Consider the following 53,745-nt stretch of genomic DNA (forward strand, 5'->3'; position numbering starts at 1 on the left):
CTATGGGAAGCCGCCGGGCATGGCCCGGCGCTACCGTTTTACGAGCGCAGCTCGACGCCGATCGCTTCGGCGGCATCACGCGCGATAGCACGTGCTTGGTCGATGGTTTCCGCGCGCGCCAAGGTCACGCCCACGCGGCGGTGGCCATGCACGCTGGGTTTGCCGAACAGGCGCACGGCGGTGTCCGGCACCTGCAATGCAGCGGCGACGTTGTTGAAGTACGGCACGCCCTCGCCGTGTGCCAGCAGCGCACACGAGGCCGAAGGGCCACTCTGGCGGATCACCGGGATCGGCAGGCCGAGGATGGCCCGTGCATGCAGCGCGAACTCGCTCAGCTCCTGCGACACCAGCGTCACCAGGCCGGTATCGTGCGGACGCGGCGATACTTCGCTGAACCACACCTCGTCGCCCTTCACAAACAGCTCGACACCGAACAGGCCCCAGCCCCCGAGGTCATCGGTGATCGCGCGCGAGATCTCCTCGGCACGCGCCAGCGCCTTGTCCGACATCGGCTGCGGCTGCCAGCTTTCGCGATAGTCGCCCTCCTTCTGCAGGTGGCCGATCGGCGCGCAGAACGAAGTCCCGGCGGCGTGGCGTACGGTCAGCAGGGTGATCTCGTAATCGAAGTCGATGAAACCCTCGACGATGCAGCGGCCGGCGCCGGCACGGCCACCGGTCTGCGCGTATTCCCATGCGGGGGCGATGTCCGCCTCGCTGCGCAGCGTGCTCTGGCCCTTGCCCGAGGACGACATCACCGGCTTGACCACGCACGGCAGGCCGATCGCTGCCACGGCGGCGCGGTACTCGGCCTCGGTGTCGACAAAGCGGTACGGCGAGGTTGGCAGGCCCAGCGTCTCGGCGGCCAGGCGGCGGATGCCCTCACGGTCCATGGTCAGGCGCGCAGCACGCGCGGTCGGGATCACCCGCAGGCCCTGCTCCTGCTCCAGCTGCACCAGGGTCTCGGTGTGGATCGCCTCGATCTCGGGTACCACCAGGTGCGGCTGCTCCTGGGCGATCAACTGGCGCAGGGCCATCGCGTCCAGCATGTCGATCACGTGCGAACGATGTGCCACCTGCATGGCCGGGGCGTCGGCGTAACGGTCGGCAGCGATCACTTCCACGCCCAGCCGCTGCAGTTCGATGGCCACTTCCTTGCCAAGTTCGCCCGAGCCCAGCAGCAGCACACGGGTGGCGGAGGGGGACAACGGGGTTCCAAGCTTGGCCATGGCGGGGTTCCAGCAGCGATGTGAAGGCGGGTGGGCATTCTATCCGGTCCAGCCGCAGCGCCTGGGCACGCCCAGCCGACGAACGGTAGCGCGAATGTGATATCACTTTGATATCTTCAATTCGAACCCTCAAGGACGTACCGCCATGAAAGAGAAGTCGCTGTCCTCCCTCAACGGCCTGGGCGCGCTCGCCGGGTCCCTGGTCGTAGCCCTCGCCGGCGGCGCCCTGTTCGTGGCCGGGGTCGCGGCGAAGGCCAGCACCGGCTCGCCCAACGTGCTGCTGATCCTGGCCGGCCTGCTGATCGCTGCGCTGGCGCTGGTCGCGCTGGCCGGTCTGTACACCGTGCAGCCCAACCAGGCGGCGGTGGTCAGCCTGTTCGGCAAGTACGTCGGCACCGTCAAGGACAACGGCCTGCGCTGGAACAATCCCTTCTTCAGCAAGCGCCGCGTGAGCCAGCGCGTGCGCAACTTCGAGAGCGGCAAGCTGAAGGTCAACGAGCTGGACGGCAGCCCGATCGAGATCGCCGCGGTGATCGTCTGGCAGGTGGTCGACGCCTCCGAAGCGGTCTACAACGTGGACGACTACGAGAGCTTCGTGCACATCCAGTCCGAATCGGCGCTGCGCGCGATGGCCACCAGCTACCCCTATGACCAGCACGAGGACGGCCAGCTGGCGCTGCGCAGCCATGCCAGCGAGATCTCCCAGCACCTGAAGAACGAACTGGCCGAGCGCCTGGCCGATGCCGGCGTGCAGGTGATCGATGCGCGCATCAGCCACCTCGCCTACGCCGCCGAAATCGCCCAGGCGATGCTGCAGCGGCAGCAGGCCAATGCGGTCATCGCCGCACGCACGCGCATCGTCGCCGGTGCGGTCGGCATGGTCGAGATGGCGCTGGCCGAGCTGCAGAAAAACGGCGTGGTGCAGCTGGACGAGGAGCGCAAGGCGCACATGGTCAGCAACCTGTTGACCGTGCTGTGCTCGGACCGCGGCACGCAGCCGGTCGTCAACACCGGCTCGCTGTACTGAGCCACCCTCGCAACGGGGCGCCCCACTGCCCCGCCAGGAGTCTGCATGAGCGAGAAAAAAGCCTATCCGCTGCGCATCAACGCCGAGGTCCTGGCAGCCGCACAGCGCTGGGCGGACGATGAACTGCGCAGCCTCAACGCACAGATCGAATACGTGCTGCGCGACGCACTGCGCAAGGCAGGCCGCCTGCCGAAACCCAAGCCATCGCCGGAGGACAAGGAATGAGCAAGCGCTGGAGCTACCTGACCGTCGAGGTCAAGACATCCATGATGGGCCTGCAGAAAGCTGACGACATCCAGGCCGAACTCAGCCGCCAGGGCCAGCTGGGCTGGGAACTGGTCAACATCATCGTCCCGGCGCCGATGCGCCCGGCCCTGCTGGTCTTCAAGAAGGAGCTGTGACCATGAGCGCACGCCGCTCGTTGCTTGCTGTTTCCCTTGCCCTGTTGTCCGCCAGTGCATCCGCTGGCGAACCGCAGCAGGTCGCAGCACGCCTGCTCGATCACCTGCAGGCAGGGCGCATCGCCGATGCCGAAGCCATGCTGACCCCGCAGATGGCCGCGGCGGTGCCTGCCGACAAGCTGCAGGGCCTGTGGCAGTCGCTGGGTGAACTGAAGCAGCGCGGCCCGGCGCACAGCAGCGAGCAGCAGGGACTGCAGCTGGTGGAAGTGCCGTTGCAGTTCGCCAGTGGCGCGGTGATCGCGCAGGTGGCGGTGAATGGGCAGGACAAAGTAGCGGGCCTGCTGCTGCTCCCGGCCCCTGCCGCCAAGGCACCGCCACCGCCGGCCGACGCGAACTACAGCGAGGCCGATTTCAGCGTGCCACAGGCGCGCGGTGCGCTGCCCGGCACACTGTCCATGCCCAAGGGCAAAGGACCGTTCCCGGCCGTAGTGCTGGTGCACGGCTCCGGCCCACAGGATCGCGACGAAACCATCGGTGGCAACCGCCCTTTCCTGGACATCGCCCGCGGCCTGGCCGCACAGGGCATCGCCGTGTTGCGCTACGACAAGCGCACCCATGCCCGTCCCCAGGACTTCCAGAGCGGCAGCTTCAACGTTGATGACGAGACCACCGACGATGCCATCGCAGCGTTGAGCGCGTTGGCGGCGGACCCACGCATCGACGGCAAGCGGATCTTCGTGCTCGGCCACAGCCAGGGCGGCATGCTCGCCCCGCGCATCGCCAGCCGCTGGCCACAGGCGCGCGGCGCGATCCTGTGGGCCGCGCCGGCGCGCACATTGCTTGAACTGCTGCCGGAGCAGAACCGCTACCTGCTGTCGCTGGACGGCTCGATCAGCGCCCCGGAGCAAGCGTTCTTGGACAAGCTCGACGCGCAGATCGCCGCGGCCCGCAGCAACGCGCCTGCACCCGCCAGCGAACTGCCACTGGGCACGCCGCAGACGTTCTGGAAAAGCATCGAAGCGGTGAACGCACGCGGCGACGCGGTTGCGCTGAAAAAACCACTGCTGATGCTGCACGGGGGCCGCGACTTCCAGGTACCGGAAACGGATTGGGCCCTGTGGAAGAAAGCCCTGGCCGATCGCCGGGACGTGCAATGGAAGGCCTACCCTGCCCTCAACCACATCGGCATCGCCGGCAGCGGCCCCGGTTCATTGAAGGAATACGCACAGCCGGGCCACGTCGATGGGCAGCTGATCGATGACGTTGCGCGTTGGGTGGAGGCGCAGCGATGAGCGGCAGTGATGCACGCCCGTTCGAGGTTGCCGAGAGTTCTTCGCTGCGGGTGCTGTGGGTGCTGCTGCCGCTGCTGGCGGCACTGGGTGTGGGCATGTGGGCACAGCTGCACGACAGTCGCAGCGATGCTCCCTGGATGGAGGTCACCCTGTCGCCGCCGTTCTTCCTGATGGGCGGCAGCGCGGCATGGAGCCTGGCGGTGATCGTGCTGATGGGCATCGGCCTGGGCTGGGCGTTCTTCCGTCGCCGGGTGGAGCTGGCAGGCAATGTGCTGGACGTGCGTTCGACGTTGTACCGTCGCCGCACGCCGGTGGCCGACCTGCTGCTGGACCAGGCCGAGGTGGTCGACCTGAGCCGCGATCGCCGCTATGGCATCCGTTTCAAGAGCAACGGCTACAGCATGCCCGGCTTCTATTCCGGGCACTTCCGCCTGCAGGGCGGCGGCAAGGGCTTTGCCCTGGTCACCGACCGCGCACGCACGCTGGTGATTCCGGTGCGCGGCGGCAGCACCCTGCTGCTCAGCCTGGAGCGCCCGCAGGCCCTGCTGGAGGCGCTGCGCAAGGTGGCCGCCGCGACGCCACGGCAGTAAGCTGGATCGATGCACCGCATCACTCCGCTGTTGATCAATACCGAGACCGTCGAACTGTGGCCTGCGCCGCTGCTGCGCGCGCGCAGCAATCTCGACGCCCGCCTGCTGGCCCGCGCGCAGTGGGTACTGCGGCGCAAGCGCGATGGCCGCTACCTGGCGGCAGTACTGGCGCACGGTGTGCACTCGCTGGTGCCGCGGCTGCCACGCGAGCCCGGCGTGGAGGAAGCGCTGGCCCTGCTGGATGGCGCACGGTCACGACCGTTCGGCGCTGCACTGGAAGACCAGTGGCTGCCGCTGGTTGGCCTGCAGCAGCGCCTGCAGCAGCTGGGCCTGGATGCACAGCGCTATGCGCACGACAGCGGGCTGGCACTGGAAGCCGAGCCGTGCGTGCTGCACTTGGCCGGACGTGATCGCTTTGCCCGCCCGCTGTGGCTGCGCCGCGGTGCCGCGCAGGGCTGGCGACGGATGCGCCTGCATGCCGCCCGGGATGGAATTGCACTGGACGCGATCTCCGGCTTCCGCAGCCATGCGTATCAGCTCGGCATTTTCGAACGCAAGCTGGCGCGCGGGCAAAGCGTGCCGCAGATCCTGAAGGTCAATGCCGCCCCTGGTTTCAGCGAACACCACAGTGGTCACGCGCTGGACATCGGCACACCGGGGGATGCGCCGGCCGAGGAGACCTTCGAGGCGACGGCTGCGTTTGCGTGGCTGCAGGCCAATGCCGCGGCGCACGGGTTCCATCTGAGCTATCCGCGCGACAACCCACATGGGATTGTCTATGAGCCGTGGCACTGGTGCTGGAAACCGGCCAACGGCTGAGCCCCTCGTGGCGGCTGCTCGACCGCGGTCCTCGGGCTGGCCGGGAGGGTGGGCGGCGCAGGGGCCGCTGCAAGTACGTCCATGTAAGCTCGGGCGCGCCATCCATGGCGCTTACGCCCCTGCGCCGCCCATCCTCCCGGCCACGGACAGTTTCCGGGTGCGTCCGCCACGGAATTGAACAAACAAAAAAGCAAAGGCAGACGCGGGTCGCTGCGCTCGACGCCGGGCGTAGCCCGGCGCTACCAGTGCTTGGGCGTTGCGGCTAGCGCCGCAGCGCGTTGATCGCCAGCAGTACCCACCCGGCCATCAGCGTGGTGCCACCTACCGGCGCCAGCCGGGTCGGCCACTGCCACAGCGCACCGCCCACCAGGCTGCCGGAGAACAGCAGCACGCCCAGCAGCAACACGTACAACGACAGATGCGCGATCGCGCCCTGCGCGCGGGGGCCGAGGGCAGCCAGTACCGCTCCGTGGGCAAAGGCGTACAACGCCGCCATGTTCAGGTGCTGCTGCGCCAGCGGATCGGACACGCCATGCGCGGCATAGGCCGAGAGACCGATCGAGGCCGATGCCAGCAGCGCCCCCAGGCAGGCCAGCAACGACGGTTTACGCGCGCGTCGTTCGGAATTGAACATGACAGCTCCTTGCGCAATGCCCGACACCGGGCTCGGGATGAAAAAAAAACGCGCCGCAGGAAGCGGCGCGTTTTCGTGTCCAGCACTACATGGGTCAGCCGAGGCTTACTTGACGGCCCAGTAGATGTCGTACGTTGCTTCCGGGGTGAACGACTTGTCCACGCCGTCCTTCCAGGTTTCGTACGGACGGTCGATGACTTCGTTGCCGGAGGTCACGGCCCAGGCGCGCAGGGCGCTGCGGGCAACGTCCAGACCTGCCATGTGACCGGTGTAGGCCGCATGCGCCGAACGGTGCGGAGCCACGCGGACGTACTTGACCGGAGCGCCACCGTCGATCTTGACGGTCAGCTGTTCGGCCGGCACGCCTTCGGCACCCTTCTTCTTCACCGGCTGGGCGATGTCGAAGGCGTACTTCTCAGCACCGAAATCGGTGGTGATGATACGCAGCGGACCTGCGGCTTCCAGGCCATTGGCCTCGATCACGCGCTTGATCCACTCCTGGTTGTCCTTGATGGACTTGGTGATGGAATCCTGGCCACGGTCGACATTACCGGCGGTGACGACCAGCAGGTCTTCGGCCGGGACATCGACGATGCCCAGATCGGTCAGCGGGGCTTCGGAGGTGCGGTAGTCGACATTCGGCACGGTGGCCAGCATGTTCGCCAGGCGCGACAGACCCATCTTGATGTCATCGCCGATCTGACGGCTGACATACAGGCCTGCGTAGCGGCCGAACAGGTCGAAGCCATACTTCACCGAGTAGTCCTGGGTGATCTTGACGTTGCGACCGCCCTTGCCGGTCGGCTCCAGGGTGAAGGTGGTGACCTTGTCGTGACCCTTGGAGGCATCGTCGACAGCGATCACAACACGCTTGTTCTCTTCGGCTTCGGTCACCTTCCAGGAACCGGTGCCCAGGTCCTTGGAGGTGTAGTCGAGAGTGGCACCGACGCCGGAAGCCGGGCCGGACAGCTTCAGTTCAACGGCGGGATCGCGCAGTACCAGCGGGTTCCAGTCCTTGAAGCGGCGCAGACTGCTGACCGTGTCGTACACGATCGTCATCTTGCGGTTGGTCTCGATGCTTTCGGTGATGTGACGCTCGCCCGGCAGACAGACGCCAATGATGACGAACAGGCCAGCCACGATCCCCAAGGCGATCAGGAACTCGATAATACGGGTCATTCAGAGAGTCTCCGGGGCCGATCCCACGGCCGGGTTGATTGAAGCGAAGCGCCAATCCTAGCAGGCTTCGCGGGCATTGGTTATCGGGATTGGCGCACCGGTTTCCGTGCCGGCTGCGCATTTGTATGCACAAAGAATTCGAAGGGTAACGCATCCGCGTACCCGGCAAGTAGGGGGCAAGTGGGGGGCAACCCTGAATCCGGGCCCAGACTGCGTGCCAAGTCTTTGTCGCTAAAGGATTTTCCTCACACCAACTGGAGTTCAAACGCTTTCAGGACTGCACGCGTACGGTCACGTACGCCCAGTTTGGAAAGGATGTTGGACACATGGTTCTTGATCGTGCCCTCGGCAACCCCCAGCGAATTGGCGATCTCCTTGTTGGAGAAACCGCTGGCCATCAGCCGCAGGATCTCGGTCTCGCGGTCGGTCAGCGGGTCGGGCCGGTCCAGGCTGACGAAGTCGTTGCGCATGTGCTCCAGCCCGGACAGCAGCCGCTGGGTCACCGCCGGCTGCACCAGCGAACCGCCATCGGCCACCGTGCGGATCGCCCCGACCAGCTGCGCCAGGGTCACGTCCTTGAGCAGGTAGCCCTTGGCCCCGGCCTTGAGCCCGGCCAGCACCAGCTGGTCATCGTCGAAGGTGGTCAGGATGATGGTCGGCGGCAGCTGTTCCTGCCGTGACAGCACCTGCAGCGCCTCCAGCCCGGACATCACCGGCATGCGCATGTCCATCAGGACCACGTCCGGGCGGATCTGCGGGATCAGCTCGACCGCCTGACGGCCATCGGCGGCCTCGGCCACCACTTCGATGCCGTCGTCGAGCGCCAGCAGCGAGCGGATCCCCTGCCGCACCAGGGTTTGGTCGTCGACCAGGCAGACGCGAATCATCAACGCACTCCTTCAGGAACCTGGGTAAGGGCCGCCAGCACCGTTGCCGGTACCGTCGCCCGCAGCCGGAAGCCCTCGCCGGGGCGGGTCTCCACCTGCAGCTGGCCTCCACATTGTTGCAGGCGTTCGCGCATGCCGCGCAAACCATTGCCCACATTGACCGTTTCCGCCCCGACGCCGTCGTCGCGGGCCTCCACCACCACCTGGTCCGGGACCTCACGGTACACCCGCAGCCACAGGTGGCGGGCGCCGGCATGGCGCACCGTGTTGGTGATGATCTCCTGGGTGCAGCGCAGCAGTACGTGGGCCCGCTGCGGGTCTTCCACGTTCAGCGGCTCCTCGATCTCCAGCTGGATGTCCAGCGACGGCACGTGCTCGGTGAGCGGACGCAGCGCAGCGGCCAGGTCGATGGCGCCGGTCTCGCGCAGCTGGCTGACCACCTCGCGCACGTTGCCCAGCAGCAGCTTGGCCAGGGCATGTGAGCGCTTCACGTGCTCCAGCGCCTGGCCCTCGGCGAGGTGCCCGGCCACTTCCAGGTTCAGCGTCAACGCGGTCAGCTGGTGGCCCAGCAGGTCATGCAGTTCGCGCGAAATGCGGGTGCGCTCGTTCACCCGCGCGCTTTCGGCCAGCAGCGCACGGGTGGCGCGCAGCTCTGCATTCAGCCGGCGCTGCTCCTCGCGCGCTTCGGCCTGGCGGCGCGCCACCAGCGCGATCACGAACACGAAGCTGGAAAAGCCCATGTAGCCGACGGCCTGCAGTACGGCGATGACCGGCGGGAAGCCCAGCGGCTGGATGTAGACCGGCAGCACGGCCAGGTTGCTGGCCACCAGCCACACCACCCCGATGCGCGGGCCCAGCAGCCAGGGCAGCAGGCCGGCCACCACCATCAGCAGGATGCTGCCCAGTGCGGTGCCGGAGAAATAGCTCACGCCGATCGCGCAGGCCGTCAGCAGGATCAGCGCGGCATGGTCGAAGAAGCCGGGCCGGCTTTCGCCCAGCGAGCGCGTCAGCACCCAGTACACGAAGCCGAAGGCCAGGTAGGCCGAGGCCCAGGGAATGATCCGGAAGCCGGCCTCGCCGTCCAGGCTTTCCAGTGTCAGCGACACCGGATCGATCAGGTAGATCGCAAGCCAAAGGCCGACGGTGCCCCAGGTGAACAACCCGGAGTAGCGCAGCATCGCATTGTGGTTGAGTCGGGCCAGCATGGCCCATCGTAGCCTGTGCGCGTCAGGGCCCAAGGGCATAAAGTCATGTTCGGTGCGGTCCCCTGTTCATGCCGCAGCCCACCCCGGGCATGCAATAATCATGCGCAGGGTCCTTACATGGGACCAACCGCGTTACCCCACGGAGTCACAATGTCGATTGTCATCCGCGACGTGCGCGAGCACGAGCTCGATTCCGTCCTGGCTTTGAACAACAATGCTGGCCTGGCCATCCTTCCCCTGGATGCAGAGCGCCTGCGCCTGTTCTATGCAACCGCTGAATATTTCCGCGTCGCCGAGCGCGACGGCAACCTGGCCGGCTTCCTGATCGGCTTCGGCAGCGACAGCCAGCACGACAGCAGCAATTTCGCCTGGTTCAAGCAGCACCTGGACACCCCCTTCTTCTATATCGACCGCATCGTGGTCGCCAGCCGCCGTCGCGGTGGTGGCGTCGGCCGTGCGTTCTACGCCGATGCGCAGAGCTTTGCCGAGCTGCGCTACCCGCAGATGACCTGTGAAGTGTTCCTGGACCACGGCGCCGATGCCGCCCTGCTCTTCCACGGCAGCTTCGGCTTCCGCGAGCTGGGCCAGAACACCATGCCGCAGGTGGACGTGCGCGCCAGCATGCTGGCCAAGGAACTGTGCAGCTTCCCGTGGGTGAATGAAACCTATGGCGGCAAGCTGCCTGATGTTGCATGGGCGCGCGACCGGCAGCTGCCGGCGCAGGCACAGCGGTCGACGGGGACCTGAGCGTGGCAGTGAATTTCGATTACGAACAGGCCGGTGAACTGAAGATCGGCCAGGTGGGCATCGCCAACCTGCGCATCCGCACCCTTGATGTTGAACGCCTCGTGCAGGAAATGCAGGAACGGGTAAGCCGTGCACCGAAGCTGTTCGGCCGTGCAGCGGTGATCCTGGACTTCGGCGGCCTCAGCCAGGTGCCCGACGTGGCAACGGCACAGGCCTTGGTCGATGGCCTGCGCGGTGCCGGCGTACTGCCGGTGGCATTGGCCTATGGCACCAGTGCGGTCGACCTGCTCTCGCAGCAGCTCGGCCTGCCGCTGCTGGCCAAGTTCCGCGCCCAGTACGAGCGCGCCGAGGCAGAACCTGCCCCGCCGCCGGCACCCGCACCGGAACCGCGCCGTGCCGCACGCGCCGAAGCGAAGGCCGCGCCGGCTCCGGCGCCGGCCACGCCGATGGGCAAGGCTGCCGATACGGCCGCGCCACAGCCGGGCCGCATGCAGCTGGGCAACGTGCGTTCGGGCCAGCAGCTGTATGCGGAAAACTGCGACCTGACCGTGATGGCCACCGTCGGCGCCGGCGCCGAGGTCATCGCCGATGGCAGCATCCATATCTACGGAACCCTGCGCGGCCGTGCGCTGGCAGGGGCCCAGGGCAACACCGCGGCACGCATTTTCTGCCGTGATTTCCATGCGGAACTGGTCGCCATTGCAGGCCACTACAAGGTACTGGACGATGTACCGGAAACCCTGCGCGGCAAGGCCGTGCAGGTGTGGCTGGAACAGGACCAGATCAAGATCGCTGCGCTGGACTGATGCAGCACCTCAAACAGAATCATCAGGAGAAGTCCTTTGGCTGAAATCATCGTAGTCACCTCCGGCAAGGGCGGCGTCGGCAAGACCACTTCCAGCGCAAGCCTGGCCTGCGGCCTGGCAAGGCGCGGCAAGAAGGTGGCGGTGATCGACTTCGACGTCGGCCTGCGCAACCTCGACCTGATCATGGGCTGCGAACGCCGCGTGGTGTACGACTTCGTGAATGTCGTGCACGGCGAAGCCACCCTCAAGCAGGCCCTGATCAAGGACAAGCGCTTTGACAACCTGTTCGTGCTGGCTGCCTCGCAGACCCGCGACAAGGATGCGCTGACCCAGGAAGGCGTGGGCAAGGTCCTGAAGGATCTGGCTGCCGACGGCTTCGAATACATCATCTGCGACTCCCCGGCCGGCATCGAGAAGGGCGCCTTCCTGGCGATGTACTTCGCCGACCGTGCGGTTGTGGTGGTGAACCCGGAAGTGTCCTCGGTACGCGACTCGGACCGCATCATCGGCCTGCTCGATTCGAAGACCCACAAGGCCGAATCCGGCCAGGACGTGCCGGCCTTCCTGCTGCTGACCCGCTACACCCCGGTGCGCGTGGAAAGCGGCGAGATGCTCAGCATCGCCGACGTCGAGGAGGTCCTTGGCCTGAAGGCGATCGGCGTGATCCCCGAATCGGGCGACGTGCTCAATGCCTCCAACAAGGGCGAGCCGGTCATCCTGGATGGCGAATCCGCTGCCGGCCAGGCCTATGACGACGCCGTCGCACGCATCCTCGGCGAAGAACGCCCGATGCGCTTCACCAGCGTCGAGAAGAAGGGCTTCTTCAGCAAGCTGTTCGGAGGGTAAGCATGGGCCTGTTTGATTTCCTCAAAGCGAAGAAGACCACCGCCGAAACCGCCAAGAACCGCCTGCAGATCATCATCGCGCAGGAGCGCAGCCACCGTGGCGGTCCCGACTACCTGCCGCTGCTGCAGCGCGAGCTGCTGGAAGTGATCAAGAAGTACGTCAACATCGACGTCGATGCAGTGAAGGTGGACCTGGTCAAGGATGGCCAGCACGACGTGCTGGACATCTCCGTGGCGCTGCCCGAAGGCCCGGACAAACCCTGACCCCCTGCCCCGCCCGTGCCTGCATGGGCGGGGCGGCCTGACCCGCATGACGGATACCACGCCCGAACCGAACGTTACCCGCGTCGGCGACATCGCCTTCGCCGATGCCCAGCGCCTGCTCGCTGCACATGAGCTGCGGCTGCACCACGTTGCGGCCGGCGAGCCGATCCCGGGCAGTTACTGGGGCGAGCCCGAGGCGGGCATCATCGCCAGCGACGTCTACGTGCGCGATGACACGCCGGTGCATTCGATGCTGCACGAGGCCTGCCACCTGATCGTGCTGCCACCGGAGCGGCGCGCGCAGGTGCATACCGATGCCACCGATTCGGTGCCCGAAGAAGACGCCACCTGCTACCTGCAGATCGTGCTGGCCGGGCACCTGCCCGGTGTCGGCAGTGAGCGGCTGATGGCCGACATGGATGCGTGGGGATATACGTATCGATTGGGGTCGACGAAGGCGTGGTTTGAACAGGATGCCGAAGACGCAAAGGCGTGGCTGATGGAACGCGGCTTGCCGGTGGCATGACGCATCGGTAGCGCCGGGCCCTGCCCGGCAGCATGCACATCCGCCGCGATGCGGTTCGCCGGGCATGGCCCGGCGCTACCGTGGGTCACGTGGCCAGCGCGCGCAGGGTGATGCCGACCACATACGCCAGATAGGTGCCGGTGGCATAGCCCATCGTGCCCAGCAGCACGCCTACCGGCGCCAACGCTGGATGGAACGCAGCGGCCACCACCGGTGCCGAGGCCGGGCCGCCGATGTTCGACTGCGAACCGATGGCGAAGTAGAAGAACGGCACCTTCAACAGCTTGCCCAGGCACCACAGCAGCACGATGTGCACGCTGATCCAGATGAGGCCGAGCAGGAACAGCCATGGGCGATCCAGCAACGCCAGCAGATCCATCTGCATGCCGATGCAGGCGATCAGGAAGTACAGCAGCAGCGAGCCCAGGCGCGAGGCGCCCGCGCCTTCCAGCGTACGTGCACGGGTGAAGCTGAGGCCCAGGCCGAGCGTGGTCGACAGCACCACCACCCACACGAACGGCGCATCCAAGCTGAACTGCGATGCCCAGCTGACGTGGACCTTGAACCACGCCGCCAGCGGCGCGCCGATGGCATGGGCCAGGCCGACGCCACCGAAGGCCACGGCCACGATCAACATCAGGTCGGTCAGGCTGGGAATGCGCTCGTGCTCGGCCTGGAAGCGTGCGATGCGCTCCTTCAGCTCGTCGATGGCGGAGGTATCGGCACCGCTGCGTGCATCGATCTTCGCCGCGCGCCCGGCCAGGAAGATCAACGCCGCCATCCACACGTAGCCAACACCCACATCGACCACCGCGAACTGGCCGAAGGTGGTCGCGTTGACATCGAACACTTCGCGCATGGCCAGCATGTTGGCACCGCCGCCGATCCAGCTGCCGGCCAGTGCAGCCATGCCGGCCCAGGTATCACCGGCGACGGTATCGGGATGGATCGCACGCATCACCAGGAACGCCACCACGGCACCCAGCATGATGCTGGCCGATGCGCCCAGGTACATCAGCACCAGCTTCGGCCCCAGCCGCAGGATGCCCTTGATGTCGACCGCCAGGGTCAGCAGGATCAGCGCCGCCGGCAGCAGGATGTCGCGTGCGATCGGGTTGTACAGCTTGGTGTTCTGCCCGTCGATCAGGCCGAATGTGTTGTAGATGCCCGGCAGCAGGTAGCACAGCAGCAGCGCCGGCACGAAGGTATAGAAGCGCTTCCACAGGCCCTGCTCGCGCGAAGCCGTCCAGAACACGGCGCCAAGGGTGGCGGCGATCAGGCCGAAGACGACGATGTCGTTCTGGATCAGGGCAGTCGAGGGCATGCAGGCATCCTGGTAGTGCCGGCCGCTGGCCGGCAACCCCATGTAGGTAGGTCGCAACGTGCAGTTGCCGGCCAGCGGCCGGCACTACCGGAAAGCCGGGCGCCGCCACAAGGGCGGCGCCGGTATCGCTTATTCGCCGATGTGCTGCTTCAGCCAGGCGTTGACGGTGTCATGCCACAGGATGCTGTTGTTCGGCTTCAGCACCCAGTGGTTCTCGTCCGGGAAGTACAGGAACTTCGACTCGATGCCCTGGCGCTGGGCCGCGGTGAAGGCAGCCAGGCCCTGCTCGACCGGAATGCGGAAATCCTGCTGGCCATGGATGACCAGGATCGGCTTCTTCCAGTCGGCGACGTGGTTGACCGGGTTGAACTTCTCGTAGTTCGCAGCCTTCTGGTACGGCGTGCCGCCCTGCTCCCATTCGGTGAACCACAGTTCTTCGGTGGCATAGCCCATCATGCGCTGGTCGAACACACCGTCATGGTTGACCAGGCACTTGAACGGGCTGTTCCAGTTGCCGGCGATCCAGTTGACCATGAAGCCGCCGTAGCTGGCACCCAGTGCGCAGGCCTTGTCACCGTTGAGGAAGTCGTACTTCTTCAGCGCCGCGCTCCAGCCCTTCTGCAGGTCTTCCAGCGGACGGTCGCCCCAATGCTGGCTGATCGCATCGGTGAAGGCCTGGCCGTACCCGGTGGAGCCGTGGAAGTCGATCATCACCACAGCGTAGCCCTGGCCGGCGTACGTCTGCGGGTTCCAGCGGTAGCTCCAGCCATTGCCGAAGCTGCCCTGCGGGCCGCCATGGATCAGGAACGCGACCGGGTAGGACTTGCCTTCCTGGTAGTTGTGCGGCTTGACCACATAGCCATGCACGGTGTCGTTGTTCCAGCCCTTGAACTCGAACTGCTCATAGTCGCCGAAGGACACATCCTTCAGCACGTCACCAGCAGCCGGGGTCAGCGCGCGCAGTTCGCCGATCGGCTCGCCTGCGGCAGGCAGCAGGCCGACCAGCACCTGGTCGTTGCTCTTCAGGCTGTTGCGGGTGATGGCCACGCTGTTGCCGGCCACGTCGACAGCGGTGACGCTGCCATCGCCGATCAGCTTGGTGGCCTTGCCGCTGGCCACGTCGATCTGGAACAGCGGGTGCTCGCCGAGGTCGTCGGCGGTGGTGTAGATGCTGGCGCCGTCGGCGGACAGAGCGATGCCGCCGGCCGAACGGTCCCACTGCGGCGCGATCTCGCGCGTCTTGCCGCTGGCCAGGTCCATCGCCATCAGGCCGAAGCGGTCCGCCTCGAAGCCCGGGCGCTTCATCGCGCGGTAGAACAGGGTCTTGCCGTCGGCGCTGAACACCGGGCCGGCATCCCAGGCCGGGTTGGACGCGGTCAGGTTGACCGGCGCCTGCTTGCCGGCGGCATCGAAGCGGTACAGGTCGAAGTTGGTCGACCACGGCTCCTGCTTGCCGGCCACGCGGATGCTGGCGACCACGCTGCTGCCATCCGGCGACCAGGCGAAATCGTCATTGCCACCGAACGGCTTGGACGGAGCGTCGCCGTCGATGGTCGCGCTCAGCGCCGAAGCGCCCTTGACCGCACCGGCCTTGGCTGCCGGCAACGGGGCGACGAACAGGGTGTTGCGGCGGCCGTCGTTCCAGGTATCCCAGTGGCGCACGAACAGCGAATCGAAGACCTTGCCGCTGGCCTTGGCGCCTTCCACGTCCTTCAGCTTCTTTTCGGTGCAGGCCAGGTCCGAGGCACAGGCCTGGAACACGCCGGCGCTGAACAGCACGCGGTCGTCCTGCGGCGACACGTGGTAGCTGTCCACGTCCACCGGGAAGTCGGTCAGCTGGCGCGGGGCGCCGCCACTGATCGGCTGTGCGTACAGCTGTTGGCTGCCGTTCTTGGCGCTGAGGAAGTACACGGTCTGGCCATCGGCCGACAGCGATGCGGAGTTGACGTTCCAGCCAGCCGGCGTGATCTGCTTCGGCGGTGCCGCGTCGCGGGTGCGCAGGTTGCGCGCGAACAGTGCGGTGCTGGCCTTGAGGTTGGCATCAGTGCTGCGCTTGGCGAACACCACGGTGCCGCCGTCGGCGGTCAATACCGGCGCGGAGACGCGGTCCATGGCCACCATGTCGCGGACTTCCAGGCCACGGGCAGCGGCGACGCTGGGCAGGGCAGCCAGCAGGCTCAGTGGCAACAGGGCATGACGCAGTTTCATCGGGGTCTCCGCAGGACGGCAAAAAACCGATGGTAGGCCTGCGCGGCCGGGCCTGCCAAGGCCATCGGTCATGGCCGTGGCTGAGCTGCCGCCAGAAAAAGCAAACCGCGCCGTAGCGCGGTTTGTCGGAGGTCGGGGTCGGATCCGATTCCATGGGAATCGGCTCTGACCCCGGACGCTGCCAGCATGGGGTCAGAGCCCTTCCCTGCGGGGAAGGGATCCGACCCCGGGGCCGTCATGCCACGGCGCGCTTGCCGGTGCGGTAGATCAGCCAGCCGACCAGGAACAGCACGGCCAGGCCGATCCACTGCGCGGCCGGCAGGTGGAACGGCACGGCCAGCACGTCGGCACGGCTGCTGACCACGATCGGCACGGCGATGGCGATACCCATCAGCGCCTCACCGGTGATCAGGCCGGCAGCGAACAGCACGCCTGGCTTGTGCACGCGGTCGCGGCCTTCCTCGTCATCGGCGCGCACCTTGTGGAAGCGCTCGACCAGGTAGGAGATCAGGCCGCCGAGGAAGATCGGCACCATCAGTTCCAGCGGCAGGTAGATGCCGATCGCCGCGGCCAGCACCGGCACGCGGAAACGCGAGTTGCGCGACTTCAGCCAGCTGTCGAACGCGATGATGGCGGCACCGACCACGGCACCGATGCCGATGAAGGTCCACGGCAGCTCGCCACCGAACAGGCCCTTGGCCACCGACGCCATCAGGTTGGCCTGCGGTGCGGCCAGCGCATTCGGGTGCAGCTCGGACTTGACGCCGATGCCGTAGGCGGTGGCCAGCAGGTTCAGCACCGGGGCCATGATCAGCGCGCACGAGAACGCACCGATGCCCAGCATCAGCTGCTGCTTCCACGGCGTGGCACCGACGATGTAACCGGCCTTGAGGTCCTGCAGGTTGTCACCGCCGACCGCTGCGGCGCAGCACACCACCGCGCCGATCATGATCGCGGCCACCGCACCCAGCGGCGCGCCGAAGGCGCCGACCGGCTGCAGGCCATCCTTGCCCAGCAGCACGACCAGCACGGCCGAGGCGAACAGGATGGTGGAGATGGTGATGCCCGAGACCGGGTTGTTGGACGAACCGATCAGGCCGGCCAGGTAGGCCGAGACCGACACGAACAGGAAGCCGGCGACGATCATGATGAGGGTCATCGGGATCGACACGTGCCACTGGCCGACGATGGCCTGGTACAGCGCCAGCAGCGGCAGGGTGAACACCACCAGCGCCACCAGCATCCACTTCATCGGCAGGTCGCGCTCGGTGTGCGCCAGCACCGGACCACCGCTCTTGCGGGCGGCGGCGAAGCCGCTCTTGACGCCGTTGAGCAGCGACTTGCGCAGCGAGATCAGGGTCCAGATGCCGCCGATCAGCATTGCGCCGACACCCAGGTAGCGCATCTTCGCGCCCCAGATCGCGAACGCCGCCTCGGTGGACGAAGCCGCGGCAACCGACGCGGCCAGTGCCGGATCGGTGTTCATGAAGAACGCCTGGTAGATCGGAATGGCGATGTGCCAGGTCAGGATCGAACCGGACACCACCACGATGCCGACGTTGAGACCGACGATGTAACCCACGCCCAGCAACGCCGGCGACAGGTTGGTGCCGATGAAGGCGGTGACCTTGGAGCTGCCGACATAGGCCGAGGTGGCCCAGGCGTCCGGGATCAGGCGCATGCCGCTTTCCGCGGCCAGCTTCACGAACGCACCGATCACCGCCGACAGGCCGAGGATCTTCAGGCCCGGGCCCGGGTTCTCACCGGCCTTGAGCACTTCGGCCGCAGCCTTGCCTTCCGGGAACGGAAGCGGATCTTCGACGATCATCGAACGGCGCAGCGGCACCGAGAACAGCACGCCCAGCAGGCCACCGAGACCGGCGATGCCCAGCACCCACCAGTACTTGAAGTCCGGCCAGTAGCCCATGATCACCAGCGCGGGGATGGTGAAGATCACACCGGCGGCGATCGACGAACCGGCCGAAGCGCCGGTCTGCACGATGTTGTTCTCAAGGATCGAACCGCCCCCCAGCAGGCGCAGCACGCCCATGGAAATGACCGCGGCGGGAATCGCGGTGGCGATGGTCAGGCCTGCGAACAGACCGAGGTAGGCGTTTGCGGCCGACAGCACCACCGCCAGCACGATGGCCAGGACCACCGCGCGGAAAGTGAGCTGCTTGGGCGCAGCGTCATGGTTCATGAAAGCCCCTGCTGGCAAAAAATCCCTGTCACGCTAGCGTTCAGGGGGCAGCAAGTCCAGCGTGCCAAAGGATGGGGGTTGCAGCTGGAGCAGGCACGGGCCCGCAGCGGCACCGCGAGCGAGCCGATGCGGCAAAGCCCGAATGGGCACTCCGCAAACGCTATGTTATAACTTTCCGTTGACCTGTACCCCACCCATCGCATGTCCTCCTTCCTCTCCTCCCGGCTGGCCTCCATCGACCAGCTGCGCGGCACCGTGATGCTGCTGATGCTGCTCGACCACGTGCGCGAGACGTTCTTCCTGCAGCATCAGGTCAGCGATCCGATGGACGCGGCGACGGTGTCCCCTGCCCTGTTCGCCTGCCGCCTGCTGGCCCACCTGTGCGCACCGGTGTTCGTGCTGCTGACCGGCCTGTCGGCCTGGCTGTACGGCCAGCGCCATGCCGATCCGCGCCGTGCCATTGCGGCTTTCCTGCTCAAGCGCGGCCTGTTCCTGGTGGTGCTGGAACTGACCCTGGTCAACCTCGCCTGGACCTTCCAGTGGCCGCCGGAGACGGTGTACCTGCAGGTGATCTGGGCGATCGGCCTGAGCATGATCGCGCTGGCCGGCCTGCTGTGGCTGCCGCGGCCGCTGCTGGCCGTTCTGGCGGTGACGCTGGTGGTCGGCCACAACCTGCTGGACGGCGTACGGGTGCAGGGCGACGGCACGCTGGCGGTGCTGTGGAAGGTGCTGCACCAGCGCGACTGGATCGAGGCTGGGCCGTTGAGCCTGCGTACCTCCTACCCCGTGCTGCCATGGATCGGGGTGATCGCGCTGGGCTACCTGATGGCGCCGTGGTTCGCTGCCGGCAGCGACCCGCAGCAGCGCCGGCAGCGGCTGCTGTGGACCGGACTGGGCGCACTGGCCGCCTTCGCCCTGCTGCGCTTCGCCAACGGCTATGGCGACACGCCGTGGCAGTACCAGCAGAGCACGCTGCGCACGTGGATGAGCGTGTTCAACATCACCAAGTACCCGCCCTCGCTGCAGTTCCTGCTGCTGACCCTGGGCGTGGGCCTGCTGCTGTTGCGGCTGTATGAGTGGCCGCCGCTGGCGCGCGCGCTGCAGCCGCTGGCCGATATCGGCGCAGCGCCGATGTTCTTCTATCTGCTGCACCTGTACGTGCTGAAGCTGCTGTACCTGGCGGCCCTGAAGACCTGGGGCCCGACCCACGGTTGCCTGTATGCACTGGACTCGGTGGCCGGCCTGCTGCTGGTGGCCTGTGCATTGGCGGTGGTGCTGTACCCGCCGACGCGGGCGTTCGCGCGGTTCAAGGCAAGACGACGCGACCTGGCCTGGCTGCGCTACCCGGCGCGCGCCTGCAGCGCACGCCTATAATTCCGCGATGAATTCCACTGCTATCGCTTCCGACGACTTCCTGGGCCATCCCAAGGGCGTCTACGTCTGCTTCTTCACCGAAATGTGGGAGCGCTTCTCCTTTTACGGCATGAAGGCGCTGCTGCTGCTGTACCTCACCAAGTACCACCTGTTCGGCGACAAGGCCGGGCTTGACCTGCTCGGCGCCTACGGCGGGCTGGTGTACTGCATCCCGGTGTTCGGCGGCATGTTGGCCGACCGCTGGCTGGGCATGCGCCGGGCGGTGCTGTTCGGCGGCATCCTGCTGGTGCTCGGCCACCTCGGCATGGCCTTCGAGGGCCACGCCGCATACCGGGTCAACGGCGAAGTCGTGCGCGATACCTCGGCACTGGCCGTGACCTACCTGTCGCTGGCGCTGATCATCATGGGCGTCGGCTTCCTCAAGCCGAACATCTCCACCATCGTCGGCAAGCTCTATCCGCAGGACGATCCGCGCCGCGATTCGGGCTTCTCGCTGTTCTATGCCGGCATCAACCTGGGCGCCCTGTTCTCTTCGCTGGTGTGCGGTTTCCTGGGCGAGGTCTACGGCTGGAAGTACGGCTTCGGTGCGGCCGGCATCGGCATGCTGGCCGGCCTGGCGATGTTCCTGTGGGGCCAGAAGTACCTGCAGGGCCACGCCGAGCCGCCGCAACCGGCGACCTTGAAGCAGAAGGTGCTGGGCCTGCCGCGCGAGTGGCTGATCTACCTGTGCGCGGTGATCGGCGTACTGCCGGTGGCCTGGCTGATGTGGGCGGCCGGCAACGGTGCCTTCGCGCTTGGCGGCGAAATCAGCCTGGCACTGATGCTGATGCTGGTGGTGCTGGGCGGCGTGCTGGTCTGGTTCGCCTGGTTCACCGGCACCCAGTGCACACCGGTGCAGCGCCAGCAGATGGTCGCGCTGATGGTGCTGATCTTCATGGCGCTGGTGTTCTTCACGATGTACGAGCAGTCGTATGGCTCGTGGGTGACCTTCACCGACCGCCTGCTGACCAAGGACATCGTGCCGGCGCTGGTGATCCGCGAAGGCTCACCGCTGCCGTGGTCGATCCTCTCGCTGCTGCTGGCACCGCTGGGCTTCGTGGTCAGCGCGCGCCTGTCCGAGCGTCGCCCCGGTTCGTCCGCGCCGCGTGCGTTCTTCATCGCCATCGTCGCGCTGATGCTGGTGCTGCTGGTGCGCGACTGCCTGGTGATTCCGCAGACCGCCGGTTCGCTGACCTACCTCGGCGGCCTGTTCCTGGTGCTGCTGGCGCCGGCCTTCGCCGCGTTGTGGACCTGGATGGACCGCCGTGGCTGGGAACCGGGCAAGCCGGTGAAGTCGGCCTGGGGCCTGGTGATCGGTGCGCTGTCGTTCGTACCGCTGGCGCTGGCCGCGCAGCACGTTGGTGCCACCGGCGAGATGGCCAGCGTGTGGTGGCTGGTGCTGGCCTACTTCCTGCTGGCCAGCGGCGAGATGTGCCTGTCGCCGGTCGGCCTGTCGGCGGTCACCCAGCTGGCGGTGCCACGGGTGATGAGCCTGATGATGGGCACCTGGTTCCTGGCGACGGCCTTCTCCGAAACGCTGGCCGCACTGTTCGGCAAGCTGGCGGCGATCGACGTACCTGAAGGCGAAACGCTGGACATGGCCGCGGCGGCCGGTGCCTATGCGCACCTGTTCTGGCTGCTGATGTGGATCGGCCTGGGCTGCGCGTTGCTGGCCTTCATCGCTGCGCCGCTGTTGAAGCGGATGATGCACGGGGTGAAGTAACGCCCGGCGGCAGGATGCCGCGGCGGCTACCACGTCGGTCGCCGCCGCGCGTGTTTCAGGGCGCCTTGCCCTTGTCGGAAGACGTCGCCGCCGCTGCGGTACCGCCGCCCAGGCTGCGTGACATGAAGGCCAGCAGCCTGCTGTAGTACTCGCGCTGGTGCTCAGGCCGGTGGAAACCGTGTCCTTCGGTGCGGTAATACAGGCTCTCCACCGGTGAGCCGGCCGCCTTCAGCGCTGCTTCCATGCGCTCGGTGTGCTTGACCGGCGCACGCGTGTCTTCGCCGCCAGCGGCCAGGAACACCGGCACTTTCAGCTGCGCGGCCAGGTTCACCGGCGAACGGGCTCCCAGGGTCTTCGGATCGCCTACCCATTCGCGCTGCCAGGCCATGGCCGAATCGCTCAACTGTGCCTCACCACTGAACATCAGCGGAAGGTCGTACACACCGACGTAGCCCGCGGCGCACTGGTACAGCCCGGGTTCGCGGATCGGCCCCATCATCGCGGCATACGCACCGTAGCTGGCCCCATAGATGCAGATGCGGTTGCTGTCGGCGATGCCCTCTGCGATGGCCCAGCGGGTGGCGTCGGTCACATCGTCCTGCATCGCCGCGCCCCACTGCTTCGCACCCGCCTGGGTGAACGCGCGGCCATAGTTGGCCGAACCACGGAAGTTGACCTGCAACACGGCATACCCTGCTGCTGCCAGCATCTGCGGCTCGTTGCTGTAGCTGCCCTCATCGAATACGCCGAAGGGGCCACCGTGCGGCAGCACGACCAACGGCAGATTGCGCCCTTCGCTGCCCGGCGGCAGGGTCAGGAAGCCGTGCAGCGGCAGTCCGTCGCGCGCCTTCAGCGAGAACGGACGCACGGTGGCGGCCAGTTTCGGGTCGATCCATTCGCTGCGGCTGAGCAGATGCTCGGCCGCCTTTGCGCGGGTGTCGAACAGGTAGAAATCCCCGGGGTTGCTGCCCGACCACGTCTGCACCACCACCTTGCCGCCATCGCGGGTACTGGAGGTGATGAACACCGGGCCGCCGAACGCCGCCTCAAGGCTGCGGTACTGACGGGCATCGGCGCCCTTCTCATCGAAGAACCGCGTGCGCGGTGCATCGCCGGCAAACAGCGCGCCCACCGGCACGCGGGTGCCCGGGCGGAAGATGATCGCGTAGGGATCGACCACGCCATCGCGCAGTACCTCGCGCCGTTCGCCGGTCTGCGGGTTCCAGCTGACGATGGCATCGGGCCCGGTGGGCTGCTCGACCTGCAGATAGGCCAGCGCGCCATCTTCGGAGAAGCCGATTGCGGATTCTATCCGGTGGCTCAGCGACTCGTCATTGACCAGGGACCACTGCGCATTGGTCCCGGCGCGGTAGTAGAGCTTGTTGACGTTGTCCGAAGCTGCGCCGTGGGCGAAGCGCACTTCACCCTGATGATCGGTAGTGAAGTCGGCACGCTGCACGGGTGAACCGGAAACCCGCACGCGACGCCCACTGACCACGTCAAGCCGCTCGACCCGGGTGTAGGGGTCTTCGGCGAAGGGCCATACCGCGATCAGCACATTGCGGTCGTCGCCCGCCAGTTCGTCGGTGAGGAAGGCCGCGACGTCCTCCACCTTCTTCGGCTGTATGCGCGTACCCAACCCGCGCCCCTGCACACGGTAGCCGACCAGCAGTTCCCCGCCCTTGCCATCGACGTTGACCCCGTACAGTTCACCGGTGGGCTGCGGCGTATCGAGTACTCCGAGCTTCTCGGCCAGGCCGACCAGCAGGCGCTCGTTGCTCACCCATTCAAAGGTGTTGGCGTGGTTCTTGTCCTGCGGGCGGAACACGCCGGCAGGCTTGCGGTCGGACGTGCGCAGGATGACCAGCGCGGTGGAATCGTCCAGCGGTACGGTGCCGGCAACGTAGTCGCCGCCGGGCGAGAGCTTGACGTTCGAAAACGACTCCGGTTTCAGGTACTTCTCCAGGTCCACCCCGCCGGTACCCGCCGACGTCCCGCCCACCACCGCGCACAACAGCGCGGCAAGCACAGTCCTGCGCATCCTTCCCCCTCCCTGCCCGGACACCCTGTCCAGATTCGCCGATTCTAGGCAGGCAAGCGGCCGCGCCGCCAGTGGGCAGAAAAAACGACGGCACCGTTGCCGGTGCCGTCGTTGCCACTACCTTGGAGAGAGAGTAAGGACGTGGGTTCGGGGGGCGTGCGCCGGGTCAATGGACCCCGCGCACCGCCAGAGTGAGGGCCAGGATGCTGAGGATCACCGCGATGGTGCCGTCCAGCACGCGCCAGGTGCTGGATTTGGTGAACAGCGGCGCCAGCAGGCGCGCGCCCAGGCCCTGCGCGGTCAGCCACAGGCAGCTGGCGGTGACCACGCCGGCCGCGAAGGCCATGCGCGCATTGCCGAAGTTCTCGGCGATGGAGCCGATCACCATCATGTCCAGCCAGAAGTGCGGATTGATCAGCGAGAAGCCGACCGCCGCCATCAGCACCGCACGACGACTGCCGTCATCGCTGTCGGCTTCGCCCATGCCACCGCCACCGGCGATCGCACGGCGTGCCGACTTCATCGCATACCACGCCAGGAAGGCCACACCGGTCCAGAGGACGGCGGTGGTCAGCCACGGCAGCGCGGTGGTGAGCGTGCGCAGGCCGGCCACGCTGGCGAAGATGAAGATCGCATCGATGGCCGCACAGGTGGCGACCACCGGCACGATGTGCTTGCGCAGGATGCCCTGGCGCAGGATGAAGGCACTCTGGGCGCCGACCACGGCAAACAGGCCGATGCCGGTAGCCGCACCACTGAACCAGGCGCCAAGGCCGGTGCTGGCGGAGATGACCGAGAACATGGGATTCACTACCTTGTCTTGCTTGGGGGAGCGGTGCCTCGCGAAGGCGGACAGCACCGGAACGGGCGCCATTGTCGCGCCGCAACATAGAAAAGACGAGCTAAACTTACTAAACCAACATTAGCGGAGCTTAATCGCCATGCGCATCGACCATGCCCAGCTGCGGGCCTTGGCTGCGGTCATCCGCGAAGGCAGCTTCGACCGTGCCGCGCAGTCGCTCAACGTCACCCCCTCGGCCATCTCGCAGCGGGTCAAGGCACTGGAAGACCGCATCGGCCGCCTGCTGGTCAAGCGCGGCACGCCTGCGACCGCGACTGCCGAGGGCCAGTTGCTGGTGCAGCTGGCCGAACAGACCGCCCTGCTGGAGCACGACGCGCTGCACCGGATGGGCCTGGCCGACGAGGACCTGCCGCAGGCCAGCATCCCCGTAGCGGTGAACCACGACAGCCTGGAGACCTGGTTCCCACAGGCCGCCCAGCAGTTCGCGCAGGGCACCGGCACCACCCTGGACCTGCGGGTCGAGGACCAGGACCACACCGTCGAACTGCTGCGCCAGGGCACCGTGCTGGGGGCGGTGACCACCCTGGACGAGCCGGTGCAGGGCTGCCAGATCCACGCGCTGGGCAGCATCCGCTACGCCGCCACCTGTACGCCGGAGTTCCGCGAGCAGCACTTTGCCAAGGGCGTGACCGCACAGGCGCTGGCGCAGGCACCGGTGCTGGTGTTCAACCGCAAGGACGACATGCAGTCGCGCTTTGCCCGGCGCATGGCCGGCGCCGACCTGCCCAGCACCGCGCCGACGTGGTGGATTCCTTCCACCCGCGCCTTCGTGCAGGCCAATCTGGGCGGGCTGGGCTGGACGATGAACCCGCTGCCGCTGGTCAAGCGCCATCTGGATGCCGGGCGCCTGGTCTACGTGCGGCAGCGCGCGTGGGAAGACGTGCCGCTGTACTGGCAGCACTGGAAAGGCGACGTGCAGACGATGGCCCTGCTGACCCGGGCGGTGCTGGACGCCGCTTCGGCACTGGTGCAGCGCAGGCGCTGAAGAGGGAACGGAGGGAATCAAGTCGCTTGTGCCACAAACGCCTTGATCCCCTCCGCCCCCTTTTCATGCAAACATCGGTGCAACCGACGAGGAGACTGGCCGATGGAAACCGAACCGGTATTCCTGCATATCCGCGTGGTGATGGGGATCATCCTCGGCCTGTCCATCACCACCCTGCTGAAGGGGCTGGCGCAGATCATCGAACACCCGCAGCGGCGTGGCTGTTCGGCACTGCACCTGTGCTGGGTGGTGTGGACGCTGGTATCGCTGGTGACCTTCTGGTGGTGGGAGTTCCGCCTGGTTGAAGTACACCGCTGGACGTTTGAAACCTATCTGTTCGTGATCACCTACTGCGCGACCTGGTTCCTGCTGTGCGCGCTGCTGTTTCCCGAAGACCTGCGCGAGTACGGAAGCTACGGCAACTACCTGATGCAGCGTCGACGCTGGATCTTCGGAGTGATTGCGATATTGACGCTTCTGGATCTTGTGGATACTGCGATCAAAGGGGGAAGCCGATGGCGGCTGCTGGGCGAGGCCTACCCCCTGCATACGGTGCTGATGCTCATCGTCGCCGCGCTCGGCTGGCATCTGCGCAGTGCGCGCGCGCAACTGGGGCTGGCCGCAGCGACGCTGGCCTATCAACTGGGCTACTTCGCAGCGGAGTACTTCACCATCGGCAGTGAGTGAGGAGCGCCGCCGGTCTCCATCCAATCTCCATGGACGTCGGCCACAATCGCCCGGTTCCGTTCGACCGCAGGTTTCCCAGATGACGATCCACTACCGCAATGCCCGTCCCGATGACGCCGCCGCCTGCATCAACCTGCGCGGGCGTACCCGCGAGAACGCCTTCAGTGCAGCGCAACTGGCCGAGCTGGGCATCACCGAAGAGAGCTGGGCCGCAGGTATCGCCGATGGCGATTCGATTGGCCGCGTCGCCTGGGAGGGCCAACGGATGGCCGGCTACTGCTTTGCCGATCGCGAAAGCGGCGAGGTGCTGGTGCTGGCCCTGCTGCCGGAATTCGAGAACCGTGGCATCGGCCGGCAACTGCTGCAGGAGGTGGTCAGCATGAGCCGCGAAGCTGGCCACAGCCGCCTGTTCCTGGCCTGCTCGGCCGACCCGCGCTCGCGCTCGTATGGCTTCTATCGGCATCTGGGCTGGCGGGCGACCGGCGAGATCGACGAGGCTGGTGACGAGATTCTTGAGTTGTCTTGACGTGCGGCGCCGGGAACAGCCGCCGGGCATGGACCGGCGCTACCGGGGATGGGGTCGAACGCGCAGGCCGGATGCTGCGTTGCATCAAAATCAGACCGGAAGCGGTTAAAATTGCCACAGGAATGCTGCAAGAAACAGGGAAAGAGCGTGAAGAAACAACGCTTCCCCGCCAACGATCCCGCCCCCATGAAGAAATTTGGCAAGGCCCTGCTCGCCCTGCTCGTGCTGCTGTTGCTGGTGGCCGCGCTGTTCCTGTACTGGCCGCTGACCCAGCGCTCGGTGCCCGCCGCGAACAACGACAAGCCCGTCGATGTCGTGCTGGTCGGCGCCGGCATCATGAGCATCACCCTGGCCACCTACCTGCAGGAACTGCAGCCGGACTGGAACATCCAGGTCTACGAGCGTCTCGACGGCGTCGCCGGTGAAAGCTCGGACGGCTGGAACAACGCCGGCACCGGCCACTCGGCATTCGCAGAACTGAACTACACCCCGGAACTGCCCGATGGCAGCATCGAGACCAAGCGCGCGGTCGGCATCGCCGAATCGTTCGAAGTCTCGCGCCAGTTCTGGTCGCACCAGGTGAAGGAAGGGCGGCTGAGCCAGCCCAGCGACTTCATCAACCCGACCCCGCACATGAGCTTCGTCTGGGGCGATGACAACATCGCCTACCTGCACAAGCGCCAGCAGGCGCTGGTGAAGAACCCGCTGTTCTACGGCATGCAGTACTCCGAGGACCCGGCGCAGATCAAGCAGTGGGCACCGCTGCTGATGGAAGGCCGCGACCCGAAGCAGAAGGTTGCCGCAACGTGGATGCCGCTCGGCACCGACGTCAACTTCGGCGTTATCACCCGCCAGCTGACCGCCGGCCTGCAGCACAGCCCGAACTTCGGCCTGCACCTCAACCACGAGGTCAGCGCACTGCGGCAGAACGCGGACAAGAGCTGGAACGTGACGGTGAAGGACCTCAAGGCCGGCACCGAATCCACCACCCACGCCCGCTTCGTGTTCATCGGTGCTGGTGGCGCGGCGCTGAAGCTGCTGCAGATGTCGGGCATCCCGGAATCGAAGGACTACGCCGGCTTCCCGGTGGGCGGCCAGTTCCTCGCCTTCCAGGGCCAGGACGTGACCTCGCGCCATGGCGTGAAGGCCTATGGCATGGCCGAGACCGGATCGCCGCCGATGTCGGTGCCGCATCTGGATGCACGCAAGCTGGATGGCAAGCCGGTGGTCCTGTTCGGGCCGTTCGCGCTGTACAGCACCAAGTTCCTCAAGCACGGCTCGTGGTGGGACCTGTATTCCTCGGTCAACCACAACAACGTCGGCCCGATGCTGGAAGTGGGCAAGGACAACCTGGACCTGGTGCAGTACCTGATGGGCCAGGCGCGCCTGAACGATGCCGATCGCCAGGCCGAACTGGTCAAGTACTTCCCCAATGCCAAGCCGGGCGACTGGAAGCTGGTCACCGCCGGCCAGCGCGTGCAGATCATCAAGCGTGATCCGCTGAAGGGCGCGGTGCTGCAGTTCGGTACCGAGATCGTGACCGACAAGGACCACACCCTCGCTGCGCTGCTGGGTGCCTCGCCGGGCGCTTCGACCTCGCCGCCGATCATGCTGGACCTGATGGCCAAGGCCTTCCCGGAACAGATGAAGGCCGGTTGGGAAGCCCGCCTGCGCGAGATCGTGCCGTCGTACGGCCGCAAGCTCAACGAGAGTGCCGCGCTGACCAACGAGATCCGCACGTTGACCAGCCAGACCCTGCACCTGCCCTACCTGGAGGTTCCGGTGGAAGCAGGTACCACGCCAGCACTGGCACCGACGGCCGCGCCGGCGCCGGCCCCGGCCAAGGAAAAGCGCAACGCCAACGAAGAGCTGCAGGCGCTGTAAGCCTGCGCTTGGCGGATGCCTGCAGACGGCCACCTTCGGGTGGCCGTCTGCGTTTGCGGGCGGCGACGGGGCGGATCCCTCCCGCACGGGAGGGCTCTGACCCGTTCCGGGAGACCCCTCGCAGGGTCGGGGCCCAGTGCCTGCGGCAACGGATTCCGCCCCCCGCCCTGACGCTTGCTGCGCGCCTGAAAGCCCCTGCGCAGTGACGCGAATTGTAATGTTGTTAAGAATTATTTACATTTGCGTCCTGCACAGTGACCGCGCCCCTCCCAGACGGACCTGACGTGCCCGAAGCCGCCGCCCCGGGTGCTGGACGACTGTTGCCAACCCTTCCCCGCCTCCACGCTTCGAGCCCGCCATGACCCAGATTTTCCCGAGCCGCCTGCCCCGCCGTGCGCTGCTGCCCGCTGCCCTGCTGTCCTGCCTCACCCTGGCTGCGCCGTCGGCATTGGCCGAGGTCGCTGCCGATGTCTCCGACGCCAAGACGCTGGATCGGGTGAGCGTGCGCGCCGAGCAGTCCGCGCCGCCGTCGAGCACCACCCGCCTGCCGATCACCCTGCAGGAAACGCCGCAGTCATCAACGGTGATCGGCCTGCAACGCCTGCAGGACGAATCGTTGTTCAGCCTCAACGACGTGATGCGCAATGTCACCGGCGTCAGCGTGTCCTTCTATGACACCCAGCGCCCGCTGTACTACGCGCGTGGTTTCGCCATCACCGATTTCCAGGTGGATGGCATTCCCACCTACAGCGGCTCGACCAACCAGGAATACGACACCGCCTTCTATGACCGGGTGGAAGTGATCCGCGGCGCCAACGGCCTGCTCAGCGGCGCGGGTGTGCCGTCGGCCACGGTGAACCTGCTGCGCAAGCGCCCGGGCAAGGAGTTCGACGCTTCGTTCTCGGTCAGTGCCGGCAGCTGGGACTACCGCCGCATGGAAGCGGACGTGACCGCACCGCTGACCGCCGACGGCCGCATCCGCAGCCGCGTGGTCGCCGCCTACACCGATCGCGATTTCTATTACGACCGCTACAAAGAGAACAAGATGGCCGGCATGGCCGTGCTGGAAGGCGATGTGACCGACAGCACCACGGTGACCGTCGGCTACCAGACCCAGGACAACAACCCGGTGGGCTCGACCTGGGGCACCGTGCCGTTCTTCGACAGCAAGGGCAACTTCGCCCATCTGCCGCGCTCGACCAACCTGGCACCGAAGTGGAGCTACTGGCAGCGCGAGACCAGCACGGTGTTCGCCAACCTGGAGCAGCGCTTCGGTGACAACTGGCTGCTGAAGATCAACACCGCCCATACCCGTGGCAACGTGCAGAACATGCGCCTGTACGGCACCGGCAATCCCGACCCGGTGACCGGCGCGGGCATGTACCTGCGCACCGCCGCCGGCGATTCGGAAGACACCCGCCGCAACGTCGACGCCTACCTGACCGGCACCTTCAACCTGTGGGGCCAGCAGCACGACGTGACCGTGGGCGCGCAGTGGGCCGACCTGGAAGGCACCACCAACACCCTTGCGCTGAACTACCCGCGCGACTGGGCTCGTTGCGGCAGCGAGCGCTGCTACTACATTCCCAACGTGCACACCTGGGATGGCGACATTTCCGAAGTGACCTACACCCTGACCGGCGCGCGCCGCGTGGCCAGGACCACGCAGAGCGGCTTCTACCTGGCCACCCGCCTGCGCCTGGCAGATCCGCTGGCGCTGATCGCCGGCGCACGCCTGAGCCGCTGGCAGACCCAGACCCGCGCCTACAACGCGGCCGGCGCTTACACCGCCACCAGCGGCGCGTACAAGGTGAGCGATGAAGTGACCCCGTACGTGGGCCTGGTGTACGACATCACCCCGAACGTGGCGGCCTATGCCAGCTACACCGAGATCTTCAACCCGCAGAACTACAAGGACCGCAACGAGAACCTGCTGGCGCCGGTGCAGGGCTCCAACCTGGAAGCGGGCCTGAAGACGCAGTGGTTCGACGGTCGCCTGACCGCCAACGCGGCGATCTTCGAAGCCAAGCAGGACAACTACGCGGTGCGCGACATGAGCGTGCCGGAAGGCTCGCTGAGCGACGGCAGCTCGGCCTACATCGGCGTCAACGGCACCAAGGCGCGCGGCTGGGAAGTGGACGTCAACGGCGAGATCCTGCCGGGCTGGACGGTCAATGCCGGCTATACCCACGTCAAGGTGACCCGCGCGGCCACCGACCTGCTGTACGCCAACCCGGCCGAAGACCTGCTGCAGCTCAACACCCAGCTGCAGCTGCGCGGCGCGCTGGAACGCCTGAGCATCGGCGGCGGCGTGCAGTGGCAGAGCAAGGTGCAGGGCTACAACATCCCCTACCCGCTCGGCGGCACGGTGACGGTGAACCAGCCGGCATATGCGCTGGTGCAGTTCAATGCCAACTACCGCCTCAGCGACAACTGGACGGCGACGCTGAGCGTGCGCAACGCGCTGGACAAGACCTACTGGGCCAACCTGGACTACAACAACTACGGCGAACCGCGCTTCGTGGCGGCCAGCCTGCGCTGGAAGTTCTGAGCAACCCGGGAACGGTGGGTGCCGACCATTAGGGGGTGCCCACTGTTTGGGGGGTGCCCACTGTTGGGGGGCCCACTGTTGGGGGGCTGTTGGGGGGGCCCACTGTTTGGGGTGGGTGCCGACCGTTGGTCGGCACGCTTCTGACGCTCCGCCACGACCCACGGTCGTAGCCCACCTGAAAGGGCCCGCCTCCGCGCGGGCCTTTTCTTTGCTGCACTGCGGGTTGCACACCGCTCCGTAATTATGTCGTAATTATTCCAACGCCATTCGGAAGTCCGTCGATGAACCCGAGTTGGGACACTCTGGAGCGGGGCCGCCAGGCGCGGCTGGAACGCGCCGCGTCATGGGCCACGGGCCACGAGGTGGCCGCTGGCGATGTCGCCGAGCTGCTGCACGCCCTGCTGGAGCCGGGCGACAAGGTCTGCCTGGAAGGCAACAACCAGAAGCAGGCCGACTTCCTCGCCCAAGCGCTGGCCGACCTCGACCCGGCACGGGTGCATGACCTGCACATGGTGCAGTCGGTGCTGTCGCTGCCCTCGCACCTGGATGTGTTCGAACGCGGCATCGCCTCCAGGCTGGACTTCTCCTTCTCCGGGCCGCAGTCGGTGCGGCTGGCCAACCTGGTGGCCGAAGGACGCATCCAGATCGGTGCCATCCACACCTACCTGGAACTGTTCGGCCGCTACTTCATCGACCTCACTCCGCGCGTGGCGCTGGTCGCGGCGCAGGCTGCCGACCGCCACGGCAATCTCTACACCGGCCCCAACACCGAAGACACGCCGGTGATCGTGGAGGCCACCGCATTCGGTGGCGGCATCGTCATCGCCCAGGTCAACGAGATCGTCGACACCCTCCCCCGCGTCGATATTCCTGCCGACTGGGTCAACTTCGTGGTTCGGGCGCCGCGCCCGAACCATATCGAACCGCTGTTCACCCGCGATCCGGCACAGATCTCCGAGATCCAGGTGCTGATGGCGATGATGGCGATCAAGGGCATCTACGCCGAGTACGGCGTGAACCGGCTCAACCATGGCATCGGTTTCGATACCGCAGCAATCGAACTGCTGCTGCCGACCTACGCCGAGTCGCTGGGGCTGAAGGGAAAAATCTGCCAGCACTGGGCGCTCAATCCGCACCCGGCGCTGATTCCGGCCATCGAATCGGGTTTCGTCAGGTCGGTGCACTCGTTTGGTTCGGAACTGGGCATGGAGAAGTACATCGCCGCGCGCGGCGATGTGTTCTTCACCGGCGCCGATGGTTCGATGCGCTCCAACCGCGCGTTCTCGCAGACCGCAGGGCTGTATGCCTGCGACATGTTCATCGGCTCGACCCTGCAGATCGACCTGCAGGGCAACAGCTCCACCGCAACGCGCGACCGCATCGCCGGCTTTGGCGGTGCACCCAACATGGGTTCGGATGCACGCGGCCGCCGCCACGCCAGCGGCGCCTGGATCAAGGCCGGCCAGCAGGCCGCGCGGCCCGGCGAGATGCCACGCGGGCGCAAACTGGTGGTGCAGATGGTGGAAACCTTCCGCGAGCACATGGCGCCGGCCTTCGTCGACCGCCTCGATGCCTGGGACCTGGCCGAGCGCGCGAGCATGCCGCTGCCGCCGGTGATGATCTACGGCGACGACGTCAGCCATGTGCTGACCGAGGAAGGCATCGCCAACCTGCTGCTGTGCCGCAGCCCGGAAGAACGCGAGCAGGCGATCCGCGGCGTGGCTGGCTATACCGCCGTGGGCAGAGGACGCGACCGCGCCATGGTGGAAAACCTGCGCGACCGCGGAGTGATCCGCCGCCCCGACGATCTCGGCATCAACGTGCGCGATGCCAGCCGCGATCTTCTTGCCGCGCGTTCGGTGAAAGACCTGGTGCGCTGGTCCGGCGGTCTGTACGACCCGCCCAAGCGCTTCCGCAACTGGTAAGGGCCAAGCCATGGAAACCCTCGACTATCGATTCGCCGGCACCACGCCCGTGCGCTTCCCCACCGATGCGGTGCTGGTGGGCGTACTGGCCTCGGGCAACCTGGAAATCCTGCTGGAACCGGCCGACCTGGACGGTGCGATGACCGTGCGCATCATCACCGCTGCACGTGGCTTCGGCACGGTATGGCAGGCGGTGATCGCCGACTTCGCCCAGCGTCATCCCCTGCGCGATGTGCGCGTGTCGATCAACGATGCCGGCGCTACACCGGCGGTGGTCAGCCTGCGCTTGGACCAGGCCGTCGAGACCCTGCTTGCCGGAGGCCAGCCATGACGCTCGCACAACGCACCAGCTATTACGAAGCCGACGCCCGCGCGCGCATCGCCGGGCTGCTTGATGCAGGATCGTTCCACGAATTTCTCGGCCCAGCCCAGCGCGCCATCAGCCCGCATCTGGCGCAGCTGGACCAGCCGGCCGCGTTCGACGATGGCATCGTCGTCGGTGAGGGACACCTGCACGGCAAGCACGTGCTGGTGGCCGCGCAGCAGGGTGAATTCATGGGCGGCGGCGTGGGTGAGGTGCATGGCGCCAAGCTGACCGGCCTGCTGCGCCGCGCGGCGGACACCCTTCCCGATGGCGTGCTGCTGCTGCTCGATACCGGCGGTGTGCGCCTGCATGAAGCCAATGCGGGATTGATCGCCATTTCCGAAATCATGCGCGCCACGCTCGGCGCGCGGGCCGCCGGGGTACCGGTGGTGGCGATGATCGGCAGCGGCAACGGCGCCTTCGGTGGCATGGGCATCGTCGCCCGCTGCTGCAGTACGGTGATCATGTCCGAAGAAGGACGGCTGTCGCTGTCCGGCCCCGAAGTGATCGAGACCGTGCGCGGCGTGGAGGAATTCGATTCGCGCGACCGCGCATTGGTGTGGCGGGTGACCGGTGGCAAGCACCGCTACCTGATCGACCAGGCGCAGGTGCTGGTGCCCGATGCGATCAGCGCGTTTGCGCAGGCGGCCTTTGATGCGCTGCAGCCTGACACCGCAAGTGCCGACCCCGACGCGGCGCTGGCCATGCTGCAGGCACGCCACGCCGCGTTGAAGGCGCGCGTACAGGCGTGGGGCGACTGCAACGATGGCCTGCAGATCTGGGCACGCCAGGGCATTGCCGACCCGGAACGTCTGGCGCTGCTGGAAACCGATGCCTTCCTTGCCGCCACTGCGCACCGGAGCCTGCCGTGAGCCTGCCATTGAATTCGCTGCTGGACGCACTGTTCCCGCGTGGCCATGCGATCGCGGTGAACGATTCGGTACTGACCGGCACAGCGACCACCGACGACGGTAAAGTGACGGTGATCGGCACTACCGACAGGATCGAAGTCGGTGTGGACCACGCGCTGGTGCTGGCCGACACCGTGCTGGCCAGCACCGCTGCACATCCGCAACGTCCCATCGTGATGCTGGTCGATACCGCCGGCCAGCGGCTGGCGCGCCGCGATGAACTGCTGGGCATCAACGGCTACTTCGCCCATCTCGCACAGACCCTGGACCTGGCCCGCCGCCGTGGCGCGCGCCTGGTCACGCTGGTCTACGGCGAATCGGTCAGCGGCGGCTTCCTGTCGTTCGGGCTGATGGCCGACCTCATCCATGCCCTGCCCGATGCGCAGGTGCGGGTGATGGATCTGCGCGCGATGGCACGGGTGACCAAGCAGCCGTTGGAAAAACTGCAGGCGCTCAGCCTGACCTCGCCGGTGTTCGCGCCGGGCGTGGAGAACTACGTGGCGATGGGCGCAGTGCAATCGCTGTGGGATGGCAATCTGGCGCATCACCTGCTGGACGCACTGCGTGCACCCGTCGACGGTGACCATCGCGCTGCACTGGGCGCCGAACGGGGTGGCCGTACGCTGGCTGCGCAGGTGGCCATCGCTGTGAGCCACGGCAATGCCTGAGCGGCCCGCCCGGCACACGCTGGTCTGGCTGTCGGCCGATGCCGATTGGCGGGCCGACCTGCCCGCGCACGAGCCGCGCCTTGCCGCTTGGTTCGCGCAGGGCTTCCCTGCAGTGGTGGCGCGTCGTGCCGCGGATGATGCCGATCCGCGCCTGCGGTTGGGCGTTCCGTTGCCACCGGCCGAAGGCAAGCAGCGCCTGTCGTTGCGCGTACCGCTGTGCGACGTCGCGCACATGCGCGCTCCCCCGGCATTGAGCGAGCTGCTGGCAGCAGGCGACGCCGGTGTTCCACAGGCGTGGCAGGAATCACTGCACGACCTGCAGGCACTGGCCCCGGCCCGTGTGTTCGGCGCCTTCGCCTGGCAATGGCTGACCGCCCTGCCCTATGTACATGAGCGTTCGGACATCGACCTGCTGTGGCAGGTGACCGATGCCGCGCAGGCCGAGGCGCTGATCGCGCGGTTGCTGGCATGGCAGACCCGCCATCCGCATCGCCTTGATGGCGAGCTGTGCCTGCCCGATGGTGGCGCGGTGAACTGGCGCGAACTGGCCGGCCGCAGTCGCCAGGTACTGGTGAAACGCCTTGATGGAGCCGCATTGGAAGCGCGTGATGCACTGTTCGCCACGCGCGAGGCGATCGCATGATCGCCGCCCCGAAGCCGTTGCCGGCACGTGACGCGGTGGTCGACAGCGCACGCCTGGGACGGCTGGCCATTGCCAGCCTGCACGCCGAACTGGCGTGCGCCCCGAAGCCGGGCCTGGTCACCCCGTTCGACAGCGGCAGCCATGACGACATGGATGCCGGCACTTTCCTGTGCAGTCTTTTCGCCCTGCGCCACTACTTCACGGCGGTGGCGAGGGCCGGTGCCACCGGCGCCCCCTTCACAGTGCTGCGCGATCACGGTATTGCCGCTGAAGCGGCCATGCTGGCCGCCACCGCCGGCATCAACACCCATCGCGGTGCGATCTTCAGCCTTGGCCTGCTGGTGGCCGCTGCTGCTGAGCGCAGGCGCGCGCATGGCCATGCCGTGTCGGGCGCGCAGGTGTGCCTGGCGGTTCAGCAGTGGAAAGACGCGCTCATCGCTGCGCCGCTGGACCCGCACAGCCCGGGACAGCGCGCACGTGCGCGTCATGGGGTCTGCGGCGTACGCGAACAGGCTGCCGCCGGCTACCCGGTGCTGCGCGAGCTGGCCCTGCCTGCCCTGCGCCATGCGCTGGACAGCGGCCTGCCGCGCGACGCCGCGTTGTGCCAGACGCTGATGCAGCTGGTGGCACAGGTGGACGATCTGAACCTGCTGCATCGCGGCGGTGCCGAGGGCCTGCGCTGGGCGCAACAACAAGCCGCCACATTCCTTTCCGCCGGTGGCGCCTTCGCGCCGGACTGGCGCGTGCGCCTGCAGTCCATCGGCGATGCGTTCGTGAGGCGTCGGCTCAGCCCGGGTGGCAGTGCCGATCTGCTGGCCTGCGCCTGGTTCCTGCTGCAGCAGGAGGGCGCATGAGCCTGGCCCTGCTCTGCCCCGGACAGGGGGCGCAGCATCCGGCGATGTTCGACCATGTGCGCGGCATGGCCGCTGCACGCGCGGTACTGGATGCGGCGAGCGACGCGCTGGGGCGCGATGTGTTCGCGGCTGCGGCCGCCGACGACCGCTTCGACAACGCACAGGCGCAGCCGCTGCTGTGCGCCGCCAGCATCGCGCACTGGCATGCTCTGCGCGGCGCGGTGCCGGACCCGATCGTGGTGGCCGGGTACAGCATCGGCGAACTGGCGGCACATGCCATCACCGACAGTTTCGACGTGGCCACCTGCCTGTCCCTGTCGACCCAGCGCGCACGATTCATGGACGCCGTCAGTCCGGTCGATGCCGGAATGCAGGCGATGCTGGGGCTGGATCGACAGACGGTGCAGACGTTGTGCGAAATCCACGGCACGCACGTGGCGATCGCCAACGGCACAGATCATTTCATCGTTGGCGGCACGCTGCCGGCACTGCGTGCGCTGGCCGCTGCCGCGCACGCACAGGGTGCCGAGGTGCGCGTGCTGCCGGTACATGTGCCGGCGCATACGCCACTGCTGTCGGCGGCGGTCACACCGTTTGCCGCCGCACTGCAGGCCACCACGTTGCACGCGCCGCGCCTGCCGCTGCTGGCCGGCATCGACGCACGGCCGGTGCGCGACAGCGCAGCGGTGGTGCACACGCTGTCCGCGCAGTTGGCACAGACCATCGAGTGGGCACAGGTGATGCGCCAGGCCTTCGAGCGCGGCGCGCGCGTGTTCCTGCAGCTGGGCCCGGGCAACGCACTGGCACGCATGATCGCGCCGGCCTATCCGTGCTGCGAGGTACGCGCGATCGAGGAATTCCAGAGCCTGGACGGCGCGGCGGCGTGGGTCCGCAGCGCGCTGCAGCGGCTGCAGTAACGGGTTTGAGCAGTACGTAACGCGCAGTACGTAACAGGCCATACCCGGGGATGGCGGGCTTCCATCCGTGCAACACGCGAATCAGGTGTCTGGGAGGGCGCATGACTCCACAAATTGCAACGATCATCGGTCTGGTGATCATGTTCATCGTCGCCACCGCGATGCCGATCAACATGGGCGCCGTTGCCTTCGCACTGGCCTTCATCGTCGGCGGGCTCTGGGTCGACATGGGGGGCAAGGAGGTTCTCGCCGGCTTCCCGGGCGACCTGTTCCTGACCCTGGTCGGCATCACCTACCTGTTCGCCATCGCGCAGAAGAACGGCACCATCGACCTGCTGGTGCACTGGGCGGTGAAAGCGGTACGCGGCCATATCGTGGCCATCCCGTGGGTGATGTTCGTGATTACCGCCGTGCTGACCGCCTTCGGCGCGCTGGGCCCGGCCGCGGTTGCGATCATCGGCCCGGTCGCGCTGCGCTTTGCCAAGCAGTACAACATCAATCCGTTGATGATGGGCCTGCTGGTGATCCATGGCGCGCAGGCGGGTGGCTTCTCGCCGATCAGCGTGTACGGCAGCATCACCAATGGCGTGGTGCAGAAGGCAGGCCTGGAAGTCACCGAAATGGCGGTGTTCCTGACCAGCCTCGGCTTCAACTTCATGATGGCCACGATCTGCTTCTTCGCCTTCGGAGGCATCGCGCTGCTGCGTCGCGGTTCGATCACTGCTGCGGGCACGGTGGGCAACGCGGAGCTGGCGATGGCCGGTGGCCCGCAGGCTTCGTCGCGGCAGTTCGCCATCGAAGGCCATGGTGCGCTGGTCGCAGCCGGTGGTGGCACCCTGTCCAACGATCCGGTGGCACTGGATGCGGTGGGCCTGACCCGCGAGCGCTTGTTCACCCTGATCGGCCTGCTCGGCCTGGGTGTGGCCGCGCTGATCTACAACCTCAACGTCGGCCTGGTTTCGATCACCGTTGCCGTGGTGCTGGCCCTGCTGTCGCCGCAGAGCCAGAAGGGTGCGGTGGACGGCATCAGCTGGTCCACCGTGCTGCTGATCTGCGGCGTGGTCACCTACATCGGCGTGCTGGAACATGCCGGTGCCGTGGACTTCATCGGCCACGGCGTCTCCAGCATCGGCATTCCGCTGCTGGGCGCACTGCTGGTCTGCTACGTGGGCGGCATCGTCTCCGCATTCGCCTCGTCGGCGGCGGTGCTGGGTGCCACCATTCCACTGGCGGTGCCGTTCCTGATGCAGGGCCATCTCAGTGCAGCCGGCGTGATCTGCGCGCTGGCGGTGTCTTCCACCATCGTCGATGTCAGTCCGTTCTCGACCAACGGCGCACTGGTGGTGGCCTCGGCCGCGAAGGAAGAACGCGAAACGCTGTTCCGCCGCTTCCTGGTCTACAGCGGCCTGGTGGTGGCATTCGGCCCGCTGCTGGCGTGGCTGGTGTTCGTGGTGCCGGGCTGGATGTAAATGCCTGCGGTAGTGCCGGTCGCTGGCCGGCACTGCCTGGCGTTACACTTTCCGCATGGCCATCGCTCCCGCTCCGCGTACACCGAAGAAGCGCGCCCCTCTGTATGAGGAGGTGGCCGAACACGTGCGCGAGCGGATCTACGACTACCGCCTGCCGCCGGGCGAGTGGATCGACGAACCGGCGCTGTGCGAGGAACTGGCCATCAGCCGTACGCCCCTGCGCGAAGCGCTGAAGCTGCTCGCCGCCGAAGGCCTGGTACAGATCGATGCCGGCCGCGGCGCACGGGTAACCCGGCTGACCCTGGAAGACCTCAACCAGCTGTTCCCGGTGATGGCGATGCTGGAAGGCCGATGTGCGCATGAAGCGGTCAAGCACATCGACGACGCCGGCGTGCAGCAGCTGGAAGACCTGCACGCGGCGATGGAAGCGGCCGCCGCCGAGGGCAACATCGCCGAGTACTACCGCAACAACTACCTCATCCACGAGACGGTGCAGCATTACGCCGGCAACCCGTGGCTGATCCGCATCACCCACGACCTGCACCGCATCCTGAAGATGCATCGCGGCCGCCAGCTGCTGGCACCGGGCCGCACCGCGCAGTCGCTGGCCGAACACCGCGAACTGATGGACTGCTTCCGCCAGCGCGATGCTGCAGCCGCCGAACGCACGATGGAACGCCACCTGCTCAGCCAGGGCCAGGCCTTGGCTGCGTATGTGGCCAGCGGCGGATTGTTGAACGTGCCTGCGCCGTTGCCGACCGAAGGCGGAAGCTGAGTTCATGGGATTGCCGGCCAGCGGCCGGCACTACCCCGGCGAGGCCGGTTCACGGTAGTGCCGGCCGCTGGCCGGCAACCTCGATAGGTCACGTCCGGGTAGTGCCGGCCGCTGGCCGGCAACCTGGAATCTCTCCTCAATCGCCGCCGCCGCAGCTGCCGCCGTCTCCGCCCCCACCGCTGTCGCCACTGCTGCAGTCGGAACTGCTGTAGCTGTGGTGGCTGTTGCTGTCCCCGGAATAGCCCCCGGAGAAATCGGCCGGTCCACCGCCGCTGCCATCGCCCCGCGCGGGCGAACCATCGGCGGTGGCCATCGCCATGCACACGATCGCGCCGACCAGTGGCAGCAGCCACACCACCAGCAGCTGCCCGGCGCGGCTGCTGACGGGAAGGTCATCGCGGCCCAGCACCACGAAGCTGGCCACCAGGTTCAGCCCCAGCACCAGGGCAATCAGGACGAGGGTCACAGCCAGCATGGCGCAGCTCCTTGCGACGGGTTCGGGCCCGCAGACGATACCACCGCGGCCGGTTCGCCCTGCCTGTCATGAAGATGGGACAATGTAGGGCGCGCCGGCCTGCCCTTGGGACCGCCGGCCCCCTGCACCACACGAAAGAAGAAGAACAACAACATGCTGAAAGTCATTTTCGATACCGACCCGGGCGTCGACGACGCGCTGGCTCTGCTGTACCTGCACAAGCACCCGCAGATCGATCTGATCGGCGTCACCACCACCTTCGGCAATGCCTCGGTGGAGTCGACCACCCACAACGCGCTGTACCTGAAGCAGGCCTGGGGCCTGTCCGCGCCGGTCGCGCGCGGCGCCGAAGGCCCGCTGCAGCCCGAAGCCACCCCGGAAGCGTGGCCGGTGCACATCCATGGCCACAACGGCCTGGGCAACCACCCGGTGCCGGAAGCGCTGGACGCAACCGCCGACAGCCGTCCCGCACACCAGCTGATCATCGACCTGGTGCGCGCCCATCCGGGCGAAGTGACCCTGGTGGCGGTCGGCCGCATGACCAACTTGGCGCTGGCCCTGCAGCAGGCCCCGGACATCGCCGGCCTGGTGCGTGGCGTGGTACTGATGGGCGGTGCGTTCCACGTCAACGGCAACATCACTCCGGCGGCCGAGGCCAACATCTGGGGCGACGCGGAAGCGGCCGACATCGTGTTCACCGCCCACTGGCCGGTCACCGCGATCGGCCTGGACGTGACCACCCGCGTCGAGATGAACCGCGACGGCCTGGACAAGCTGGCCGTGATCGGCGGCGCCGATGCCGAACTGGTGCGCGCCCTGTCGCAGGACTACGTCGACTTCTATCTGCAGGCCGGACACAAGGGCATGGTCGTGCACGACTGCTGCGCCTGCATCGCCCTGACCCGCCCGGAGCTGTTCCAGTTCGAGCGCGCCAGCGTGCGCGTGGCCACCGACGGCGTCGCCCGTGGCATGACCATTCCCAAGCCGGAAGGCATGGGTTTCGGCCCCAGCGTGTGGGACGGCCATGTCCTGCAGTCCATCGCCATCGGCGTGGATGCGGCCGCGGTGCTGGCCGACATCGAGCGGACCCTGAAGGTCTAAGCGCTCACTGCCCGCCCCGGGACACGGGGCGGGTCTTCGGCACGGTCTCCGGCAGCGTCCACAGCACCGGCAGCACCAGCACCGCCACCAGCGCGATCATCGCCCCCGGTGCCGCCGCCCAGCCGCTGCGTTCCACCCACCATTGCGCCAACCACGGCGTCGCCCCGCCGAACACTGCGGTGGCCATGGTCACCCCCAGCGCCAGGCCACTGACCCGGCCCTCGCCGGGGAACTGCTCGGCCGTGGCCGGTGCCGCCACCGCACTGATACCGCCGGCTACACAGGCCAGGCTCACCGCTGCCAGCACGATGCCCAACGGCGCAGCAGTGGCCATCCAGCCAAACATCGACAGCGGCAGCAGCGCCGCCAGCACCGTCAGCCCCAGCAGCAGCGGACGCCGCCCGAAGCGATCGGACAGCGCCCCGCACAGCGGGGTGATCGCGATCACCGCCACCGCCGCAATCGTCGACAGCCACAGCGCATCGCCTTCGTCGTGCCCCTGTGCGTGCAGGAATGCTGGCACGTAGGTGATGCCCACGTAGTAGGTGATCGAACCCAGTGCGGAAATCGCGAACGTGCGCGCCACCGCACCAGGATGGTTGCGCAGGACATGCCGCAGCGGCGTAGCCGGAATGCTGCCTTCGCGCCGCTGCCGCTCGAACTCCGGCGATTCGTGCATGCCCGAACGCGCGATCAGGATCACCAGTGCCAGCGCCGCGCCAAAGAAGAACGGGATCCGCCAGCCCCAGCTGTCCAGCTGCGGCGCAGGCAGCAGGGCCACGGTGAGCGCGGAGATGGCCACCGCCAGCAACGCGCCCACTTCGCTGGCCGCCGAGGCCAGTGAAGTGACCAGGCCACGTCGTCGCGTCGGCGCGCTTTCCAGCAGATAGGCGACCACGCCGGTGTATTCGCCGCCCACGGAAAAGGCCATCACACAGCGCAGGATCAGCAGCAGCACACCAGCAGTCGCACCGGCGGTGGCCGCGGTCGGCAGCAACGCGGTGGCCAGCATGGCCGCGGCCATCAATGCCATCGAGGCCAGCAGCATCCAGCGCCGGCCGAGCCGGTCACCCAGGTGGCCGAAGCACAGCGCACCGAGCGGACGCATCAGGTAGGACACCGCGAAGCCGGCCAGGGTGACCAGCATCGCCTCTTGGCCACCGCCGAAGAACACGCGCGACAGCACCGTGGCGAAGTACAGGTACAGGGTGAAGTCGTACCACTCCACCACCGTGGACAGGCCGGCCACCCACATCGAGCGCTGCCGTCCTGCGGTCATTGCGTGCTTTCCTTCATGGCCGCAGCGTGTCATGAAGGCGGTGACGATGCGGTAGATCCACGCCATGCGTGGATGACTTGCCCTCTGGTAATCGGGGGCAGAGCCCTTTGCTGTCTGCAAAGGGATCCGACCCCACCGCATCACGGCGCCCGGCGCAGGGTGATCAACGTGATCTCCGACGGCACGCCGATGCGCGCCGGGAACCCGGCCCACAGGCCGGCACCGTTGCTCACGTACAGCGTCATGCCATCCACCGCGTAGCGACCGGAGACGAAGCCGCCGTTGGCGCGCTTCACCAGCTGGTCCATGCCGATGATCTGTCCGCCATGGGTGTGCCCGGACAGCTGCAGCTTCACCCCGCGTGCAGCGGCCTCGCGTGCATTGCGTGGCCGATGGTCGAGCAGGATCACCGGTGCGCTGGGGTCGGCACCGGCCAGGGCGGCCTCCAGGTCGGGTAGCGGCAGGCCATAGCGTGCGGCGACCGGGTCGGTGACGCCGGCGATGGTCAGTGCCGCCCCGCCACGGCGCACCTGGGTGTGGCTGTTTTCCAGCACCTGCATGTGCAGCGCGCGGAACGCCTGCATCCATTCGCTGTACTGCGCGTAGTACTCGTGATTGCCGGTGATGGCGATCACCCCGTCCGGCGCACGCAGGTCCGCCAGTGGGGTGTAATCGTTGCGGCGCGCCTGCACGCTGCCGTCGATCAGGTCGCCGGTGATCACCACCAGGTCCGGTTGCAGTGCATTGCTTGCAGCCACGACCTGGCGCACCCAGTCGCCGGTCAGCAGGCGGCTGGCGTGGATGTCGGTGAGCTGCAGCACACGGTAGCCATCGAAGGCCTGCGGCAGGCCGCTGATGGCCACCTCGATCTGCCGTGGCTTGGGTACGGCCATGCCCTGGCTGACACCGAAGGCACTGAGCAGCAGCGCCAGCACTGCGGCAGACGGGCGCAGGGCCTTGCTGCGCAGTACGGAAAGGGCGCGCGGGGCGCGTAGCAGGCGCGCGGCCAACAGGCCGGCGTCCAGCACCAGCAACGCCAGGGCCAGCAGCAGCACGGCGGTGGAACCGGTGGCCAGCGTGGCAATGGCCATCTTCGGAATTTCCGGCGAGGCCATCGTGCCCCAGAAGCTGGCGACGATGCGCAGCTGCACGGCAATGCCCACCAGCAGCACCGACAGCACCACCTTCGACCAGACAGGCAGGCGCAGCGGCCAGAACAGGCGCCAGGCCACATACAGGCCCATCAGAAAACCAATCGTACTCAGCACTACGACAATCCAGAACGGCGAACAGGCCCGCCATGGTGACGGCAGAAGATGGCAATGGATAGAGCCGGGCATGGGCCCAGCCCCGACATCGTCACGCTTCCGGCAGGCGTTCCACCCGCAACCGCGTGATGCGCCGCTTCTCCATCGCCAGCACGGTGATGCGGATCCCGGCCACCTCCAGCGTGTCGCCGACGTCGGGCAGGCGCCCCAGTTGCTCCAGCACCAGCCCGGAAATGGTCATGTAGTCCGCGCTGCGCGGCAGCGACACGCCGGCCAGCCGCTGCAGGTCGTCCAGGGTCAGCGCGCCGTCGGCGTCCCAGCAGTCCTCGCCCTGTGCAACCACGCCATAGCGCTCGTCCTGGGTATCGGCCAGATCACCGGCGATCGCCGCCAGCAGGTCGTTGGCCGTTACCAGGCCTTCCACGCTGCCGTACTCGTCCACCGCCACCGCCAACGGCACCGGGTGCTGGCGGATCAGCTCCAGGGCCTGCAGCGCACTGGCGCTCGACAGCACGTACTGCGGCTCGCGCAGGTTGCCTTCCAGCTGCAGTGGCTTGCCCTGCAGCAGGTCGGCCAGCAGGTCACGGCTCTGCACCACGCCGCGCAGGCTGTCCAGGTCGCCCTCTCCTACCAGCATCCGCGTATGCGGCGACGCCACCAGGCGTGCGACCACATCGTCGTGACCACGCGCCATGTCGATCCACTGCACGTCGGCACGCACCGTCATCACGCTCGATACCGGACGGTCGGCCAGGCCCAGCACACTGCGGATCATCTCGTGCTCGGCGGGCTGCAGGCGTTCTTCGGTGCTGCCGCGCTCATCGGCTTCATCTTCATCGTGGCCATTGGCCTGGCGCGCACCCAGCAGGCGCAGCACGGCATCGGCAGTACGCTGGCGGAACGGCTGGCGCTGCTCGTTGCGCTCGCGGTTGAAACGTATCCACTGGTTGAACGCTTCCACCAGGATCGAGAACGCGATGGCAGCGTACAGGTACCCCTTCGGAATCCTGTAGCCCAGGCCCTCGGCCACCAGGCTGAAACCGATCATCAGCAGGAAGCCCAGGCACAGCACCACCACGGTCGGGTGCTTGTTGACGAAGCGGGTCAGCGGCTTGCTGGCCAGCAGCATCAGCGCCATCGCGATGGTCACCGCCGCATACATCACGCCGAGGTTGTCGACCATGCCGACCGCGGTGATCACCGAATCCAGCGAGAACACCGCATCGAGCACCACGATCTGCGCCACCACCATCGCAAAGCTGGCATAGACCTTCTTGCCGTCCTCGTGATGCTCGCGGCCTTCAAGCCGCTCGTGCAGCTCCATGGTGCCCTTGAACAGCAGGAACAGGCCGCCGCCGAGCAGGATCAGATCGCGGCCGGAGAAGCTGTGCTCCAGCAGCGTGACCAGGGGTTCGGTCAGTTTCATGATCCAGGCCAACGCAGCCAGCAGCACCAGCCGCATCAGCAGCGCCAATGCCAGGCCGATCACCCGCGCGCGGTCGCGCTGGTGCGGCGGCAGCTTGTCGGCCAGGATCGCGATGAACACCAGGTTGTCGATGCCGAGAACGATCTCCAGCACGACCAGGGTTGCAAGGCCCATCCATATCGAGGGGTCAGCCAACCATTCCATTTCAGGTCCGTTTCGTCAGTAGGGGAAAAGTGGTGCGGTGCAGGCGTGCGGCGCAGCCAGGCTCAATCCGCATCCTGCGCCTGCGCAGGGTCATGCCCGAGCAGGTCGCCAGGGCTGCATTGCAGTTCGCGGCAGATCGCATCGAGGGTGGAAAAGCGGATCGCACGCGCCTTGCCGGTCTTCAGGATCGACAGGTTGGCCAGGGTGATGTCGACGCGCCCGGCCAGCTCGGACAAGGTCATGCCGCGCTGCTGCAGCATGCGGTCGAGGGTGATGACGATCGCCATCAGATCATGCCCATCAGATCACACCGTCCAGATCATCGCGCATCGCTGCGCCAACGGTGAACACCCGCGCCAGCACGAACAGCATCAGCACGGCCACCAGGCCGGTGATCGACATGCCACCGCCAACTTCCATCCACGCGAAGTCCGGCCCCATCCAGCTGGCATACAGACCGATCACGATGGACAGCACCTCCATCGCCAGCATCAGCCAAGCCATGCGTTGCAGGCGTACGGCATTGGCATGGGTGAAGGGGCGTTCGTTGGCCGCAGAACGCAGCAGCCGCGCCAGGTGGCGCAGGAACACCAGGCACAGCACCAGCAGCGCGACGATGGCGACCAGGCCCACGCAGAAATGCAGGAACAGATGCGAACCGTGCATGGCCGCGGCCTGCGCGTCGTGCACGCTGTCCAGCAGCCAGCTGCGGTCGTAGGCCACCAGCGGCACCGCCAGCAGCGCGGCCAGGATGCCCAGCCAGCACATCGCGCGCACCGCCTGCACGGCGGTCTGGGCCAGGGTGAACAAGCCGCGCGCAGGAAGGGCGCGGGGGGGACGAGCGGTCAAGCAGCCTCCGATGTGGAGCGGCCCTGCCGCCCCGGGTGGATTTATCGATAAACGATATATCACATCGCCGGGCTGTTGGCTGAATCTCGTGCTCCGGCAGCGCTACCGGGCGGGTGCCGGCTCCGGCGAAGTGGCCTGTTCGCGCATCGCTTCGCCCGGCGTGGCCGAGGCCATCGCCTGCACCCCGGCCTCGGCGGCCTGCCGGGTGACCAGCCGGAAGCGCACGCGCAGCTTGCTTTCGCCCGGCGTTGCCCAACCGTACTGGATCGCCACCTGGTCTCCGGACAGTGGACCGCGCGAGGGCAGCGAGCGGATCTGCAGCGGCTTCGGTGCGGCCTGCATCAACCGCGCGAAGCCCTTCTGCACCACCGCCGGGTCGGCCTTCTCGGCATACACGGTGCAGGTGCCATCGTCGGCCCAGCTGACCGCATAGCGACCACTGGCCAACGGCACCATCCATGCCATGCCCGGCTGGCCCTGCAGCAGCGTAGCGGCCTCGGCCGGCTGCAGCGGCGTCAGGCCATTGGCATCCATCAGCGACTGCAACCGCGCCGGCGCGCCGATGTGCTGCATGCAGGCAGTGTCGAACAGTTCGCTGAAGGGATCCTGCGCAGGTGCCTTCGGCGCACGCGCAGGCTGGGCCATCACCACGATCGGCAGCAGCAGGCCAGCGATCAGCCAGGGCGCAGGGCGCATCGGAACTCCACGGAACGGAAAACAGCGGGGAGGATGACAAAGCCGGGAGGCAGTACGCAACGGGCACCCCCGCGCTTGACATCACCTGCCGCCAGGGGGAACATCAGTTAACGAATTAGTTAACTACAACCATGGACCGCATCTTCGAAGCCCTGGCCTCCACCGCACGCCGGCAGATCCTGGCCTACCTCAGCGCCGGCGAACTCAGCGCCGGCGAGCTGGCCGAGCGCTTCGATTTCAGCAAGCCGGCACTCTCCAGCCACCTGCGCATCCTGGAGGACGCCGGCCTGATCGAACGTGAGAAGCGCGGCCAGTTCGTGTACTTCCGGCAGGTGCCCGACCGCCTGGCCAACACGCTGTTTTCCTGGGCTGCCGAAGTCTGTCCGGTCGGCGGCCCGCTGAAGCGCGAAGCGCGCGCACGCCGCAAGACACCCGCCCGCTGAGGAGCACTGCGATGCCCGGTTCGACCCGCACCAGCCGTTCGTTCCCGAGTATCCAGCTTCCGGCACACGACGGCGGTGGCCCGGTGGAAGTCACCCTGATCGCGCAGCTCGGCATTGGTGCCGGCGATGCGCTGGTAAGCGATGCCAGCCAGCGCCAACGTCACCACCCGGCCTTCATCGATGCGCTGGACGAGCCCTCGGCACGGCTGGGTGGCATGCACCTGCAGCACGGCGATGCGTCCTCGCTGTACAGCTTCGTGGTGGGCGCCGGCGGCCATCCCTTCCATCGCCATGCCGGGCCGCGCATGTTCACCGCCATCGCCGGCAGTGCCGGTGCCGAGCTGCGGTTTGCCAGCGCATCCGATCAGCAGCTGGCGGACGATCCCCCGCACTTCCTGCGGTCGCTGCGTCGTGTCCGCATCCCGCCCGATTGCCTGTTCACCGTGCGCTTTGGTGGTGGCACCTGGCACCAGTTCGCCTCGAACAGTCCGGCCCACGCTGCCCTGTTCGCGCTCTCGTGCCACAGCAATGAGCTGGCCGGGGCAATGAGCGCGCAGGCTCGCGCACTGGCACAGGCAAACGCCGCGGACATTCCCAGCCTGACCGACGTGCTGCCAGCGGCGCACTGGCCCAGCGCAACCACACTCGCCGCCACGCCGTTGCTGCAACTGTCACTGCAGGCGGCAGCGCCCAGCCTGCGCGCACGCCTGTGCGTGCAGACGCGCACGTTGCTGGGGCCGCTGCGTCGCTTCAGCCTGGAGCCACTGCGCGGATTCGTGGAAAGGGCGACGCCGGCATACCCGGTCTGCAGCAGCGCGTCGTCGCCTCCAGCAGGAATGCTCGCCAGCGCCCTGCCGCACAGTCACTACAACGACACGACCACACTGACCCTGCACGGCGGGCAGACCCGCCATCGATCGGCCTCCGCCCTGCTGGCCGACATACTGGACGGGTTCCTGCGCAACCCGCCGGCGGGCGTCGGCCGCTTGATGGCCGTGCGCAATCGTCTGGTTGCACCACTGCGTCTGCGCACCTCGCCGCTGGGCTGCCCGGTGTCGTCGCTGCTGTCCACCGATCGCAGCCGCGTGTTCGGCGGACGTTTCCCGGTGCTGGATGCCCAGGTAGATGCGGAAGACCGGTGTGCCGAAGTGCTGCTCGGCGCAGACGACCGCCATCTCCGCTTCCGCAGCAGCGTGCGCGTGCAGTTCTGCGAGGAGGGCCAGGTCCAGATCAGCCTGGGCTCGCGCGTGCAGACGCTCAATGCGTTTGGCCGCTTCTACATGGCCATGATCGACAGCGCCCATCGTCATTACGTGGCCCCGGCACTGCTGCGCCGCGCCGTTGAACATGCGCTGGCACCGGAACTGGCCGCGTGGTCCGGCACGCCTGCACATTCCTGAGCTGCGGCAGCGATGTGCAGGGGCCCTGTGCGGCCCCCGCGATCAGACCACGATCTCGCCTTCGTCCTCGCCGTCCCAGTAATGGATGCGGCTGGCGTGTACGTGGATCAGCACCAGATCTGGCGTATCCACGCCCTGCTCGAACCACCGCTCCAGGTCCTTCACCCAATGCTGGGCCATCGTGGCGCGATCGCGGATCAGCGCCGCCCTGCCCTGCACGTGCACGAACAGCGGTGGCTTGCCCAGCAGCGACTTGCTGCCGGTCAGGCCCAGCGCCACGTTCGGGTCGGCGCTGATCTCGCGCACCATGTCGGTGTTTTCCATGGTGAAGAACCAGCTGTCGCCGTCGTAGTCCACATCGCCGTTGTTGCTCATCGGGCGGCCAGCGATCCTGCCATCGGCATGGGTCTGCAGCATGGTGAAATCGATGCCGGCCATCTTCTTGGCCAGTTCGGGCAGGGTGAGCGTGGTCATGGGCGGTTCCTTCAACAGATGGGTGTCCAGCGTCTGCCCGACGCGGTGACCGATGCGTGGATGGCTGCTGGCGCCTTCTTCACGCAGTGGCCGCAGTTGGCATTCCCGCGTGCAGTGCGCCCGCGCCCGATGACCGTCACGCATCAGCGCGGATAGTGGAACACCAGTCGCGGCGTCTCCAGCACTGGGATGTGGATCATGCGTGCGCCAGTCAGTACACGGCCAGGAAGCCGCAGCCGCGGCGTTGTGGTTGGCCCTCGACAGTCACCTGCACGCTGGCCGATGTATCCACGCCTTCGGCGTTGCGGCAGGGCTCGCGCTTGATCTCGACGATGGTGGGCTGCTTGCCCAGCTCACCGTTGAGAACCGTCAACGAACTGGACGCACCGGCCGGCTGGCCGAGGTAGCGCAACGTTCCAGCGCTGCTGCGGCCAGCAACGGTGAGCGTGGCATCGTGGTTGCCCTTGCCGGTGGAGGCAATCTCGATGGACCAGCCGGCGCCGCCGCCGGTGAAGGCAGGCACCGGGCTGGCATCAGCGGCGATCGACGGATGACGTGCAGCATCGGCGCCCGGATCGGGCTGCGGTGTACTGCTGGCGCAGCCAGCGAACAGGCTCGCCAGCAGCGTGGCAGTCACAACGGAACGCAGGATCATGGCGTACTCCTGGGGACGGGCGGGTGGCCAGTCTAGGCAGCAGCGCGTGCGCCGCCGATGAACATGCGTCGCACGCCGCACGCCCGCCTGTGGCCCCGTGCACCCGCACAGCCTCGCCGGCCATATGCCCCTGCCCATCGTTGATCGCCTTTAGTAGCGCTCTGCCCGGGTGAAGGCGGGTCAGATCCAGCGCTGGTCCACCAGTTCGCGCTTCACGTAGGCGTAGAACACCGGCGCGGCTACCAGCCCGGGCAGGCCGAAGGCCGCCTCCATCACCAGCATGGCCAGCAGCAGTTCCCAGGCGCGCGCCTGGATCTCGCCGCCGACGATGCGCGCGTTGAGGAAGTACTCCAGCTTGTGGATCACCACCAGGTACAGCAGCGCAGCCACGGCCACGTAGAACGACACCGACAGCGCGACGATGGCGATGATGGTGTTGGAGATGATGTTGCCCACCACCGGCAGCAGGCCCGCCAGGAAGGTGATCAGCACCAGCGTCTTCGACAACGGCAGGTGCACGCCGAACAGCGGCAGCACGCCCAGCAGGAAGATGGCGGTGAACACGGTGTTGAGCAGCGAGATCTTCACCTGCGCGAACACCACCTGGCGGAACGCGGTGGCCAGGCGGCTGGTGCGGCCGATCAGTTCCTGCGCCAGCGGGCCCATCTTCGGCAGCGGCAGTTCGTCGTACAGCGCGATCATCGCGCCCAGCACCATGCCGATCAGCACCCGCACGCCCACCTGCACCACCGATGTGCCGGCCACGCCCAGCTGACGCTGGTGCTCGGCAGCCCATTCGTTCACGGCGGCGCGCAGCGCCGTCAGATCCTCGGGAATGTAGGGCTGCAGCAGGGCCGGCACCTGGTGGCGCGAGGTGTTGAGGATGTCCATCAACCGCGCCAGCAGCACGTCCGGGCCACCGGTCTCGTTGCGGAAGAACGAGGCCACGCCGATACCGGCCAGCACCAGCACGCTGATGATCACCGCCGACAGCACGATCACCGCGATCGCCCGCGCCCGACCGGGACGCAGCTTGCCTTCCACGGTGGAGGCCAGCACATGGGTCAGCTGGAACACCAGCAGGCCCGACAGCAGGGTCACCACCAGGCCGAGCTTCAGTGCCAGCCACATGCCCAGCAGCATCATCAGCCAGGCGGCGATGCGTGCGGCGGGAGGCCTGGGCAGGGTCGGGATGACGAGGGACATCGGGGCACATCCTGGTGGGGTGGCCCATGGTAGTGGATTGAGGTGATGCGCCCGCGCATGCGCGTCCCTGCGGCTCCGCGTGCCGTCAGCGTGCGGCCACCGCCCCTGCTGCACGCGCCAATGCGGCCGCCTCCTGATCACCCTTGCGCTCGCTGTAGCGATCGACCAGGTAGTCTGCACGATCCCGCGTGAGCAGGGTGAACTTGACCAGTTCCTCCATCACATCCACCACCCGGTCGTAGTACGCCGAGGGTTTCATCCGCCCGTTCTCGTCGAACTCCTGCCATGCCTTGGCCACCGAAGACTGGTTGGGGATGGTCAGCATGCGCATCCACCGCCCCAGCACGCGCAGCGTGTTGACCGTGTTGAACGACTGCGAACCGCCACTGACCTGCATCACCGCCAGCGCCCTGCCCTGCGTCGGGCGCACGCTGCCGTCTTCCAGCGGCAGCCAGTCGATCTGGTTCTTGAACACGCCGGTGACCGTGCCGTGGCGCTCCGGGCTGATCCAGACCTGGCCTTCGGACCAGCGCGACCACGCACGCAGGCGCTGCACTTCAGGGTGATCGGCGCCGACGCCGTCGAGCATGGGCAACGCATGCGGATCGAACACCCGGGTCTCGCAGCCGAGGTGGCCCAGCAGGCGCTCGGCCTCCAGCGCCAGTTTGCGGCTGAACGACTGCGGGCGCAGCGAGCCATACAGCAGCAGGATCCGCGGCGGGTGTGCGCGGACGGCGCCCAGCAGGGTCGGGTCGGGCTGGGGAAGCGAGACTTCGGCCAGATTCGGAAAGGTGGCACTTGCGATGGATTCATTCATTCGATTATTCTAGAAATATGGAAACGAAAAATGCAATCGCCGCCCTCACTGCCCTCGGCCATGCCACCCGCCTCGCCGCGTTCCGGTTGCTGGTCGAAGCCGGCCCGGCCGGACGCATGGCCGGTGATATCGCCGTCGCCCTGCAGGTGCCGCCGGCCACGCTCAGCTTCCACCTCAAGGAGCTGCTGCAGGCCGGGCTGGCCGAGAGCGAGAGCCAGGGCCGCAATGTCTGCTACCGCGCCAACTTCAGCGCGATGACCGGCCTGATCGACTACCTCACCCACAACTGCTGCGCAGGCTCGCCCGATCCGGCCTGCAGCCCCACCTCCCCTGATTGCGCCTGCTGACCGGAGATCTGCTTCGTGACCACCCAACGCGTCCTGTTCCTGTGCACGGGCAATTCCGCCCGCAGCGTCCTTGCCGAAGCCACGCTGCGGGCGTGGGCCGGTCATCGCTTCGAGGTCTTCAGCGCCGGCAGCCAGCCCACCGGCGAGGTCAATCCGTTCGCACTTGCGCAATTGCAGGCCGAGGGCATTGCAACGGCAGGCCTGCGCAGCAAATCGTGGGACGAGTTCGCCGACGGCGCGCCGATGGACCTGGTGATCACGGTCTGCGATGCCGCGGCCGCCGAGGCATGCCCGGTGGTGTTCGGCGATTTCGTGCGCGCGCACTGGGGCTTGCCTGATCCGGCCGCCGTCGATGGCAGCGCGGAGGACAAGGCGGCTGCATTCGCGCAGGCCCATGCCATCGTCAAGGCACGCCTGCTGGCGCTGCTGGCATTGCCCGCAGACACATGGTCCGATCGCGGGCCGTTGAAGGACGCACTGGATCGCATTGGCTTCGTGCAGCCCGGGGACGGCCCGGCGTGAGCGCACCGGCACCGATGGGATTGTTCGAGCGTTACCTGACCCTGTGGGTGGCGCTGTGCATCGTGGCCGGCACCCTGCTTGGCCACGCGCTGCCGCAGCCATTCTCTGCACTGGCGTCGGCGGAGGTGGCCAAGGTCAACCTGCCCATCGCGGTGCTGATCTGGCTGATGATCATCCCGATGCTGCTGCGGGTTGATTTCGGTGCGATGCGCCAGCTCGGCCAGCACTGGAAGGGCATCGGCGTGACGCTGTTCGTCAACTGGGCAGTCAAGCCTTTCTCGATGGCCCTGCTGGGTTGGTTCTTCCTGCGCCACGTGTTCGCCGACGCGCTGCCCGCCGCGCAGATCGACAGCTACATCGCCGGGCTGATCCTGCTGGCAGCAGCGCCCTGCACCGCGATGGTCTTCGTGTGGAGCAATCTGTGCCGCGGCGATGCCAATTTCACCCTCAGCCAGGTGGCGTTGAACGACGCGATCATGGTGGTGGCCTATGCACCGGTGGTGGCGCTGCTGCTGGGCCTGTCGGCGATCAGCGTGCCATGGGACACGCTGCTGCTGTCGGTGTCGCTGTACATCATCGCGCCGGTGCTGGTGGCCGCACTGCTGCGGCGCTGGCTGCTGGCCCGTCGCGGCCAGGCTGGCCTGCAGTCCGCGCTGCGGACCCTGGGACCGGTCTCGCTGCTGGCCCTGCTGCTGACGCTGGTGCTGCTGTTCGGCTTCCAGGGCGAGCAGATCATGCAGCAGCCGCTGGTCATCGCCATCCTGGCGGTGCCGATCCTGATCCAGGTCTATTTCAACTCAGGGCTGGCCTACCTGCTCAACCGGCGCCTGGGGGTTGCCCACTGCGTGGCCGGTCCCTCGGCGCTGATCGGCGCCAGCAACTTCTTCGAACTGGCCGTGGCCACCGCCGTGGGCCTGTTCGGCGTGCATTCCGGCGCGGCGCTGGCGACGGTGGTGGGCGTGCTGATCGAAGTACCGGTGATGCTGTCGGTGGTGCGCATCGTCAATGCATCGCGCGGCTGGTACGAGCGGCGCTGAGGCAAGGACGCTCCGCGCAGGTCGCCCAGGCTGCCGGCGGCATCGCTCTCAACACCCACTTCACCCGTGATGGGATTCGATGGCCGGACAGGAGCTCCTGCTGCAGCGCCCGGTCGGTTGGGCAAGGGCATACCGCCCTGCATGGCTGTTGCTCATCCCGCCCTGCCC

The 53,745-nt window shown here is 67.1% G+C and carries 54 protein-coding genes; 33 read left to right on the plus strand and 21 right to left on the minus strand.

Annotated features, from left to right (window positions below):
* Positions 1-38: 38 nt before the first annotated feature.
* Positions 39-1,226, minus strand: a complete 1,188-nt coding sequence (purT, locus tag TEP_RS13850; RefSeq protein ID WP_132825653.1) for a formate-dependent phosphoribosylglycinamide formyltransferase — start codon at positions 1,224-1,226, stop codon at positions 39-41.
* Between the two features lie 145 nt (positions 1,227-1,371).
* Between purT and TEP_RS13855 the strand changes: the two genes are divergently transcribed.
* The 6 genes from TEP_RS13855 to TEP_RS13880 are packed head-to-tail and all read left to right on the plus strand — an operon-like array spanning position 1,372 to position 5,355.
* A complete protein-coding gene (locus TEP_RS13855; RefSeq protein WP_025873866.1) occupies positions 1,372-2,253 on the plus strand; it encodes an SPFH domain-containing protein in 882 nt (293 codons plus the stop codon).
* Positions 2,254-2,298: 45 nt separating this feature from the next.
* Entirely contained in the window at positions 2,299-2,478 is a 180-nt protein-coding gene (locus tag TEP_RS13860; protein ID WP_005412615.1) for a hypothetical protein, read from the plus strand.
* Positions 2,475-2,654 carry a DUF4177 domain-containing protein gene (locus TEP_RS13865; RefSeq protein WP_025873867.1) on the plus strand — a complete coding sequence of 60 codons (180 nt, stop codon included), beginning with the start codon at positions 2,475-2,477 and terminating at the stop codon, positions 2,652-2,654. Before TEP_RS13860 ends, TEP_RS13865 begins: the two co-directional genes overlap by 4 nt.
* A gap of 2 nt (positions 2,655-2,656) precedes the next feature.
* Entirely contained in the window at positions 2,657-3,946 is a 1,290-nt protein-coding gene (locus TEP_RS13870; RefSeq protein ID WP_132825654.1) for an alpha/beta fold hydrolase, read from the plus strand.
* Positions 3,943-4,536 carry a PH domain-containing protein gene (locus tag TEP_RS13875; protein WP_132825655.1) on the plus strand — a complete coding sequence of 198 codons (594 nt, stop codon included), beginning with the start codon at positions 3,943-3,945 and terminating at the stop codon, positions 4,534-4,536. Before TEP_RS13870 ends, TEP_RS13875 begins: the two co-directional genes overlap by 4 nt.
* Positions 4,537-4,545: 9 nt before the next feature.
* The gene (locus TEP_RS13880; protein WP_132825656.1) at positions 4,546-5,355 is read left to right on the plus strand and encodes a M15 family metallopeptidase; all 810 of its coding nucleotides are present in this window, start codon (positions 4,546-4,548) and stop codon (positions 5,353-5,355) included.
* A 262-nt stretch (positions 5,356-5,617) separates the two neighbouring features.
* Here TEP_RS13880 and TEP_RS13885 read toward each other — a convergent pair whose 3' ends face one another.
* The 4 genes from TEP_RS13885 to TEP_RS13900 all read right to left on the minus strand — a co-directional run bounded on the left by TEP_RS13885 (position 5,618) and on the right by TEP_RS13900 (position 9,260).
* Positions 5,618-5,989, minus strand: coding sequence for a DUF423 domain-containing protein (locus TEP_RS13885; protein WP_132825657.1), 372 nt, complete (start codon positions 5,987-5,989; stop codon positions 5,618-5,620).
* A 105-nt stretch (positions 5,990-6,094) separates the two neighbouring features.
* Positions 6,095-7,168 carry an SRPBCC family protein gene (locus TEP_RS13890; protein ID WP_049467700.1) on the minus strand — a complete coding sequence of 358 codons (1,074 nt, stop codon included), beginning with the start codon at positions 7,166-7,168 and terminating at the stop codon, positions 6,095-6,097.
* Between the two features lie 245 nt (positions 7,169-7,413).
* Complete coding sequence (locus TEP_RS13895; protein WP_025873873.1) at positions 7,414-8,055, minus strand: response regulator transcription factor; 642 nt, start codon at positions 8,053-8,055, stop codon at positions 7,414-7,416.
* Positions 8,055-9,260, minus strand: a complete 1,206-nt coding sequence (locus TEP_RS13900; RefSeq protein ID WP_025873874.1) for a sensor histidine kinase — start codon at positions 9,258-9,260, stop codon at positions 8,055-8,057. Before TEP_RS13900 ends, TEP_RS13895 begins: the two co-directional genes overlap by 1 nt.
* Before the next feature lie 150 nt (positions 9,261-9,410).
* On the opposite strand from TEP_RS13900, the gene TEP_RS13905 reads away from it, so the two are divergent.
* The 5 genes from TEP_RS13905 to TEP_RS13925 are packed head-to-tail and all read left to right on the plus strand — an operon-like array spanning position 9,411 to position 12,448.
* Positions 9,411-10,007: a GNAT family N-acetyltransferase gene (locus TEP_RS13905; protein WP_025873875.1), complete on the plus strand. Its 597-nt coding sequence runs from the start codon at positions 9,411-9,413 to the stop codon at positions 10,005-10,007.
* Positions 9,953-10,813 (plus strand): septum site-determining protein MinC, encoded by an 861-nt coding sequence (gene minC, locus TEP_RS13910; RefSeq protein ID WP_132825658.1) that lies wholly within the window; start codon positions 9,953-9,955, stop codon positions 10,811-10,813. The genes TEP_RS13905 and minC overlap by 55 nt, the downstream gene beginning before the upstream one ends.
* A 36-nt stretch (positions 10,814-10,849) precedes the next feature.
* Complete coding sequence (gene minD / locus TEP_RS13915) at positions 10,850-11,659, plus strand: septum site-determining protein MinD (RefSeq protein WP_132825659.1); 810 nt, start codon at positions 10,850-10,852, stop codon at positions 11,657-11,659.
* 2 nt (positions 11,660-11,661) lie between these two features.
* Positions 11,662-11,922 (plus strand): cell division topological specificity factor MinE, encoded by a 261-nt coding sequence (minE, locus tag TEP_RS13920; protein WP_005408532.1) that lies wholly within the window; start codon positions 11,662-11,664, stop codon positions 11,920-11,922.
* 46 nt (positions 11,923-11,968) lie between these two features.
* Positions 11,969-12,448 (plus strand): hypothetical protein, encoded by a 480-nt coding sequence (locus tag TEP_RS13925; protein WP_132825660.1) that lies wholly within the window; start codon positions 11,969-11,971, stop codon positions 12,446-12,448.
* Between the two features lie 85 nt (positions 12,449-12,533).
* On the opposite strand, the gene TEP_RS13930 is transcribed toward TEP_RS13925, so the two are convergent.
* The 3 genes from TEP_RS13930 to TEP_RS13940 form a co-directional block, all read right to left on the minus strand.
* Positions 12,534-13,772, minus strand: a complete 1,239-nt coding sequence (locus TEP_RS13930; RefSeq protein ID WP_132825661.1) for a DUF819 family protein — start codon at positions 13,770-13,772, stop codon at positions 12,534-12,536.
* A 129-nt stretch (positions 13,773-13,901) separates the two neighbouring features.
* On the minus strand, positions 13,902-15,980 hold the full coding sequence (locus TEP_RS13935) for a S9 family peptidase (protein ID WP_132825662.1): 2,079 nt from the start codon (positions 15,978-15,980) through the stop codon (positions 13,902-13,904).
* 235 nt (positions 15,981-16,215) lie between these two features.
* Positions 16,216-18,180: an oligopeptide transporter, OPT family gene (locus TEP_RS13940; protein ID WP_132825663.1), complete on the minus strand. Its 1,965-nt coding sequence runs from the start codon at positions 18,178-18,180 to the stop codon at positions 16,216-16,218.
* 201 nt (positions 18,181-18,381) lie between these two features.
* Here TEP_RS13940 and TEP_RS13945 point away from each other — a divergent pair, with 201 nt between their 5' ends.
* Positions 18,382-19,554 carry a heparan-alpha-glucosaminide N-acetyltransferase domain-containing protein gene (locus TEP_RS13945; RefSeq protein ID WP_132825664.1) on the plus strand — a complete coding sequence of 391 codons (1,173 nt, stop codon included), beginning with the start codon at positions 18,382-18,384 and terminating at the stop codon, positions 19,552-19,554.
* Positions 19,555-19,561: 7 nt separating this feature from the next.
* On the plus strand, positions 19,562-21,316 hold the full coding sequence (locus TEP_RS13950) for an oligopeptide:H+ symporter (protein WP_132825665.1): 1,755 nt from the start codon (positions 19,562-19,564) through the stop codon (positions 21,314-21,316).
* A gap of 55 nt (positions 21,317-21,371) precedes the next feature.
* Here the strand turns inward: TEP_RS13950 and TEP_RS13955 are convergent, their stop codons facing one another.
* Positions 21,372-23,357: a S9 family peptidase gene (locus TEP_RS13955; protein WP_132825666.1), complete on the minus strand. Its 1,986-nt coding sequence runs from the start codon at positions 23,355-23,357 to the stop codon at positions 21,372-21,374.
* Between the two features lie 166 nt (positions 23,358-23,523).
* Positions 23,524-24,159 carry a LysE family transporter gene (locus TEP_RS13960; RefSeq protein ID WP_132825667.1) on the minus strand — a complete coding sequence of 212 codons (636 nt, stop codon included), beginning with the start codon at positions 24,157-24,159 and terminating at the stop codon, positions 23,524-23,526.
* 139 nt (positions 24,160-24,298) lie between these two features.
* Here TEP_RS13960 and TEP_RS13965 point away from each other — a divergent pair, with 139 nt between their 5' ends.
* From TEP_RS13965 to TEP_RS14030, 14 genes are all read left to right on the plus strand, one after another.
* A complete protein-coding gene (locus tag TEP_RS13965) occupies positions 24,299-25,204 on the plus strand; it encodes a LysR family transcriptional regulator ArgP (RefSeq protein WP_025873890.1) in 906 nt (301 codons plus the stop codon).
* A 102-nt stretch (positions 25,205-25,306) separates the two neighbouring features.
* Entirely contained in the window at positions 25,307-25,891 is a 585-nt protein-coding gene (locus tag TEP_RS13970) for a hypothetical protein (RefSeq protein ID WP_132825668.1), read from the plus strand.
* A 79-nt stretch (positions 25,892-25,970) separates the two neighbouring features.
* Positions 25,971-26,417 carry a GNAT family N-acetyltransferase gene (locus TEP_RS13975; RefSeq protein WP_132825669.1) on the plus strand — a complete coding sequence of 149 codons (447 nt, stop codon included), beginning with the start codon at positions 25,971-25,973 and terminating at the stop codon, positions 26,415-26,417.
* Positions 26,418-26,603: 186 nt separating this feature from the next.
* Complete coding sequence (gene mqo, locus TEP_RS13980; RefSeq protein WP_099783216.1) at positions 26,604-28,301, plus strand: malate dehydrogenase (quinone); 1,698 nt, start codon at positions 26,604-26,606, stop codon at positions 28,299-28,301.
* Between the two features lie 358 nt (positions 28,302-28,659).
* Entirely contained in the window at positions 28,660-30,852 is a 2,193-nt protein-coding gene (locus TEP_RS13985) for a TonB-dependent siderophore receptor (RefSeq protein ID WP_132825670.1), read from the plus strand.
* A gap of 281 nt (positions 30,853-31,133) precedes the next feature.
* Positions 31,134-32,777: a malonate decarboxylase subunit alpha gene (gene mdcA, locus TEP_RS13990; protein ID WP_132825671.1), complete on the plus strand. Its 1,644-nt coding sequence runs from the start codon at positions 31,134-31,136 to the stop codon at positions 32,775-32,777.
* A 10-nt stretch (positions 32,778-32,787) separates the two neighbouring features.
* A complete protein-coding gene (gene mdcC / locus TEP_RS13995) occupies positions 32,788-33,108 on the plus strand; it encodes a malonate decarboxylase acyl carrier protein (RefSeq protein ID WP_032975933.1) in 321 nt (106 codons plus the stop codon).
* Positions 33,105-34,013, plus strand: a complete 909-nt coding sequence (locus TEP_RS14000; RefSeq protein ID WP_132825672.1) for a biotin-independent malonate decarboxylase subunit beta — start codon at positions 33,105-33,107, stop codon at positions 34,011-34,013. Before mdcC ends, TEP_RS14000 begins: the two co-directional genes overlap by 4 nt.
* A gap of 2 nt (positions 34,014-34,015) precedes the next feature.
* Positions 34,016-34,720 carry a biotin-independent malonate decarboxylase subunit gamma gene (gene mdcE / locus TEP_RS14005; RefSeq protein WP_132826542.1) on the plus strand — a complete coding sequence of 235 codons (705 nt, stop codon included), beginning with the start codon at positions 34,016-34,018 and terminating at the stop codon, positions 34,718-34,720.
* Complete coding sequence (gene mdcG / locus TEP_RS14010; protein ID WP_132825673.1) at positions 34,713-35,363, plus strand: malonate decarboxylase holo-[acyl-carrier-protein] synthase; 651 nt, start codon at positions 34,713-34,715, stop codon at positions 35,361-35,363. The genes mdcE and mdcG overlap by 8 nt, the downstream gene beginning before the upstream one ends.
* Complete coding sequence (gene mdcB / locus TEP_RS14015; RefSeq protein ID WP_132825674.1) at positions 35,360-36,217, plus strand: triphosphoribosyl-dephospho-CoA synthase MdcB; 858 nt, start codon at positions 35,360-35,362, stop codon at positions 36,215-36,217. Before mdcG ends, mdcB begins: the two co-directional genes overlap by 4 nt.
* Positions 36,214-37,134: a malonate decarboxylase subunit epsilon gene (gene mdcH, locus TEP_RS14020; RefSeq protein WP_132825675.1), complete on the plus strand. Its 921-nt coding sequence runs from the start codon at positions 36,214-36,216 to the stop codon at positions 37,132-37,134. The genes mdcB and mdcH overlap by 4 nt, the downstream gene beginning before the upstream one ends.
* A 101-nt stretch (positions 37,135-37,235) precedes the next feature.
* Positions 37,236-38,603: an SLC13 family permease gene (locus TEP_RS14025; RefSeq protein WP_032975926.1), complete on the plus strand. Its 1,368-nt coding sequence runs from the start codon at positions 37,236-37,238 to the stop codon at positions 38,601-38,603.
* 55 nt (positions 38,604-38,658) lie between these two features.
* The gene (locus tag TEP_RS14030; RefSeq protein WP_132825676.1) at positions 38,659-39,378 is read left to right on the plus strand and encodes a GntR family transcriptional regulator; all 720 of its coding nucleotides are present in this window, start codon (positions 38,659-38,661) and stop codon (positions 39,376-39,378) included.
* 136 nt (positions 39,379-39,514) lie between these two features.
* Here the strand turns inward: TEP_RS14030 and TEP_RS14035 are convergent, their stop codons facing one another.
* The gene (locus TEP_RS14035; RefSeq protein ID WP_132825677.1) at positions 39,515-39,853 is read right to left on the minus strand and encodes a hypothetical protein; all 339 of its coding nucleotides are present in this window, start codon (positions 39,851-39,853) and stop codon (positions 39,515-39,517) included.
* 153 nt (positions 39,854-40,006) lie between these two features.
* Here TEP_RS14035 and TEP_RS14040 point away from each other — a divergent pair, with 153 nt between their 5' ends.
* A complete protein-coding gene (locus TEP_RS14040) occupies positions 40,007-40,954 on the plus strand; it encodes a nucleoside hydrolase (RefSeq protein WP_132825678.1) in 948 nt (315 codons plus the stop codon).
* 4 nt (positions 40,955-40,958) lie between these two features.
* On the opposite strand, the gene TEP_RS14045 is transcribed toward TEP_RS14040, so the two are convergent.
* The 6 genes from TEP_RS14045 to TEP_RS14070 all read right to left on the minus strand — a co-directional run bounded on the left by TEP_RS14045 (position 40,959) and on the right by TEP_RS14070 (position 46,676).
* Positions 40,959-42,233 (minus strand): MFS transporter, encoded by a 1,275-nt coding sequence (locus TEP_RS14045; RefSeq protein WP_132825679.1) that lies wholly within the window; start codon positions 42,231-42,233, stop codon positions 40,959-40,961.
* 140 nt (positions 42,234-42,373) lie between these two features.
* A complete protein-coding gene (locus tag TEP_RS14050) occupies positions 42,374-43,510 on the minus strand; it encodes a metallophosphoesterase (protein ID WP_132826543.1) in 1,137 nt (378 codons plus the stop codon).
* Positions 43,511-43,592: 82 nt separating this feature from the next.
* Entirely contained in the window at positions 43,593-45,131 is a 1,539-nt protein-coding gene (locus TEP_RS14055; protein ID WP_132825680.1) for a TerC family protein, read from the minus strand.
* A 62-nt stretch (positions 45,132-45,193) separates the two neighbouring features.
* Positions 45,194-45,418 (minus strand): helix-turn-helix transcriptional regulator, encoded by a 225-nt coding sequence (locus tag TEP_RS14060; RefSeq protein ID WP_132825681.1) that lies wholly within the window; start codon positions 45,416-45,418, stop codon positions 45,194-45,196.
* Positions 45,419-45,431: 13 nt separating this feature from the next.
* Positions 45,432-45,899 (minus strand): DUF2975 domain-containing protein, encoded by a 468-nt coding sequence (locus tag TEP_RS14065; protein ID WP_132826544.1) that lies wholly within the window; start codon positions 45,897-45,899, stop codon positions 45,432-45,434.
* Positions 45,900-46,082: 183 nt separating this feature from the next.
* On the minus strand, positions 46,083-46,676 hold the full coding sequence (locus TEP_RS14070; protein ID WP_132825682.1) for a hypothetical protein: 594 nt from the start codon (positions 46,674-46,676) through the stop codon (positions 46,083-46,085).
* A gap of 131 nt (positions 46,677-46,807) precedes the next feature.
* Here TEP_RS14070 and TEP_RS14075 point away from each other — a divergent pair, with 131 nt between their 5' ends.
* Positions 46,808-47,119, plus strand: coding sequence for a metalloregulator ArsR/SmtB family transcription factor (locus TEP_RS14075; protein ID WP_025873922.1), 312 nt, complete (start codon positions 46,808-46,810; stop codon positions 47,117-47,119).
* An 11-nt stretch (positions 47,120-47,130) separates the two neighbouring features.
* On the plus strand, positions 47,131-48,519 hold the full coding sequence (locus tag TEP_RS14080) for a DUF2867 domain-containing protein (RefSeq protein WP_132825683.1): 1,389 nt from the start codon (positions 47,131-47,133) through the stop codon (positions 48,517-48,519).
* Between the two features lie 42 nt (positions 48,520-48,561).
* Here the strand turns inward: TEP_RS14080 and TEP_RS14085 are convergent, their stop codons facing one another.
* The 4 genes from TEP_RS14085 to arsH all read right to left on the minus strand — a co-directional run bounded on the left by TEP_RS14085 (position 48,562) and on the right by arsH (position 51,671).
* Complete coding sequence (locus TEP_RS14085; protein WP_132825684.1) at positions 48,562-48,993, minus strand: pyridoxamine 5'-phosphate oxidase family protein; 432 nt, start codon at positions 48,991-48,993, stop codon at positions 48,562-48,564.
* 211 nt (positions 48,994-49,204) lie between these two features.
* A complete protein-coding gene (locus tag TEP_RS14090; RefSeq protein WP_132825685.1) occupies positions 49,205-49,648 on the minus strand; it encodes a hypothetical protein in 444 nt (147 codons plus the stop codon).
* Positions 49,649-49,828: 180 nt separating this feature from the next.
* Positions 49,829-50,854: an AI-2E family transporter gene (locus tag TEP_RS14095; protein WP_032975895.1), complete on the minus strand. Its 1,026-nt coding sequence runs from the start codon at positions 50,852-50,854 to the stop codon at positions 49,829-49,831.
* An 85-nt stretch (positions 50,855-50,939) separates the two neighbouring features.
* Complete coding sequence (gene arsH / locus TEP_RS14100; protein WP_132825686.1) at positions 50,940-51,671, minus strand: arsenical resistance protein ArsH; 732 nt, start codon at positions 51,669-51,671, stop codon at positions 50,940-50,942.
* A gap of 17 nt (positions 51,672-51,688) precedes the next feature.
* Here arsH and TEP_RS14105 point away from each other — a divergent pair, with 17 nt between their 5' ends.
* Genes TEP_RS14105 through arsB form a run of 3 tightly spaced genes read left to right on the plus strand, consistent with a single transcriptional unit; the run spans position 51,689 to position 53,577 of the window.
* Positions 51,689-52,018, plus strand: a complete 330-nt coding sequence (locus TEP_RS14105) for a metalloregulator ArsR/SmtB family transcription factor (protein ID WP_132825687.1) — start codon at positions 51,689-51,691, stop codon at positions 52,016-52,018.
* Positions 52,019-52,033: 15 nt separating this feature from the next.
* The gene (locus TEP_RS14110; protein WP_132825688.1) at positions 52,034-52,540 is read left to right on the plus strand and encodes an arsenate reductase ArsC; all 507 of its coding nucleotides are present in this window, start codon (positions 52,034-52,036) and stop codon (positions 52,538-52,540) included.
* Between the two features lie 14 nt (positions 52,541-52,554).
* Positions 52,555-53,577, plus strand: coding sequence for an ACR3 family arsenite efflux transporter (gene arsB, locus TEP_RS14115; protein ID WP_132826545.1), 1,023 nt, complete (start codon positions 52,555-52,557; stop codon positions 53,575-53,577).
* The last annotated feature ends 168 nt before the right edge of the window (positions 53,578-53,745 follow it).

The sequence above is a fragment of the Stenotrophomonas sp. TEPEL genome, from assembly GCF_004348785.1.
Classification (GTDB): domain Bacteria; phylum Pseudomonadota; class Gammaproteobacteria; order Xanthomonadales; family Xanthomonadaceae; genus Stenotrophomonas; species Stenotrophomonas indicatrix.

Bases quoted from the DNA above. Each gene is read 5' to 3' on its own strand.
- TEP_RS14060 (WP_132825681.1), bottom strand. From the start codon at position 45,418: ATGGCGATCGTCATCACCCTCGACCGCATGCTGCAGCAGCGCGGCATG.
- TEP_RS13865 (WP_025873867.1), top strand. From the start codon at position 2,475: ATGAGCAAGCGCTGGAGCTACCTGACCGTCGAGGTCAAGACATCCATG.
- minE (WP_005408532.1), top strand. From the start codon at position 11,662: ATGGGCCTGTTTGATTTCCTCAAAGCGAAGAAGACCACCGCCGAAACC.
- mqo (WP_099783216.1), top strand. From the start codon at position 26,604: ATGAAGAAATTTGGCAAGGCCCTGCTCGCCCTGCTCGTGCTGCTGTTG.
- arsB (WP_132826545.1), top strand. From the start codon at position 52,555: ATGGGATTGTTCGAGCGTTACCTGACCCTGTGGGTGGCGCTGTGCATC.
- TEP_RS13965 (WP_025873890.1), top strand. From the start codon at position 24,299: ATGCGCATCGACCATGCCCAGCTGCGGGCCTTGGCTGCGGTCATCCGC.
- TEP_RS13870 (WP_132825654.1), top strand. From the start codon at position 2,657: ATGAGCGCACGCCGCTCGTTGCTTGCTGTTTCCCTTGCCCTGTTGTCC.
- TEP_RS14000 (WP_132825672.1), top strand. From the start codon at position 33,105: ATGACGCTCGCACAACGCACCAGCTATTACGAAGCCGACGCCCGCGCG.
- TEP_RS13975 (WP_132825669.1), top strand. From the start codon at position 25,971: ATGACGATCCACTACCGCAATGCCCGTCCCGATGACGCCGCCGCCTGC.
- TEP_RS13935 (WP_132825662.1), bottom strand. From the start codon at position 15,980: ATGAAACTGCGTCATGCCCTGTTGCCACTGAGCCTGCTGGCTGCCCTG.
- TEP_RS13960 (WP_132825667.1), bottom strand. From the start codon at position 24,159: ATGTTCTCGGTCATCTCCGCCAGCACCGGCCTTGGCGCCTGGTTCAGT.
- mdcB (WP_132825674.1), top strand. From the start codon at position 35,360: ATGATCGCCGCCCCGAAGCCGTTGCCGGCACGTGACGCGGTGGTCGAC.
- TEP_RS14045 (WP_132825679.1), bottom strand. From the start codon at position 42,233: ATGACCGCAGGACGGCAGCGCTCGATGTGGGTGGCCGGCCTGTCCACG.
- TEP_RS14055 (WP_132825680.1), bottom strand. From the start codon at position 45,131: ATGGAATGGTTGGCTGACCCCTCGATATGGATGGGCCTTGCAACCCTG.
- TEP_RS13880 (WP_132825656.1), top strand. From the start codon at position 4,546: ATGCACCGCATCACTCCGCTGTTGATCAATACCGAGACCGTCGAACTG.
- TEP_RS13855 (WP_025873866.1), top strand. From the start codon at position 1,372: ATGAAAGAGAAGTCGCTGTCCTCCCTCAACGGCCTGGGCGCGCTCGCC.
- TEP_RS13950 (WP_132825665.1), top strand. From the start codon at position 19,562: ATGAATTCCACTGCTATCGCTTCCGACGACTTCCTGGGCCATCCCAAG.
- TEP_RS14025 (WP_032975926.1), top strand. From the start codon at position 37,236: ATGACTCCACAAATTGCAACGATCATCGGTCTGGTGATCATGTTCATC.
- TEP_RS13905 (WP_025873875.1), top strand. From the start codon at position 9,411: ATGTCGATTGTCATCCGCGACGTGCGCGAGCACGAGCTCGATTCCGTC.
- TEP_RS13955 (WP_132825666.1), bottom strand. From the start codon at position 23,357: ATGCGCAGGACTGTGCTTGCCGCGCTGTTGTGCGCGGTGGTGGGCGGG.
- TEP_RS14030 (WP_132825676.1), top strand. From the start codon at position 38,659: ATGGCCATCGCTCCCGCTCCGCGTACACCGAAGAAGCGCGCCCCTCTG.
- TEP_RS14090 (WP_132825685.1), bottom strand. From the start codon at position 49,648: ATGATCCTGCGTTCCGTTGTGACTGCCACGCTGCTGGCGAGCCTGTTC.
- TEP_RS13860 (WP_005412615.1), top strand. From the start codon at position 2,299: ATGAGCGAGAAAAAAGCCTATCCGCTGCGCATCAACGCCGAGGTCCTG.
- TEP_RS13970 (WP_132825668.1), top strand. From the start codon at position 25,307: ATGGAAACCGAACCGGTATTCCTGCATATCCGCGTGGTGATGGGGATC.
- TEP_RS13985 (WP_132825670.1), top strand. From the start codon at position 28,660: ATGACCCAGATTTTCCCGAGCCGCCTGCCCCGCCGTGCGCTGCTGCCC.
- TEP_RS13930 (WP_132825661.1), bottom strand. From the start codon at position 13,772: ATGCCCTCGACTGCCCTGATCCAGAACGACATCGTCGTCTTCGGCCTG.
- TEP_RS14040 (WP_132825678.1), top strand. From the start codon at position 40,007: ATGCTGAAAGTCATTTTCGATACCGACCCGGGCGTCGACGACGCGCTG.
- TEP_RS13940 (WP_132825663.1), bottom strand. From the start codon at position 18,180: ATGAACCATGACGCTGCGCCCAAGCAGCTCACTTTCCGCGCGGTGGTC.
- mdcA (WP_132825671.1), top strand. From the start codon at position 31,134: ATGAACCCGAGTTGGGACACTCTGGAGCGGGGCCGCCAGGCGCGGCTG.
- TEP_RS14075 (WP_025873922.1), top strand. From the start codon at position 46,808: ATGGACCGCATCTTCGAAGCCCTGGCCTCCACCGCACGCCGGCAGATC.
- mdcG (WP_132825673.1), top strand. From the start codon at position 34,713: ATGCCTGAGCGGCCCGCCCGGCACACGCTGGTCTGGCTGTCGGCCGAT.
- TEP_RS13895 (WP_025873873.1), bottom strand. From the start codon at position 8,055: ATGATTCGCGTCTGCCTGGTCGACGACCAAACCCTGGTGCGGCAGGGG.
- arsH (WP_132825686.1), bottom strand. From the start codon at position 51,671: ATGAATGAATCCATCGCAAGTGCCACCTTTCCGAATCTGGCCGAAGTC.
- mdcH (WP_132825675.1), top strand. From the start codon at position 36,214: ATGAGCCTGGCCCTGCTCTGCCCCGGACAGGGGGCGCAGCATCCGGCG.
- TEP_RS13875 (WP_132825655.1), top strand. From the start codon at position 3,943: ATGAGCGGCAGTGATGCACGCCCGTTCGAGGTTGCCGAGAGTTCTTCG.
- TEP_RS13900 (WP_025873874.1), bottom strand. From the start codon at position 9,260: ATGCTGGCCCGACTCAACCACAATGCGATGCTGCGCTACTCCGGGTTG.
- TEP_RS14035 (WP_132825677.1), bottom strand. From the start codon at position 39,853: ATGCTGGCTGTGACCCTCGTCCTGATTGCCCTGGTGCTGGGGCTGAAC.
- TEP_RS14085 (WP_132825684.1), bottom strand. From the start codon at position 48,993: ATGACCACGCTCACCCTGCCCGAACTGGCCAAGAAGATGGCCGGCATC.
- minC (WP_132825658.1), top strand. From the start codon at position 9,953: ATGGGCGCGCGACCGGCAGCTGCCGGCGCAGGCACAGCGGTCGACGGG.
- mdcC (WP_032975933.1), top strand. From the start codon at position 32,788: ATGGAAACCCTCGACTATCGATTCGCCGGCACCACGCCCGTGCGCTTC.
- TEP_RS14070 (WP_132825682.1), bottom strand. From the start codon at position 46,676: ATGCGCCCTGCGCCCTGGCTGATCGCTGGCCTGCTGCTGCCGATCGTG.
- TEP_RS13885 (WP_132825657.1), bottom strand. From the start codon at position 5,989: ATGTTCAATTCCGAACGACGCGCGCGTAAACCGTCGTTGCTGGCCTGC.
- TEP_RS13890 (WP_049467700.1), bottom strand. From the start codon at position 7,168: ATGACCCGTATTATCGAGTTCCTGATCGCCTTGGGGATCGTGGCTGGC.
- TEP_RS13945 (WP_132825664.1), top strand. From the start codon at position 18,382: ATGTCCTCCTTCCTCTCCTCCCGGCTGGCCTCCATCGACCAGCTGCGC.
- purT (WP_132825653.1), bottom strand. From the start codon at position 1,226: ATGGCCAAGCTTGGAACCCCGTTGTCCCCCTCCGCCACCCGTGTGCTG.
- TEP_RS14065 (WP_132826544.1), bottom strand. From the start codon at position 45,899: ATGTGCTGGCTGGGCATCCTGGCCGCGCTGCTGGCGGTGCCGCTGGTG.
- TEP_RS14080 (WP_132825683.1), top strand. From the start codon at position 47,131: ATGCCCGGTTCGACCCGCACCAGCCGTTCGTTCCCGAGTATCCAGCTT.
- TEP_RS13925 (WP_132825660.1), top strand. From the start codon at position 11,969: ATGACGGATACCACGCCCGAACCGAACGTTACCCGCGTCGGCGACATC.
- TEP_RS14105 (WP_132825687.1), top strand. From the start codon at position 51,689: ATGGAAACGAAAAATGCAATCGCCGCCCTCACTGCCCTCGGCCATGCC.
- TEP_RS14095 (WP_032975895.1), bottom strand. From the start codon at position 50,854: ATGTCCCTCGTCATCCCGACCCTGCCCAGGCCTCCCGCCGCACGCATC.